At 56.3% G+C, this 57,671-nt stretch carries 49 protein-coding genes, 2 pseudogenes and 2 riboswitches (2 of these 53 running past the window's edge); of the genes and pseudogenes, 32 read left to right on the plus strand and 19 right to left on the minus strand.

Features of this window, described 5'->3' with window-relative positions:
• The 3 genes from LCM21_RS07760 to LCM21_RS07770 all read right to left on the minus strand — a co-directional run.
• Positions 1-1,345: the 5' portion of a cytochrome ubiquinol oxidase subunit I gene (locus LCM21_RS07760; RefSeq protein ID WP_224890090.1), read on the minus strand. Its footprint begins 41 nt before the window's first position; 1,345 of the gene's 1,386 nt are visible here — the first part of the coding sequence; it begins with the start codon at positions 1,343-1,345; its stop codon lies off the left edge, out of view.
• Between the two features lie 179 nt (positions 1,346-1,524).
• Positions 1,525-1,788, minus strand: coding sequence for a metal ABC transporter solute-binding protein, Zn/Mn family (locus LCM21_RS07765; protein WP_224890091.1), 264 nt, complete (start codon positions 1,786-1,788; stop codon positions 1,525-1,527).
• A gap of 27 nt (positions 1,789-1,815) precedes the next feature.
• Positions 1,816-1,945: riboswitch (cobalamin riboswitch) on the minus strand.
• A gap of 231 nt (positions 1,946-2,176) precedes the next feature.
• The gene (locus LCM21_RS07770; RefSeq protein WP_224890092.1) at positions 2,177-2,887 is read right to left on the minus strand and encodes a helix-turn-helix transcriptional regulator; all 711 of its coding nucleotides are present in this window, start codon (positions 2,885-2,887) and stop codon (positions 2,177-2,179) included.
• A gap of 105 nt (positions 2,888-2,992) precedes the next feature.
• On the opposite strand from LCM21_RS07770, the gene LCM21_RS07775 reads away from it, so the two are divergent.
• From LCM21_RS07775 to LCM21_RS07795, 5 genes are all read left to right on the plus strand, one after another.
• Positions 2,993-3,430 (plus strand): VOC family protein, encoded by a 438-nt coding sequence (locus LCM21_RS07775; RefSeq protein WP_224890093.1) that lies wholly within the window; start codon positions 2,993-2,995, stop codon positions 3,428-3,430.
• A gap of 47 nt (positions 3,431-3,477) precedes the next feature.
• Complete coding sequence (locus LCM21_RS07780) at positions 3,478-3,834, plus strand: VOC family protein (protein WP_224890094.1); 357 nt, start codon at positions 3,478-3,480, stop codon at positions 3,832-3,834.
• Between the two features lie 218 nt (positions 3,835-4,052).
• Positions 4,053-4,511 (plus strand): thiol-disulfide oxidoreductase DCC family protein, encoded by a 459-nt coding sequence (locus tag LCM21_RS07785; RefSeq protein WP_224890095.1) that lies wholly within the window; start codon positions 4,053-4,055, stop codon positions 4,509-4,511.
• Positions 4,508-5,359 carry a methyltransferase family protein gene (locus LCM21_RS07790; protein ID WP_224890096.1) on the plus strand — a complete coding sequence of 284 codons (852 nt, stop codon included), beginning with the start codon at positions 4,508-4,510 and terminating at the stop codon, positions 5,357-5,359. The genes LCM21_RS07785 and LCM21_RS07790 overlap by 4 nt, the downstream gene beginning before the upstream one ends.
• Positions 5,360-5,377: 18 nt before the next feature.
• Positions 5,378-5,776 carry a DUF4149 domain-containing protein gene (locus LCM21_RS07795; RefSeq protein ID WP_224890097.1) on the plus strand — a complete coding sequence of 133 codons (399 nt, stop codon included), beginning with the start codon at positions 5,378-5,380 and terminating at the stop codon, positions 5,774-5,776.
• 6 nt (positions 5,777-5,782) lie between these two features.
• Here the strand turns inward: LCM21_RS07795 and LCM21_RS07800 are convergent, their stop codons facing one another.
• Positions 5,783-6,163: a PAS domain-containing protein gene (locus LCM21_RS07800; RefSeq protein WP_224890098.1), complete on the minus strand. Its 381-nt coding sequence runs from the start codon at positions 6,161-6,163 to the stop codon at positions 5,783-5,785.
• A 153-nt stretch (positions 6,164-6,316) separates the two neighbouring features.
• Positions 6,317-7,234 carry a LysR family transcriptional regulator gene (locus LCM21_RS07805; protein WP_224890099.1) on the minus strand — a complete coding sequence of 306 codons (918 nt, stop codon included), beginning with the start codon at positions 7,232-7,234 and terminating at the stop codon, positions 6,317-6,319.
• A 201-nt stretch (positions 7,235-7,435) separates the two neighbouring features.
• Between LCM21_RS07805 and LCM21_RS07810 the strand changes: the two genes are divergently transcribed.
• Positions 7,436-8,248, plus strand: coding sequence for a hypothetical protein (locus LCM21_RS07810; protein WP_224890100.1), 813 nt, complete (start codon positions 7,436-7,438; stop codon positions 8,246-8,248).
• Between the two features lie 111 nt (positions 8,249-8,359).
• On the opposite strand, the gene LCM21_RS07815 is transcribed toward LCM21_RS07810, so the two are convergent.
• The 5 genes and pseudogenes from LCM21_RS07815 to LCM21_RS07835 form a co-directional block, all read right to left on the minus strand.
• Positions 8,360-9,028 (minus strand): NnrU family protein, encoded by a 669-nt coding sequence (locus tag LCM21_RS07815; RefSeq protein WP_224890101.1) that lies wholly within the window; start codon positions 9,026-9,028, stop codon positions 8,360-8,362.
• Positions 9,025-10,218 carry an NnrS family protein gene (locus tag LCM21_RS07820; protein ID WP_224890102.1) on the minus strand — a complete coding sequence of 398 codons (1,194 nt, stop codon included), beginning with the start codon at positions 10,216-10,218 and terminating at the stop codon, positions 9,025-9,027. Before LCM21_RS07820 ends, LCM21_RS07815 begins: the two co-directional genes overlap by 4 nt.
• 219 nt (positions 10,219-10,437) lie before the next feature.
• A pseudogene (locus tag LCM21_RS07825) lies at positions 10,438-12,194 on the minus strand (nitric oxide reductase activation protein NorD).
• Between the two features lie 5 nt (positions 12,195-12,199).
• Positions 12,200-12,607: a cytochrome c gene (locus LCM21_RS07830; protein WP_224890103.1), complete on the minus strand. Its 408-nt coding sequence runs from the start codon at positions 12,605-12,607 to the stop codon at positions 12,200-12,202.
• A gap of 326 nt (positions 12,608-12,933) precedes the next feature.
• Positions 12,934-13,659 (minus strand): Crp/Fnr family transcriptional regulator, encoded by a 726-nt coding sequence (locus tag LCM21_RS07835; protein WP_224890104.1) that lies wholly within the window; start codon positions 13,657-13,659, stop codon positions 12,934-12,936.
• Positions 13,660-14,373: 714 nt separating this feature from the next.
• Positions 14,374-14,577: riboswitch (cobalamin riboswitch) on the plus strand.
• A 153-nt stretch (positions 14,578-14,730) separates the two neighbouring features.
• Here LCM21_RS07835 and LCM21_RS07840 point away from each other — a divergent pair.
• Genes LCM21_RS07840 through LCM21_RS07865 form a run of 6 tightly spaced genes read left to right on the plus strand, consistent with a single transcriptional unit; the run spans position 14,731 to position 20,814 of the window.
• Complete coding sequence (locus LCM21_RS07840) at positions 14,731-16,599, plus strand: TonB-dependent receptor plug domain-containing protein (RefSeq protein WP_224890105.1); 1,869 nt, start codon at positions 14,731-14,733, stop codon at positions 16,597-16,599.
• A 2-nt stretch (positions 16,600-16,601) separates the two neighbouring features.
• Entirely contained in the window at positions 16,602-17,432 is an 831-nt protein-coding gene (locus LCM21_RS07845) for an ABC transporter substrate-binding protein (protein ID WP_224890106.1), read from the plus strand.
• Entirely contained in the window at positions 17,429-18,412 is a 984-nt protein-coding gene (locus tag LCM21_RS07850) for a FecCD family ABC transporter permease (protein ID WP_224890107.1), read from the plus strand. The genes LCM21_RS07845 and LCM21_RS07850 overlap by 4 nt, the downstream gene beginning before the upstream one ends.
• Positions 18,409-19,167 (plus strand): ABC transporter ATP-binding protein, encoded by a 759-nt coding sequence (locus LCM21_RS07855; RefSeq protein WP_224890108.1) that lies wholly within the window; start codon positions 18,409-18,411, stop codon positions 19,165-19,167. The genes LCM21_RS07850 and LCM21_RS07855 overlap by 4 nt, the downstream gene beginning before the upstream one ends.
• The gene (locus LCM21_RS07860) at positions 19,164-19,862 is read left to right on the plus strand and encodes an adenosylcobinamide amidohydrolase (protein WP_224890109.1); all 699 of its coding nucleotides are present in this window, start codon (positions 19,164-19,166) and stop codon (positions 19,860-19,862) included. The genes LCM21_RS07855 and LCM21_RS07860 overlap by 4 nt, the downstream gene beginning before the upstream one ends.
• Positions 19,813-20,814, plus strand: a complete 1,002-nt coding sequence (locus LCM21_RS07865) for a DUF6925 family protein (RefSeq protein ID WP_224890110.1) — start codon at positions 19,813-19,815, stop codon at positions 20,812-20,814. Before LCM21_RS07860 ends, LCM21_RS07865 begins: the two co-directional genes overlap by 50 nt.
• A 90-nt stretch (positions 20,815-20,904) precedes the next feature.
• On the opposite strand, the gene LCM21_RS07870 is transcribed toward LCM21_RS07865, so the two are convergent.
• The 6 genes and pseudogenes from LCM21_RS07870 to LCM21_RS20850 all read right to left on the minus strand — a co-directional run.
• Positions 20,905-21,987, minus strand: a complete 1,083-nt coding sequence (locus LCM21_RS07870) for a ferritin-like domain-containing protein (protein ID WP_224890111.1) — start codon at positions 21,985-21,987, stop codon at positions 20,905-20,907.
• Entirely contained in the window at positions 21,984-23,888 is a 1,905-nt protein-coding gene (locus tag LCM21_RS07875) for a GMC family oxidoreductase (protein ID WP_224890112.1), read from the minus strand. Before LCM21_RS07875 ends, LCM21_RS07870 begins: the two co-directional genes overlap by 4 nt.
• Positions 23,872-24,360 (minus strand): hypothetical protein, encoded by a 489-nt coding sequence (locus LCM21_RS07880; protein ID WP_224890113.1) that lies wholly within the window; start codon positions 24,358-24,360, stop codon positions 23,872-23,874. Before LCM21_RS07880 ends, LCM21_RS07875 begins: the two co-directional genes overlap by 17 nt.
• Positions 24,347-25,285 carry a hypothetical protein gene (locus LCM21_RS07885; protein ID WP_224890114.1) on the minus strand — a complete coding sequence of 313 codons (939 nt, stop codon included), beginning with the start codon at positions 25,283-25,285 and terminating at the stop codon, positions 24,347-24,349. Before LCM21_RS07885 ends, LCM21_RS07880 begins: the two co-directional genes overlap by 14 nt.
• 42 nt (positions 25,286-25,327) lie before the next feature.
• On the minus strand, positions 25,328-28,447 hold the full coding sequence (locus LCM21_RS07890) for an adenylate/guanylate cyclase domain-containing protein (RefSeq protein ID WP_263618937.1): 3,120 nt from the start codon (positions 28,445-28,447) through the stop codon (positions 25,328-25,330).
• A 120-nt stretch (positions 28,448-28,567) separates the two neighbouring features.
• A pseudogene (locus LCM21_RS20850) lies at positions 28,568-28,705 on the minus strand (double zinc ribbon domain-containing protein); the annotation flags it as partial.
• Positions 28,706-29,576: 871 nt separating this feature from the next.
• Here LCM21_RS20850 and LCM21_RS07895 point away from each other — a divergent pair.
• The 4 genes from LCM21_RS07895 to LCM21_RS07910 all read left to right on the plus strand — a co-directional run bounded on the left by LCM21_RS07895 (position 29,577) and on the right by LCM21_RS07910 (position 36,088).
• Positions 29,577-30,974, plus strand: coding sequence for a sigma-54-dependent transcriptional regulator (locus LCM21_RS07895; protein WP_224890116.1), 1,398 nt, complete (start codon positions 29,577-29,579; stop codon positions 30,972-30,974).
• A 5-nt stretch (positions 30,975-30,979) separates the two neighbouring features.
• Positions 30,980-32,935: a sensor histidine kinase gene (locus LCM21_RS07900; RefSeq protein WP_224890117.1), complete on the plus strand. Its 1,956-nt coding sequence runs from the start codon at positions 30,980-30,982 to the stop codon at positions 32,933-32,935.
• Between the two features lie 255 nt (positions 32,936-33,190).
• Complete coding sequence (locus LCM21_RS07905) at positions 33,191-34,894, plus strand: OFA family MFS transporter (protein ID WP_224890118.1); 1,704 nt, start codon at positions 33,191-33,193, stop codon at positions 34,892-34,894.
• Positions 34,895-35,311: 417 nt separating this feature from the next.
• The gene (locus tag LCM21_RS07910; RefSeq protein ID WP_224890119.1) at positions 35,312-36,088 is read left to right on the plus strand and encodes an HpcH/HpaI aldolase family protein; all 777 of its coding nucleotides are present in this window, start codon (positions 35,312-35,314) and stop codon (positions 36,086-36,088) included.
• Between the two features lie 81 nt (positions 36,089-36,169).
• Here LCM21_RS07910 and LCM21_RS07915 read toward each other — a convergent pair whose 3' ends face one another.
• Positions 36,170-37,078: a LysR family transcriptional regulator gene (locus LCM21_RS07915; protein WP_068333461.1), complete on the minus strand. Its 909-nt coding sequence runs from the start codon at positions 37,076-37,078 to the stop codon at positions 36,170-36,172.
• A 148-nt stretch (positions 37,079-37,226) separates the two neighbouring features.
• Between LCM21_RS07915 and LCM21_RS07920 the strand changes: the two genes are divergently transcribed.
• From LCM21_RS07920 to LCM21_RS07945, 6 genes are read left to right on the plus strand one after another with little or no spacing between them, the layout of a single operon-like run.
• Positions 37,227-38,282, plus strand: a complete 1,056-nt coding sequence (locus LCM21_RS07920; protein ID WP_224890120.1) for a dipeptidase — start codon at positions 37,227-37,229, stop codon at positions 38,280-38,282.
• 52 nt (positions 38,283-38,334) lie between these two features.
• Complete coding sequence (locus LCM21_RS07925; protein WP_224890121.1) at positions 38,335-39,930, plus strand: ABC transporter substrate-binding protein; 1,596 nt, start codon at positions 38,335-38,337, stop codon at positions 39,928-39,930.
• Positions 39,931-40,989, plus strand: a complete 1,059-nt coding sequence (locus LCM21_RS07930) for an ABC transporter permease (RefSeq protein WP_224890122.1) — start codon at positions 39,931-39,933, stop codon at positions 40,987-40,989.
• A complete protein-coding gene (locus tag LCM21_RS07935) occupies positions 40,986-41,921 on the plus strand; it encodes an ABC transporter permease (RefSeq protein ID WP_224890123.1) in 936 nt (311 codons plus the stop codon). The genes LCM21_RS07930 and LCM21_RS07935 overlap by 4 nt, the downstream gene beginning before the upstream one ends.
• Positions 41,918-42,772: an ABC transporter ATP-binding protein gene (locus LCM21_RS07940; protein ID WP_263618938.1), complete on the plus strand. Its 855-nt coding sequence runs from the start codon at positions 41,918-41,920 to the stop codon at positions 42,770-42,772. The genes LCM21_RS07935 and LCM21_RS07940 overlap by 4 nt, the downstream gene beginning before the upstream one ends.
• Positions 42,769-43,530: an ABC transporter ATP-binding protein gene (locus LCM21_RS07945; RefSeq protein ID WP_224890124.1), complete on the plus strand. Its 762-nt coding sequence runs from the start codon at positions 42,769-42,771 to the stop codon at positions 43,528-43,530. Before LCM21_RS07940 ends, LCM21_RS07945 begins: the two co-directional genes overlap by 4 nt.
• A gap of 96 nt (positions 43,531-43,626) precedes the next feature.
• Here LCM21_RS07945 and LCM21_RS07950 read toward each other — a convergent pair whose 3' ends face one another.
• On the minus strand, positions 43,627-43,935 hold the full coding sequence (locus LCM21_RS07950; RefSeq protein ID WP_224890125.1) for a carboxymuconolactone decarboxylase family protein: 309 nt from the start codon (positions 43,933-43,935) through the stop codon (positions 43,627-43,629).
• Positions 43,936-43,944: 9 nt separating this feature from the next.
• Positions 43,945-44,643 carry a helix-turn-helix domain-containing protein gene (locus LCM21_RS07955; RefSeq protein WP_224890126.1) on the minus strand — a complete coding sequence of 233 codons (699 nt, stop codon included), beginning with the start codon at positions 44,641-44,643 and terminating at the stop codon, positions 43,945-43,947.
• A gap of 257 nt (positions 44,644-44,900) precedes the next feature.
• Between LCM21_RS07955 and LCM21_RS07960 the strand changes: the two genes are divergently transcribed.
• The 10 genes from LCM21_RS07960 to LCM21_RS08005 form a co-directional block, all read left to right on the plus strand.
• Positions 44,901-45,398 carry a universal stress protein gene (locus LCM21_RS07960; protein WP_224890127.1) on the plus strand — a complete coding sequence of 166 codons (498 nt, stop codon included), beginning with the start codon at positions 44,901-44,903 and terminating at the stop codon, positions 45,396-45,398.
• 18 nt (positions 45,399-45,416) lie between these two features.
• Positions 45,417-47,063, plus strand: a complete 1,647-nt coding sequence (locus tag LCM21_RS07965; RefSeq protein ID WP_224890128.1) for an MFS transporter — start codon at positions 45,417-45,419, stop codon at positions 47,061-47,063.
• Between the two features lie 66 nt (positions 47,064-47,129).
• Positions 47,130-48,530, plus strand: coding sequence for a NarK family nitrate/nitrite MFS transporter (locus tag LCM21_RS07970; RefSeq protein WP_068334038.1), 1,401 nt, complete (start codon positions 47,130-47,132; stop codon positions 48,528-48,530).
• Between the two features lie 64 nt (positions 48,531-48,594).
• The gene (locus LCM21_RS07975) at positions 48,595-52,335 is read left to right on the plus strand and encodes a nitrate reductase subunit alpha (protein WP_224890129.1); all 3,741 of its coding nucleotides are present in this window, start codon (positions 48,595-48,597) and stop codon (positions 52,333-52,335) included.
• Positions 52,332-53,852, plus strand: coding sequence for a nitrate reductase subunit beta (narH, locus tag LCM21_RS07980; protein WP_224890130.1), 1,521 nt, complete (start codon positions 52,332-52,334; stop codon positions 53,850-53,852). The genes LCM21_RS07975 and narH overlap by 4 nt, the downstream gene beginning before the upstream one ends.
• 5 nt (positions 53,853-53,857) lie before the next feature.
• On the plus strand, positions 53,858-54,562 hold the full coding sequence (narJ, locus tag LCM21_RS07985; RefSeq protein ID WP_068334040.1) for a nitrate reductase molybdenum cofactor assembly chaperone: 705 nt from the start codon (positions 53,858-53,860) through the stop codon (positions 54,560-54,562).
• A gap of 11 nt (positions 54,563-54,573) precedes the next feature.
• The gene (gene narI / locus LCM21_RS07990; RefSeq protein WP_224890131.1) at positions 54,574-55,368 is read left to right on the plus strand and encodes a respiratory nitrate reductase subunit gamma; all 795 of its coding nucleotides are present in this window, start codon (positions 54,574-54,576) and stop codon (positions 55,366-55,368) included.
• Positions 55,369-55,373: 5 nt separating this feature from the next.
• The gene (locus tag LCM21_RS07995; RefSeq protein WP_224890132.1) at positions 55,374-56,189 is read left to right on the plus strand and encodes a peptidylprolyl isomerase; all 816 of its coding nucleotides are present in this window, start codon (positions 55,374-55,376) and stop codon (positions 56,187-56,189) included.
• A gap of 144 nt (positions 56,190-56,333) precedes the next feature.
• Entirely contained in the window at positions 56,334-57,617 is a 1,284-nt protein-coding gene (locus LCM21_RS08000; protein ID WP_224890133.1) for a molybdopterin molybdotransferase MoeA, read from the plus strand.
• An 8-nt stretch (positions 57,618-57,625) separates the two neighbouring features.
• On the plus strand, positions 57,626-57,671 hold the beginning of the coding sequence (locus tag LCM21_RS08005; RefSeq protein ID WP_224890134.1) for a DUF2478 domain-containing protein. The gene runs 473 nt beyond the window's last position; only the first 46 of its 519 coding nucleotides appear in the window; it begins with the start codon at positions 57,626-57,628; its stop codon lies beyond the right edge, outside the window.

A 57,671-nucleotide genomic window follows, 5' to 3' on the forward strand; every position in this document is an offset into this window, starting at 1 on the left:
CAGCCTGAATTTGCTGCGACAGGCCGACTCTGGCCGCCTTACGGGCCAGGTAGAACAACACTCCGACATAAGCAGCCAGCAGCAGCGCATAAATCATCAGATATGCCGCCAAAGTTGTTCCCACCATCGGGGCGGGAACGTCCGCCACCGCCTGTTCCGTCGTCAACACGCCCTGCACAAGCCACGGCTGGCGACCAATTTCGGTCGTGTACCAACCCGCCAGAGTGGCAATCCACCCTGAAAAGGCCATCGGCACCAGCGCCACCTGCATCAGCTTTGGCACCCCACCCGGCCCGCGGCCCCGCCGCATGAACCAGAGCGCGGACCAACTGAGCAAAAGCATGGTAATGCCTGTGCCCACCATAACGCGGAATGACCAGAAAACAGGCGCAACCGGCGGATGAAGAACGGTGCCATCCTCGGACACGAAATCGTTCAGGCCCGGCACAACACCATCGGCCTTGTGCGTCAGGATGATCGAGGCAAGGTTCGGGATGCTGACCTCATGGTGGTTTTCCCGCGACTCCTCGTCCGGTAAAGCAAACAACACCAACGGGACGTTGGATTTGGTCTCCCAATTGCCTTCCATGGCTGCCACTTTCTGGGGCTGATACTCCAGTGTGTTCAGGCCGTGCAGGTCGCCCATGTAGATTTGCACAGGGATCAGCAGCGCGCCAAGCCACGCCGCGGTTTTAAACGTGGCACGCACGTCCGAACCACGGTCTCCGACCAGCCAGCGAAAAGCTGACAGGCCAAGGATCAAAAACGCCACTGTAAGGCCACTTGCCAACAGCATATGGGTCAAACGGTATGGCATCGAGGGGTTAAAAATGATCGCCCACCAATCTGTCGCAAAGGCCACGCCGTCGCGCATCTCAAACCCTGCGGGCGTGTGCATCCAGCTGTTCAGAACCAGAATCCAGAACGCAGACATGGTGGTACCGAACGCCACAAGAAAAGTTGCGGTCGTGTGCAGCCAGTTCGGCACCTTTGAAAAGCCAAACAGCATGATGCCAAGGAACACGGCCTCAAGGAAAAACGCGGTTAGAATTTCGTAGGCCAGCAACGGCCCTGCGATGTTTCCGACAGCCTCCATGAAGCCCGGCCAATTGGTGCCGAATTGGAAAGACATCGTAATTCCGGAAACGACACCCATCGCGAAGGACAAAGCGAAGACCTTGACCCAAAAACGATAGGCTTGCATCCACTTCTCATCCCCGGTTGCGTTGAAGCGCAGCTTGAAAAACAGCAGCACCCAACCCAAAGCGATCGTGATCGTCGGGAATAGAATATGAAACGATATATTCGCCCCAAATTGAATTCGGGACAGCAGTAATGTGTCCATCTCACACCTGTATGTGGTTCGTTTGGTAGACAGTTAGCGTTGGTTGTTGAGGGTAAAAGACACCCTGCGACAGCCCGTCATGCGGCACAGTATCCCATGCGAACTACGGCCCATTCATACCACTGCTATGAATGCGATTTTTCGAATTGATGGTGAAAATCCACCTCGTGTTGGGTTGCTCAGCTGACTGACCCGATTAACAGTGCGTCCGAGAACAGGCGGCCACCGATCTTGAGCGCCATTTCCTCCGAGATTTGCTGAACCAGGGCCGGGTCGATGATATTTTCTGCGAACAGTGCTGCCGAACCTTCAGCTTTCAGTTGAGTAATCAGGACTGCAACGTCTTGTGCCGAAGGCTCTGCCTGGGTATCGAGGCCGACGGGTGAAAGGAAGTTCATACCGTGGGCATCCGACAAGCCCCCAAACGTGTCATGCGCGGTCACACCACGCGCTGTCCGCAGGGTCGGGGATCAACTGACTTGCAAGTCAACGCTTTCCAAATCTTTCCGAGGTCTGTGCCCAGTGGACGATCTCGGGACGGTTTTCCGCCTACGGTTGCGGGGACAGCTTTGGATTTGGCCAGATGGCTGTACCGAATTCCATTCTTCTTGGCACGTCTCGCGCATGGAACCACCGCGCCTTATGCGCTTTAAATCACTCGGTCGGTCAGGGTTTTTCAACATGAGAAGCAGATTATACCGCTGGGACAGGGCAGTTGGCTTCTTTTTTGCGCGGCGTGAGGCTGAGTAGAGTGATTTTGGCCAGAACCGCTTGCGTCAGGCAGCCAGGCACGGGCTGGGCGTATTGGCACGGATTGCCGCAGTGGGCACCTTAGCCCCGTATCCCGTCCTCATAGCGTTTGCGTTCTGCGTCCGTAGCCTGGCGCCATTCGGCCCGCAACAGATCCATGCGACGTGGGATTGGCGTATCAAGAACTTCCGCTTCGACGATCCGCTCGGTCCGGAAGTAGCGAAAGCCCTCGCGCAGTTCGCACCACGCGGCAATAATCCGGCTGGTGTCTCGATAGCCCAGAAGAACTGGCCAGATCACCCGGCGCGAATGTCGACCTGTGAAATCTGTATAAACAAGAGAAATCTTCTTGCGGTGCCGAATGGCCCGGCGGATGGATGCAGCCCCAAGCGTCTCCTCCGGCTGGCCTACCGGAGCAACGCTGACCACTGGCTCTAGAAACGAGGTTCGGTATTTGGCTGGTGCAACGGTTTCCAACTTGGCGATCAGCTTTTCTGCGGCCACCGCCAGTTCGGGTTCCCCCCGTGTTTGGACCCACATGACCCCGAGCATGACCGCCTCGATCTCATCCGGTGTCAGCATCAGCGGCGGCATGTGGAAACCCGGCTCAAGGATGTAGCCGACACCGGCTTCACCGGTGATTGGCACACCCTGCGCGATCAGAGCGGCCATATCCCGGTAGACCGTACGCTTTGTGACACCCAATTCGGCCCCAATAGACTGGGCCGAGATTGGCGCCTTCGCGCGTCTCAGAATTTCGATGATTTCGAACAGCCTGTCACCGCGTCGCATAAGGGGTCCTTTCGACAACACCACCAATACTGACACTATGCTGACAACACGCTGTCAGCATAGGGGGTGTAGAGACACGACCGATGTCAATTAAGGAACCCCATCATGAGATCAGCCCTTTCGCTAGCCCTTGCCCTTTTCATTCCAATCGCAGGTGCCGCTCAAACCACAGATGGTGCAAATGACACGGCGATAACCGCCATGGGTGCCTATGTGCCAAGTGACAACGTGCAGCAGTCTAAGTCCTTCTACCGCAATCTGTTTAGCCGTGCGCCGACAATCGAACTGCCCGATTTTGTTGCTTTCGACATCGAAGGCGGTTGGTTCGTCATCGTATCTCGGGACCGGTACGCACCCGGGGCTGAGCCTGGGTCAGACGCGGTTCCCTATCTGCAAGCTGCCGATCTTGAAGTGCTTCAATCCCGCGTCGTGGCAACCGGTGCCGCAGCACCCGAAATAATCAAAGAGCCCGGTATCCACCTTCTCAAGATCACTGATCCCACCGGCCAATTGATCGAATTCTTCAAGCTGACCGGCAAGTGACGACAGCGAAAAACACAATCGGACACGCTTAAAAAAGGAAATTTACAATGCAAATGAACTACTGCGTTATCGGGACGAATGACATGGACGCTGCGACACGGTTCTACGACCGACTTTTCGATCGTTCCGGAATGAATCGCGTCTCGCCCAGTGAGAGGATGACGTATTGGTTGGGCGAAGGTTCTGCCTTTGCGGCCGCCATCCCTTTTGACAAGCAGCCCGCCACCAATGGCAACGGCACCATGGTCGGCTTTAGCGTGGGATCACCCGAGGAGGTCGAGAGGCTCTACACTCTTGCAATCGCGTTAGGCGGGACATGCGCGGGCGAGCCGAAACTGCGTGGCCCACGATTTTCAGCATATGTACGGGATCTGGACAGCAATAAGCTGTGCCTTTCGGATTAGCGTATTGAAACTCCGCTGGTCGGCTAGCAATCAGATTAAACGCGACCGAACGTCCGATTGCCGTCATCTTTGCATCTTCACAGTGGCCACAGAGTGCACGGCGCGCCCACGAAACGGAACAATGCGGCGTCATATCGCATCGTTTCACAGTGGTTTTTTGGTTCCTCGGACTACGTTCTTCCCGGACTGAACTGATAACTTTCAGGAAGAAAAACCACATGCCCAAGGATGACGATCAGGCGGTTCAAAAGCAAAACACTTGCGGAGCAAATGACACGGCCCCGCAACGTGCCACTGTGTATTTTGATGGCTCCTGCCCGCTCTGTTCCCTTGAAATAGGGCATTATGCCTCTTGCGAAGGCGCAGATGGCTTACGGTTTGTGGATGTTTCAGACCCTGACGCACAGCTTGCAGAGGGGCTCTCGCAGGACAAAGCAATGGCAAGGTTTCACGTGCAATTGCCTGATGGAACGCTTGTGTCCGGAGCAAATGGGTTTGTCGCCGTTTGGCGGGCGTTGCCCAAGTGGCGATGGCTTGCGCGCGTAGCTCAACTTCCCGGCGCGGTGCAGGTCATGGAGTTTGCCTATCGCATGTTCCTGCCCCTGCGACCGATGCTGTCACGGATCGCCTCGCGATTGGGGGCTAAGCCGAAGAAACACTCGGATACCACCGTATGACCAGTCCAGGCGATGGTCATCTAAAGCGACTGCTCAGGCTTGCAAACGGTGCATTGAGCCCCGAACCGGGCGCGGGCAGGATCATGATCGCGCTTGGTTTTGGGCTTGTCACACATATTGTATTTGCGTTGGCGGTTGCCGCCATGGTGATTGCGATGTTCTTCGGCATGGGCAAAAGCCTTGGCACGGTGCCATGGCCAGCCGCCGCACTGACCAACGCGCTACTGATTTTACAGTTCCCTTTGGCGCACTCTCTTCTGATGACCGGCCGTGGTATGAAGTGGCTGGCTCGTTTTGTCCCCGGCCCGCACGGCGCAACTTTGGGCACGACAACTTACGCCATGATCGCTTCACTGCAACTTCTGGCCCTTTTTGTTCTGTGGACGCCAAGCGGTATTGTTTGGTGGCAGGCCGAGGGGTGGGCGTTTTATCTGGTCACAGCATTGTACGTGGCGTCCTGGGCATTGCTGATCAAAGCCAGTTGGGACGCGGGCGCCGAAGTTCAGTCGGGTGCACTGGGTTGGATGTCTCTTATGCAAAATGCAAAGCCCGTGTTCCCTGACATGCCGACAACAGGCTTGTTCCGCGTGATACGCCAGCCGATATACGTTGCCTTCGCGTTAACGTTGTGGACGGTCCCGATATGGACCCCTGACCAACTTACCCTTGCAATCGCGCTTACGACCTATTGTCTTGCGGCACCGATGTTAAAAGAGCGCCGGTTTGAAAAACGTTTTGGCCGCCGCTTTGAAGACTACAAGAAAGACGTCCCCTACGCCGTTCCAAAGCTGAGATTCACGGGCCGTTCTTCGGCGCAGGGTCTTCGGCATCCCGCTTCCAAGAATTAGAACAGGGAAGGTCCACAGATGCTTGAATTAGCACTTCTTGTCACCGCTCTGATGTTTGGTGGGACGACGCTCTATTCCTTCGGGTTTGCCGCGTTTGTATTCACGGCTCTCCCGGCGGAAACGGCGGGGCCGCTTATTCGACGTGCATTCCCGTATTTCTACTTGTTCGTACTGGCAACCTCGGCGGTGGCTGCCATCCTTCTGATCGGCAGAGACCCGATTTCCAGCGCATTCATGGGTGTAATTGCGGTGACGACGGTTTTTGCACGGCAGGTTCTGATGCCCGCGATCAATGCTGCAACGGATTCAGGAGATAAAAGCCGATTTAAGCGGCTTCACACTCTGTCTGTAGTGATAACATTGGCGCATATCTGCTGCGCAGCCTTCGTAATAATACGGCTCGCCGGTCAATCCTGATTGTTTTCATCCCACTGGGTTTTGAGCTCCGGCAAAAAACATCAACTGCCCCTGCCCATCGTAAATCGGGCGGATGCGCAGACGGTTTACGAATGGCGTTCCGTCTTTGCGATAGTTCAAAATGTCGATCGTAAATCGTGTTTGCGCCTTAAGCCCCATGCGAACGGCTTCGATGGTCCAGGGACTGGTGTCGGATCCTTGCAGAAAACGGCAATTTCGCCCCAAGGCCTCTTCAACGCTATAACCCGTTTGTTTTTCAAATTCATCGCTGACATAAATCATGGGATTGTCGGGTTGTGATGGGTCGGAAAACACTACGCTCATTTCGACTTCATCTGTTTCCAAAAGGGATCGCATGTAATCCGTATCCAGGTCGCGATGGGTCATACTATCTTCCTTTATTCAAATATTTGTACTTTATAGGCTTCTCGATACGGCTGATCAACGGCATCAGTTGAGCTTCGCATAGAGGTCTTCGCAAACAAGTTGTGCGCCCCTTCGTCTCGGTCACTCGGCAAACCTACCACACTGTTGCAAGTCTTATTCGCCGACATCCCTGTCCCAAGGCGGTAAATCCCCCCCGAGATGTTCCAGAATGAAGTCGATGAAAACACGCACCTTCGCAGGCAAATGGCGACGCTCTGGATAGATGGCGTAAAGCGTCTGTGACGGCAGTGGGCATTCTGGCAGCACTCTTTCCAGCCGTCCCGCAACAAGATCTGGTCCTGCGGTGAAGGTCGGCAATCGTCCGATGCCCGTTCCGCCAAGGATCGCCTCACGCAGCGCATCCCCGTTATTCACACTGTAGCTGCCGGTGGGGCGAAAGGTTTTGGTCTTGCCTCCGAACCGGAAGACCCATACCTGAAAGTCCCGGCTGTAGGAATACTGCAAGCAGTTGTGGCCGTTCAGATCACTAATCGTTTCCGGCCTTCCATGCCGCCCCAGGTATTCTGGTGAGGCCACCAGAACATTGCGTAAAGGTGCGATTTTACGCGCAACAAGCATCGAATCCGCCAGCGTGCCGCCGCGCAAAGCTAGATCAAAGCCGTCAGCAAACAAGTCGATCACCCGGTCATCCATCACCATATCGACGGCCACGCCCGGATACCGCCGCAAAAACGCGGACATGAGCGGCGCGATGTGCAAGCGCCCGAAAACCATTGGTACGTTCACCTTCAGGCGTCCTTTGGGCGAATCCTGAAGGGCCAGAACGCTGTCTTCAGCCTCACGCGCCGCATCAAGCGACCTGACTGCATGCGAATAGAAATGCTCGCCCGCCTCGGTCAGGCTAACGTTGCGTGTAGATCTGTGAAACAGCTGCGCGCCCAGTCGTTTTTCAATCTGCGTAACCCTTTTGCTGACTGCGGATTTCGACACCCCCAGCCGACGGGCCGCAGCAGCAAATCCTTGCGTTTCAGCAACCGCCACAACGACCGGGATATCGCCCATTCCCTCCATTGTCCCTCTCCAGCTTTGGGTGATTTTTTCTCAACATACGGTTTCACAATAGCCGGATTATCTGCGGCATGGAAACCGAATAGATTTACAGAGCCATCCAGAAGAAACCATGCGGCAGTGCAAAACCGTGCCGCAGATTGTCCCTGTTTTTTGGCAGCCAACCAGGGACGCCCTGTGAAACCTGAACTGGAGAAATCCACCATGAAACTGTTCTCAAAACTTGTTATGGCAGCGGCTGTTCTGTGCTTGCCCGCGCAGGCCTTTGCCAACCCAGAAGACACCGCTGGCGTGTTGAAACTTGAATACACCGATGGGCGCGCCGCAACATTTGGCGTGGAAGACGTGAACGCAGTGCTGCAAAGCGTCGGCGTCCGCGTCAGCACTGTCTCGATCCCGGAACAGGCCTTGCCTATACTTGAAGCGTCGCACAGCCGCGCAATCACAGCCGAAGAAGAAGCTCAGTTGATTTCTGATTTCGAGCTGACACGTGCGGACCTTCTGGCCGAGATCAAGGCAGCTGGTCGCACGCCGACGGTCGAAAACGGTGGCTCACTTACCACGTTCGAAGAAGGGATGGCACCGTACCCCAAAATTTACGACATGAACAAGATGGACGCCGAAACCCGTGCATGGGTTCACAACAAGTTCGGCCCATTGCACGTCAATCACACGGATGAAGGTGTGGGCATTGACGAGGTTATGACGATTGTCTCTGGCGGACCTTGGGTTTGGTTTTTCGAGCTGCCCGGCGATGTGATCGGCAAGCTGACACTCGGCTATGTCGGTCTGGACGGAGAGGCATGGCGCATCAGCTATCCGGGTATCAAGCCCCATGGCGGGTTTCTTGACCCTGAATTCGGCCTTGTTGTTGCCTATGCCCATGGACCCGAACAATTCGAGATGCGGTTCGACGCGGACAATATTGCCGGGTCACGCCTGAATGGCACCAACGCGTGGATAGATACATCCGGAAGCAAGCCCGTGCTTCTGAACGCCCCGCTGAAGACCAACTGAACACCCAAGCGGCTGCGGACGGCGGACCTGTCGGCAGCTGCTTTTCAATACCTCCATACATCGTGGAATAAGGTTGTGAATTCTCCTGATTGACCTAGCGTCAGTTCAGGATCAACCGGCTGAAACTCCTATGACAAGCGGATGCAATGTGAAAAGGACTGCAAAAAGAACAACTCCCGCAAACAGCCGCAGCAATACCTGCCGCCATGACACTGGTATTTGAAACAGCGGTGCACGATTGATCTGTGCTACAACAGCCTCCCAATTCTCCTCACCCAAGTCACGACGTTTGCGCAGGTCAATTATTTTGCGTCCTGCGACGGCAAAGCAGCCCAAAACGCCAAACAAAAGAACATGCGCAAGATCGCCATTCGGCAGCAGGTGCAACCCGGCCCACAATGCCAAAGCCAAAAGGATCGGATGTCTTGTGAAGCGCACGATCCCAGGGTGTTGCGGGTCAAACCGTTCGTTTCGGCGACCACCAAAAGACAAGGGATTGGGTCGACTGATACTAAAGGCCAAGATCAGGCACACCCCAAGCATACCGATCTGGACCATGTGGCGCTGCCACGGATGCTGGGGCCAAAGCTGCACATATGGGGCCTGACCTGCGGACCAGATCAGCAAGGACAGCATCGCAAGCGACAGGATCGAGTATCCGATGTCGAAACCCGCCGAGCCCGTCTGCGCGACGATGCGGGCTTTGACGGCCGGGCGCACCGGGATCGAATGAGTAACGAAGAACGCGGCAAATATCGCCGCAAAGCCGGTCCAACTCATGCCCCATCAACCGTTTTGGGTCGCATCAGGGCGGGGCCGTAAGCCCAGACAAACCCGGCGAATGCGACCAACCACAAGCATCCTGAGATATGGATCATCTCTGACCAGACAGACGTCAACAGTCGGGTGAGCACGGATCCGAAGATGCACAAATACACCAAAACAGTCATTCGATTGGCCCTTAGTTCTTGCCCCGTGTGACCCAAAGTGGCCCGGGTCATAACAGCCAGTGTCATGGTGCCGATCGCACCAGCCATCCACAAATGCTGTGCTCCTGCAGTGTTGGGGCTATCCAAAATCCGATCAACCCCGAGCGCCAGCGCACCGAGCGGAACAAAAAGGTAAGACGCGTGCAAAACCCAAACCAACGGTTCGGCAAGTGTCTGATGTCCCTGCCATCGAATAAGCCGGACGAAATGCAGTACACCCAGGGCGATCAAGGCTACTGCTGTGAGCAGATCAAAGGGTCTCAGCGTCCAAAGACCCAAACCAAGAAGGCTCAGAAGAAGGACAGCTTTGTCAAATCTCTGCATCGGCGGAGCGGGCCGGGCCGGGTTGTGCTGGCGAACAAGCCAGTTGCGCGTGAATGAGGGCACGATGCGGCCACCTATGACTGCGATCATCATCATGGCGGTGGCAACGCCAAGTCTTAAACCAACCCCTTGCGCCGCATAGCCACCGGAAAGGGCTTCGTAGTGGAAAATGGCATTGGCAAGGGTAAAGACCGCCAGCAGAGCCAACACGATCAGGTTGCGCCAGTTTTTGCCTGCAACGATCTCACGAAGGATGACCACGCCAAGAACAACAGAAAGTGACAGGTCGACAACCGGGGCCAACCAGATTGGCAGAGTCGCTGAGAACAGGATTGCGAACCGCCCGATGACCCAAAGCGCAAACAGACCTGCCAACCGCCGCCCCACGATCGGCAATCGTCCGGTCCAGTTCGGCACTGCTGTCAGCAGAAAACCGGCTAGCACAGCACCCAGGTAGCCAAAAAGAAATTCATGCGCGTGCCATGAGATGCTATCAAATCTTGTTGGCAAAACCACAGCGCCTGCCAGCGCCGCGAGCCACAGCATCATTGAGAAAACCGCCCATACAGCCGCAAACAGAAAGAAGGGCCGAAATCCAAAACTAAAGAGTGCCGGGCCTTTCCAGGCGCGCATCTTTTCAGCAGAAGTTTGTGACATCACCGTCCTCCTTCACTGGCGGAAAGTACTGCAAGCTGTTGCCAAGGTGCGCAACACGTTTGGGACGGACGCCACACGTATCGGTCTTCATCTTTGAGTTCCATTGTCTGCCACATCCATTAGGTTGCGGATTGCGCCTGCGGAATTGGCCGGTCGAAGTTTTCAGCAAATGCCGGTGACGCAAATAGTAAGGCGACGCAAAATAATAAGCTGCGCATGTCAGGTCTCCTGTGTGAGTGTTCGGTAGATTTCCGGCAGCGCCCGCGACAGGCGCTCGGGGTTTGGCAAAAGCGTGAAATCACCGCACCCAAAGATTCGCGCAAACCAATCCTGCCCGTCTTCGTCAATATCACGTCATGCAAGCCTTGGCCGACGGTCCGGGCTTCGCGCACAGCCCTATGGCTGTCTCCGATACCGTGCTGGCCCTCGTAGTGATCAAGATCGTTGGGTTTGCCGTCCGTCAGCACGATCAGCAGTTTGCGGGCGCTTGGCTCCTTGGCAAGCTGTGTACTGATATGTCGGATGGCTGCGCCAAGACGGGTATAGTGGCCGGGTTTTATCGCGCCGATCGCGTTGGTCACATTGGCACCCATCTTTTCTTCAAACCCCTTGCAGCGCGTCAGAAACACGCGATTGCGCCGCAGGGACGAAAACCCCCAAATCGCTGAGCGGTCCACCTGTTGCGCGGCTTGCCAGATACGATCAGCCCCGCGTCCGGTGGCCAATAAATCCGCGCGCGCGATCAGCAGGGCATCAAGATCAAGCTCTTGCCCATCAATCTGACGCGGTTGAAGCACCCGCCGCGGGCGAAGCGCCTCAAACCGCCGACGCACAGCGTGAACATACCGGTCATTCGGGGCATACTGTGGCGGTTCAGACTGTATCGGCCCCTCAAGAACCCGGCAGTGATCCTGCATGTAGCTACGAGATCGGTGGTTCCAATCCGGGTATGTATATTCGCCCTCCAACGCTTCGTGATCTGCATCGGCGGGCGACAGATCAAGATGCAGCCTCAGGCGTGTCGCGGTCTTTCGATCCTGCTTCGACAGCGTAATCCGATCCTCATCGTCGGCGGCTTTTTGGGCGTTCTCATCATCGTCATCGTCGATATTGCGATTGATGTTCATCGACTCGACCCATGAAAGAATGGATTCGAAACGACCTATGATGAAACTGTCCTTTCGGCTGTGCTGGTCCTGATCTTTCCGCTCGCCGAGCTTGCGGCGGCTGAGTGACGCCGATGGAGCCGGCGCGGATTGCTCTGTTTCTGCCTCAGGCGCAGCGCTTCCGCCTTGTCCCGGAGCTTCAAACCGCAACCAGATTGGCACTGGTGCAAATGGCATGAAACTGCGGGTTGTGCTTGCAGTTTTACCAAAGCTAAGCACATCACCGCCCAGCTGCATGCGAATTGCCTGTTCAATCGACGCTTCTTGTGCTGGCCGATGCAAATCCGGTCGCGTCTTGGCGCAATAGGCCGCCATCTCTGCGTAGTCTGCGCGCAGACCCGGGCAACTTTTGAAAACGGCATCCGCCGCATGGGCATTTGCGTAGATCTGAGCATAGTCGTGGGTTGGTCCAGCACCTGCAAGGTCCAAGGTCGCAAACTCGGTTTTCGCGGCAAGGGCAGTCAGCCAGAAATACGCCGCGCGGTTCAGCCTGGGGTCGAGAAACGTATTTATAACCGGAGGAAAGTATAGCTTTTCGCTATCGTATCGAGCCACATATTCACGGTCGCGTTCTGCCCCCAATTTGCGTTTGAGTGGCTGCCGATGTCGCACCAGCGTCGCGGCAGCCTCTCCGATTTCAACCCCGCCAGAGCCACCAAGTGCACGGAAAAGAACCGCCAGGCTGGGGCGCACAGATGCCAATTCCACACGCGCCGAGGGAAAGCGCGTCTCAGCGCCAATCCCACTTGCCATATCGTGCCAGAGGTTGCCGATCGTTCCCTCTGGCTGCATGAGATCAACGAGACGCATCCGACCTATCCGTAGACAGCCAGAACAAGATCACGCAACGCCTGCTGCACATCTGGCTCGTCGCTCAGCTGAGGTTGGGCTGCGATGCCGCTTGGTTGCGACTCGATCCAACCTTTCAGGAAATCAAAGGCATCTTCGGGACTGTCCTGAACGCCCCACGGGGTCATGACGTTTCCGAGTTCGGGCGCTAAATACGCGCCCACTCCGTGGAGGCTGTGGCAATTGATGCAGGAGCGTATTTCCCAAATGTGTTCGCCGTGAACGACCACATCACTCAACTCCATCCCCGAGGTTGACGTGCTGACGACATACCGGTGGGACTGAACGGTCAGGGCCACGAAAACCACGGCAAAAAAAATCGAGCCTCCGCAGAAAATGTTGCGCGCGCATGATTTCGTTAAGATTTCCGCCATTAGCTTACCTTTGCGGGCAAGGAATGGGGAATAGTTAGCCGGTGGCAATCGGACCAAGTTTGCGCAAGCGCAATGTTCTGATGATTTCCTTGCCTAGATGTTCGAAAAATAGGAGAGGTCTACGCAAAAAACCGAGCCTGGAAAATTCCAATCTGCCCTTGGAAAGTATAATGCCGTGCCGTCCACAAACGGTTGCCGTGTTCATGCGGCATTGGACGCTGTGTGTGCTGTTTGATAAGTCCCTTTCACACGAACGCTGAAGCGCATTGCGAATACGACGTGAATGATGACGCGTTCCTGCCCGAGTTATGGGAAGCAACGAAACACTATTCTATTCTGGCCTCACTGATTGCGGCCAAAGCACGCGGATCAAGCACCTTGATCCGTTTTCGGCGGCTTTCAACCATCCCCTTCTTTTCCCACGCACTAAGCAGGCGGCTGACGGTATGCAGGGTGGTTGCGGTCATTTCCGAAAGATCCTGCCGCGTGATCGGAAAATCGATCTCGATCCCGTCAGGAACTTCACGGCCGGTATGATGGATAAGGCGCAGCAGCGCACTGGCGACGCGTTGTTCAACCTGCAAGGTTGAGATTTCGACAACCCGATTGTTTATCTCACCCAGACGGGTTCCAACGGTCTTGTAGGTTTCGGTCGAAAAGCCTTCATATTCTGCTGCGAACGTTTCCCAAAGCCGCATGGGCCAACTCAACGCGATGCTTTCGGTTGCCGTTATCGCCGTCGCGGGATAGGTCTGCCGCCCAATCGCCTTGGCAAAACCCATCAATTGTCCCGCTGGAATGTGTAGTGCAGTGACCTGTTCACCTGTCGGCGTAACCCTGACGACGCGAACATATCCATCAAGCAACAAATAAAACCGGTCGGCCGGCGCATCTTCTTCAAAGATTGCGGTACCGGGTTCGTATCGGCGTGAGCTTGCCTGATCAAGGATCGTGCGCAGCTGTCGGCGCTCCAGTTTTGAAAAGGGCGGCAGATGCGTCAGCAGGCTTTCGTCAAGCTGCGGCAAGGTCTTGCGCGTCGGTAGGTCGTTCATGAACCGCCTATGCCACAACATCCGGGCTAGTGGCCACTAAATCTCGCCGATCCAACCCGGGCATGACGCCGCAAGACATTTGTTCCAGAACAGTACCCACTTGCGAAAATGCCAATGGATCAGCCCGAGAAGCCACAGCCAAAAAGTTAGCACAATGTTTATGACAGCCTTGGCAAGTATCTGGTTTGTTGCATTTCTGCCAAGCCTGCCATTTTGTCACCGCTTGTCTCAACGTTGAAGGCGACCAACGCCGCCTCGACAAAGCTCTGTATGCCGGCTGCCCCAAAAGAGGCTGCAGGCATTGCCAAACCACCAGGTCAAAGCGGGTATACGCCTGATAGAAAACTCGTCGCGCCGCCCTTTGCACGCGTTCATGAGCAGGTCGCGGCCAGCGGACCCAAGACTATCGTAATCACCGTCGAAACGGCAAAAAGGTGGCAGTTTTGATTGAAGATCGCGGTGCGGAAATGTGGGCTACGTCTATGATCGGCTCGGTCCCCGGCCTCCTGACCATCTGTCACGAATGCGACGGGATTGACCAGACCCTGTACGATTTGGGCATAAACTGATGCGACGACGCAGATGACCCATAGCTCATAAACTGCGGACAGCCGACCTCATCTACTCGGCGCGCACGTCAGGCGTTTGAGACAGCGCAACCTGATTTTCAAGGCTTATCGCAACTTCACGATTGACAATTCGCGGTAGATACAGTCAATTTTCGCGCGTTCTGGTCCGGGTGGGATTCCATCCGGATAATAGGGAACGGGGTGCGGCCATTGCGCCAATTCCTCGACTGCCCCCGCAACTGTAAGCGGTGAGCTTTGCCGGCACATGCCACTGTCCTAAAAGGGATGGGAAGGCCCGGTTTGGCGTCGATCCGAGAGTCAGGAGACCTGCCAGAGCGATCACCCTGTCCGGACGCGGGGCGCGTCTTTGGCAACGGTCTATCCGTAGCGGTGACATTTCGCCGTCTGCGGAGGTTGTTTTCCTCCAACGACAACAACCAATCAAGACACCGAACAAGGTGTCTTATGCCCTTTCTCCAGAAAGGGGTCCGAGGGACAAACAATGAAGAAAACCGCCTTACTGAAAGCGTCAGCCGCGACAGTTTTTGCAGTTGCGACGTCTGCCCACGCGCAAGAAACGATTGATATCGGAACAATCGTGATTTCCGGGGGCTTCACACCCATTGAAGAACAGAAATACGGCCGTGCAGCCAGTGTGATTACCTCGCAGGAGATCGAGCAGCGTGGTATCACGACAGTGCAAGACGCCCTGCGGGCTGTTCCGGGTGTGTCCGTCAGCGGATCAGGTGATGCCTTGACGCAAGTTCGAATCCGGGGCGCCGAAGCCAACCATACGCTGATCCTGATCAACGGCGTTCCGGCAGCCGGCGGTGACGGAGAATACATCCTGTCCGGCATTCAGACGGCCAATATTGAACGCATCGAGGTTTTGCGCGGCCCGCAATCCGTTTTCTATGGTTCGAACGCTTCGGCTGGTGTGGTCAACATCATCACCAAGAGAGGCGGGCTGGGTCACGAATATGGTGGCACGGTTGAATTTGGTGACGGGTACAACGCGTCCGCCCGGTATTCCTATCGTAACGATAAAGGCGGCATCGCTGTCGGTATCGCGCGGCTGGACGATGACGGATATGACTACTCCGGCAGCAATGGGGAAAAAGACAGTGTTGACCGCACCACGATTGACCTGACCGGAGATTATTTTGTTGCCGAAGGTCTGAAACTTGGGTTTGTGTTTCGCGATTCAGATGAAAACTATGACTTCGACAGCACAGACTTCCTGGCCACCACCCCCGAGGGTTACGTCGTAGACGATCCTACCCAACGGTCTGAGCGGAAGGAGCGGCTTGGTCAAGTCTACGCCGAATACGAGGCACGAGGAGGTCAAATGGTTCACCGTTTCAGCTATGATCGGACGGATAACGAACAATCCACCAATGGTGGCACACCGACCGAAACGGATCGGGACTCGGCCCGTTATCTTCTCAGCCTCGGCCTTGATGGGCGCGCGACGGTTGACAGCAACCACTTGCTGAACGGAATTGTGGAATGGGAAGAGGACAGTAGTTCCTCTGATCCCGAGTTTGAGCGCGAAACAACATCATACGCGCTGGAATATCGGGGATCGCTGCAGAATGGGCTGAATGTTCAGGCCGGCATCCGGTACGACGACAACAAAACGTTCCAGAATGATTTCACCTGGACATTGGCGGCGTCTTACACTCTGCCTCAAGGCGTGCGTTTGCATGGATCGGCCGGGACAGGCATCGTCAATCCATCTTACTTCGAATTGTTTGCCGACTCTTTTGGATTTGTCGGCAACCCAAACCTGAAACCCGAGAAAAACAAGTCTTTCGATCTGGGTGCCGAAGTGCCGTTTTGGGCCGGGCGCGGATTGGTTGATGTGACCCTGTTTCACGACGATCTAACTGATGAAATCACGGCGGTCTTCGATCCGGTTTTGGGCAGTTCGACCTTCATCAACCAAGCCGGGGACAGTACCCGCCGCGGGGTCGAGGTTTCGGGCACGCTTGAGGCGACAGACACGCTCGATCTGCGTCTAAGCTACACCTATATCGACGCGGAAAACCCGGATGGATCGGTGGAAGTTCGCCGCCCCCGGCACGAATTATTGCTGACCGCAACGCAAGAGTTCCTGCAAGGGCGTGGGTCTGTAACCGGCGATATTCGTTATGTGGCGGACAATTACGACACGCAATTCTTCGGTAGCTTTGAAACGAAAAAACTGCCCGACTACGTAACCGTTGATGTTGCGGCGCAGTATTCACTGACCGATAACGTTAAACTGACTGGTCGTATCGTTAACCTGTTCGACAGGGAATACTCCGACGTCTGGGGTTTCGCCAAACGCGGGCGCACCGGTTATATCGGCCTGAGCGCGGCGTTCTAATCATGTGGCTGCGGTTGATTGCTGTTTGTGTTCTGGTCAGCCTGACCAAAATGACCTGGGCGCAACCGCAGCGCGTGGTCTCGATAAATGTGTGCACCGATCAGTTGGCCATGATGCTGGCCGCCCCTGGCCAACTGATCTCGGTGTCTTATTTCGCGCGCGACAGCCGCGTGTCGGCCATGACCAAAGAAGCCATGCGCTACGGGGTCAATCACGGTCTCGCCGAAGAAATCTACCTGCAACGGCCAGATCTCGTGATCGCAAATCGCTTTTCTGCACAGGCGACGGTGGACATGCTCAGAAGGCTGAGTGTTCCTGTCGTCGTGTTCGAGTCCGCCCGCTCGCTGGAGGATATCCGCACCAACATCCGGAAAATGGGAAAGGTCCTGGGTCGTCAAGAGGCTGCGGACAAGCTTTTGCAGGACTATGAGGCAGGGCTTGCAGCACTCACCGCAAATGGGGCGCATGGACCTCGTGCCGCGATATACTCAACGCACGGTTGGACATCTGGTGATCAAACACTGTCGGGCCAAATTCTGACCGCCGCAGGGCTGCAAAATATCGCGGCAGAGATGGGCATGACCGCCGGGGGCGTATTGCCTTTGGAACAATTGGCGCTGTCCAACCCGGACATCGTGATCACCGCGCAACCCTATCCGGGACACAGCCGGGCCGAAGAATACTTGCAGCATCCCGTGGTCAAACATCTACGGGCGCGCTCGGGTCAGGTACTGGTGTCAGATCGCGACTGGGTTTGCGGTACTCCTTACGTCGTTCGCGCGATTGATAACCTCAGGCGTGCACGCGAAGACTGGCAACGGGGCATTGAATGACGCGCCTTATGATCGTTCTGCTGTCCTGCGGAGTTGGGCTGTTTCTGTTATCTCTGACCATCGGTCCGGCGGGTATCCCCGCCGGGGACAGTCTGGCTGCCTTGTTCTCCGCAGATTACGGGCCGCTGACGCTGGTGATGCGCGAAATTCGTCTGCCGCGCGCCATTTTGGCGATTTTTATTGGCGCAGGGCTGGGCCTTGCAGGGGCCGCGATGCAGGGCTATCTGCGCAACCCGCTGGCCGAACCCGGGTTACTGGGTGTTTCCGGGTCTGCGGCCTTGGGGGCTGTGCTGGCGATTTACACCGGTCTGGCCGCAAGCAGTGTACTGGCCCTTCCCTTCGCCGCTCTTGCCGGAGCTGTGATTGGAGTCACACTGATCATGATGCTTGCGGGGCCGCGCGGTGGGTCTTTGACGCTGATCCTTGCCGGGATCGCGATCTCTGCCCTAGCCGGCGCGCTGACCTCGCTGGCGCTGAATCTCTCGCCCAATCCCTTTGCGGCCAATGAAATCGTTTTCTGGATGATGGGATCTTTGTCAGATCGGTCGATGGTGCATGTCTGGCTGGCGCTGCCCTTTTTCCTCGTCGGTGCAATTATGATTGCTGTAACGGCCCGAGGGTTGGATGCGCTGACGCTGGGCGAAGAAGCAGCCGAAACGCTTGGCATCAACCTGTCCCGTCTGCGTATCTTGTTGGTGCTGGGAACGGCAAGTATCGTAGGGGGAGGAACGGCCGTTGCCGGAGCGATAGGATTTGTCGGCCTTGTGGTCCCACACATCTTACGGCCAATGGTCGGCGCCAGCCCGTCCAGATTGCTTTTGGCTTCAGCGCTTGGTGGCGCCGTCATGCTGCAACTGGCTGATATCGCGGTGCGGATTATCCTGCCCGACCGTGATCTTAAACTGGGTGTTGTTACCGCCCTTGTAGGTGCGCCACTCTTCCTGCACCTGATCTACAAGACGCGGAGAGACATGCTATGACCGCCTTGGAATTGCGCGATCTGGGCGTCACCCTGCGAAACCGAGAGGTGTTTCGCAGGGTCAGCCTTACGATTTCTGCTGGTGAGATGGTGGGGCTAATCGGCCCCAACGGTGCAGGCAAGACCAGCCTGATGCGGGCGGCGCTGGGGTTGATACCACATTCCGGTCAAAGCTCGCTTGCGAACCTGACCGCCCGTGACCGGGCCCGGACAGTCGCATGGATGCCGCAAGCGCGCGAAATCGCATGGCCGGTCGCCGTTGAGCGGCTTGTTGCGCTTGGACGCCTGCCGCATCTATCACCAACAGGTGCGATACCTGAAAGGGATCAGGCTCTTATTGACCAGGTCATCGACAGAATGGATCTGGGGGCGCTACGCCTGCGTGCTGCATCCCGCCTTTCGGGCGGTGAGCAGGCCCGTGCGCTGATCGCGCGGGCCGTGGTACAAGACACGCCCATCCTGATGGCAGATGAGCCCACCGCAGGTCTGGATCCTGCACATCAGATTTCGACCATGAAAGTGTTCCGTGATCTCGCCGATGAAGGCAGGGCTGTGCTTGTGTCCTTGCATGACCTTGGGCTTGCCGCGCGTCATTGCACGCGGCTGATCCTGTTGGCAGAGGGCGGTGTGATCGCTGACGGCCCTCCGGCGCAAGTCCTCTCAGCAAATCTGATGGCGCGCAGCTTTGGCATTTCCGTCTGGCACGAGAACACCGTCTCTGGTCCCGTGTTTCAACCGCTTGAGGTCGTCGGGTGAACGGTCTGACATTGAACGCCCCGTGGCTGAGATTTGACCTTGGGCAGCAAATGGCAGTGCTGAGCTGGTCAGTCAACCGGCCCGGTTTTGTTCTGGCCTCACAGATTCTGTGGCGTGAGGTGCGCAACGCCGATCTGCCCCAGGGAATGGATGTGCGCATGTGGTTGGCAAACGAGTTGAAGCACCGCAACAAAGAGGATGCAGTAGCCCTGTTGACGTCACGGGCGATCAAACATTTCGAGTCGCGGACTGCCGAGGTTGGATCTGTGGTGGCGCAGGCCGTGGCCACGGTGGGCCTGTCCAATGGTGAAAGGGTCGGCCAGCGTGTCGACTACTCAAACCGTGATTGGGGCACCATCAACGTGGCCGTGCGCGTCGATACCGGGCTAAGCCAAACCGGTCTGATCGAAGCCATGAGCATCGCCGTGCAAGCCCGGACCGCTGCCGTGATGGACGCCCATTTTAACCTGCCCACGGGGGTCGCAACTGGCACGGGTACGGATTGCGTTGCCGTCGCGGCACCGATCGGAACAGTGGACTTTGCCGGGCTTCATACAGATATTGGTGAAGCTGTCGGGCGCGCCGTCTACGATGCAGTTGCTGCCGGGATGACCGCTTGGATTTCGGAACGAAAGGAACCCACGCATGCTAGATCTGGCCTTGGTCACGCAACAGGCTCTGACTCAGGAAGATAGCGGCTGGAATATGGGGTCTTTCGGTGCCATTGCCGAGTTCCATCATGTCGACGGCGATCCCTCCCCCGAGGATATGAAAGAGCATGTGCAATTCACGTCACGTGGCGGTATCCGTTTGGATAGCTTGGAAAATGTCGTTCCCGTTGCCTATGAAACCCTAAGCCCGAAACCGCATCGCTGGACCCAGGCTGTCTCATTGTGTTTGCCACAGGAAATGGCGGCCATGCACCAGCGGGAGGTGCTGACGGAACTGGGGCCGGACGCGGACGCGATCCGCGTCGAGGATCGCCAAGGCATCCTGTTCGACATGGGTCTGAACCAGTTCCAGGTGGATTTCTGTATCCGCACTTTGGATGGCGACCTTTTGAAGATCCTGCGGGAAAACGCAGGAAGGTCGCTGTTCGAGGTTGGCAACCCTGCGATGCCTGCGATCCTCGCCGCCCACCCGCATCGCGTCGCGCTGACACGGATTGGGCGCGTAGAAGTCTATCAAATGATCGGAGGTCCGGATACGGGCGGCAAGTCGCCCGAGGGACCGCACACCCATGTCCTGCCCAAACTGCTGCGGGCAGGACGCACGCATTCTGCCAATACACCGATTCCAGCCGGGCTGACGCCATGCGGAGCGTTGCACCCCGAGAATCCTGTGATCGGACGATTGGGCGAGGATAAACCTTTCAACCGGGCCGCCTTTGACGCGTTTCAAAAGCTGCTGAACGCCTGGGCACCCGAAGACTATATCACCGCCAAGCAAGACGCGTGGCGCCTGTTGGAGCAGGGTGTGCCCGCCGCTGAAGCGTCCGAGCCAACCACACGCGTTGGCCGAGCGGGCTGGCGCAACGGGATTCGCCAGTGGCGTCTGTTGCACGGCAACAGCCCTCTGCTGGATGACTGGGCATCAGCCTTTGATCGCGAAGCCGCGCTGACAGAACCGGAAAACCCCGGCCATTAGAAAACGGCAGTTAAGCGCGATAATCCAACGAAACCGCGTTTGGTCGAAAGTGCCGGGTCATTGGAGGGACGCGTATAAGTCAGGCTAAACCTAAGCTTTTCCCAAATATGTCCAGGTAGGACCGGCAGTTTCACCTGATCCGTCTGGCAACGGTATGCGCATGAGTTTTTGTGCCAGCGATTTCATGATGTACATCGTCGGCACCAAGTCACGCAAAGCGCTCTTGTCCGTGTTGAAAGCAGTCTCCAAGCCGTCAAGCAAACCGGTCCAGGCGGTATTGAACTCCGCAGACATTGCTGCAACTTCCGGTGCGCGCGCATAGTTGCTTTCGCACGGATCATCCTGCATCGGAGAGACTGCGCTCCAATCGACAATCAGATCACCGCCTGTCGGAGGTTCATCTACCGCGTCATCGGGATGGTAATATCGACTGTGGAGAATTTCGTTGAACTTAAAATAATGCGCGACGTCTTCTCGGCCTTCGGGTCCCGGAATGATGTCTTTGTCCCCTGCCCTGTGGCCCAAATCAGCACCTTCACCTTCTTCCATGATTTCCGTGATCGCGCGCATCGCAGAAATGCGGCGTTGTTTCGGGGTGCCGACCACCTCGATCACCTCACCCCCTGCCCCAAAATAATCATCATTTGAGATTTGCCGCTTTTCATCACCGATGAAGATCGCGTCATTGCCGAACGTGTCACAGGCATTTTCAATCTCTTGCTTGATGTAGGTGTAGAACCCTCCGATCGTGTGATAATCGCCTTTTTTGGCTGGGCCTGTATCTTTTGGAGCCGTCTCGATCAGGCGAAAGCTTTTGACCTGCTGAGGGGTAAACCGGCGCAGGTGTACCTTTGGCCCGCGACCGTCCAACAGTTTCGTTGGATAGGTCGGCAACTGGTCTGGGTCGTTTAGCTTTGGATGGCCTCCAATGCTGTTCAGGACATTTGCCACCAGCACCATGTGCAACATTTCTTCGACCATGACCTGGCGGATCACCTCGATGGGTTCGGCATTCACTATGGTAGGCTCAGACCGATCGTATTGCCCCTGCTCCAAAATGGAGTAACAGGCCGTTGCATAGGGTGGTATTGTGGAAAGTTCGAGCATCAGCGCTTTTTGAAGCAGACCACACAGTTTTTCCCGCGTTTTCTCAAGCGTGTCGTTTGAAGTCATTTCGCACCCCCTTCCCGAACGGCCGCAGTAATGGCCCTGGCGGCCCTGTAGACCATGGCTGACAGAGTCAGTGTCGGGTTTGACGTGGCGATCGTGGGCATTGAACCAGCGCCGACCAGCCAGAGATTATCGTGATCCCACGACCGCATTTGATCATTGGTCACCGAATTGGACTTGTGGGTGCCGATCCGGTGCGTGCCGACCAGATGGCCGGCCCCGAAAAAGGTGTAGCCTTTACCTTCGTAAGTGAAATATCCCGCATCCGAAGGAGAATAAGCCGTGTGGTTCTTGATGCCCAACCTCTGGAATATCCGCGCGCAGGCCTTATAGGCCGCAGCCAGCCCGGCGCGTGAGTAATCGTCCAGATCATAGCTGATCACCGGGCGGTATTCGCCCATGGGCGTGCGATAAGCCGGGTCGATTGTGATGCGGTTTGTAGACCGGGGCAGTTGTTCGACCAGTGTTCCAAGGCGTACCTGTCTTTGGACGTCGTGATACAGCTTGTCACGCAGGGCGCTGCCATACAGGTTTTCCTGTTCGACCAGTCGCGCAACGTCTGAATTTGGCGACCCGGCAGCAAAGTTCCAGCCCCAGTTGCCGATCTCCAGCCGAAATGCTGCCGTTTTGTCGCGAAAACCCCCATCGCGGAAATTCGCATAGCTGGAGGTCGACCCCGGCCCGCGAAACGGCCCTACAGGTTCGGGGGCTGCGCCCCATGTCATCATATAGGGGTGGTCCATAAGATTGCGCCCCAACTCGTCACTGCTTTTACAGATGCCAGACGCCAGAGCGAGCGTAACGTTTTCGACAGCACCGCCCGCAAGGACATAGTGCTTGCCCGTCGCGCGGCGTAATTCGTACTGCGGAACACCGGGGAACGGATATTTCTTGTATGTGATACCGGAGACCCGTCCGTTTTCATCCAGTTCAACCTTTGATGCGATCGCCTGCGTGATGGTCTCCATCAGGCTCTTGCCGATGTGCTTTGCATCTTCCAGGGTCTTCATCGCGTTGTATTTGGCCTGAATTGGGCAGATTGGAATGCAGCTGGAATTCCCCTCGCACCGCTGACCCATATAGGCGAACGGACCGGTCGCGCCGCGCGGTTGAAACTGCTTTCGTACTTCATCACCAACCGGAATGCCCTTGCCATTCTTCGGGCTGCGCGGTGTTGAGTTGCGACCCTGCGGCGTACGTGAAACCTTTAGGTGGACGGTATCGCTTGCATCCTCGCCAACCTCAATCGCCATGCCATCGGCACGGGCAAAGAACTCGTCCACATAAGATGACGGGATCGAATGCATCGGATAATCATAATCCTTTGCAAAATAGTCCTTGCTGTCGTTCGGACCCGAAGTCTTGATCCCAAGTGCCTTGGGGGTCTGTTCAACGGCATCGGCGGAGACTCCGATCTCCCACTCGGCGCGCTCGTAGTCTTTCTTCAGGTCGTCGTATTTAAACGGCCAGTCGACCCCCAGCCCAAACCGGCTTTGCATTTCAAAATCGGCGGGCATCATCCGAAGACTGGTGCCCAGCCAATGCAACGACGTGCCGCCATACGCCATCAGGTAATTGCTGCCGAACGGCAAAGGGCCACGTTGCACGAAATACCCGTTGGTGTCGGGCTCTGTCCCGCGAACTGCGGTGATGTCCAGCACCGAAGGCGACGGCAGGGTAGGCAGGTTCGGATAGGGTGAATTCGGCGTTTTTGCCAAAGACAGATAATACTGATCCAGATAAGATCTGTAGGTTTCCCATGTCTTGCCATGATCCTCGCCGGCTTCGAGGATCAGAACAGAGTGCCCCTCGGACACAAGCTCTTTCGCCAGGATACCACCGGCAAACCCTGCGCCTACAATCACGACATCATAGCATCTTTCGTCGTCAGGAATTGCGTTCATCGGCCTGCCCTCTCTGTTTGGGGGGCTCAAGGCTCCACGCTCCAAATCCCTGTTGCTTGGCCCCTTGCGGATGTGCGCCGATGGCGTCCCAGACCAAACCTTCCTTGTACGCCCTGGTCGAGATGATCTTGACCACGTCAAAGCGCGAGGCGCCGTAGTTTTCACGCCATTCCTGTGGTAGAGGCACCCATTGCCCGGTATACCAAAGCTGGATCAGTGACCGGGCAACCGGACCAAGACATCTGTCAGGCAAGTAAGACTCGCGGATGATCTTGTCGTCGTCTTTCTTGCCCAGCCTCGGTGCAAGGGACAGAAACTTTTTCAGAATGTCCTCGGGCAAAACCTGCTGCACATGATGCCAGTATTCTGCCGCGCAGCCAGTTGCCTGCAACTCGGCAGCGTTGTACCCGGTCAATGCAGCGCTGACCGTCAGAAAGGCATCGTGGGCGATGGTATCGTCATGCGTGGTCATGGCGGTCCCCGTCTATTGCGTCGACGTAAAAGCCTCGGGGTTCAAAACACGCCGGTGGGCTTTCAAATACCTGCACTGCAACCGGCGTCTTGTCTGTAAACAACCTGTGCATGTCACGGGTCATTGGAAAATCATTTCTGCCCAGCTTCAGCTTGAACGATTTCGCGATTTTCTTGCCTTCCTTGGTCGTCAGCATTGCAGTTTCAAACAGGCCTGCGATGGTCCACCTTGTCCAAACCGTACGGCCAAGCCCGGTCGCAAATTCCGGGATCGGAGTGCAATTCGTCAGGGTCCATTGATCGCCTGACAGTTTGCCCAGATCGGCATCCAGATCATAGACAATGGTCTGGGGATCATCGGGGTTAACCAGCTGTATCCACCAAGCCTTCGGTGAAATCGGGGGATCGCCTTTCATCTTGGCGTTCAGCGAGGGCACTTTGTAGTTAAACTGCCCTAGAAATTTCGGCTCGCCAAAAGCCTGCCGCCCTGCCTTGACCGCCATCGCATTATCGGCAGCCACATGAACGCGCAGATGACCAATTGTCTTGGTCTGGTCGCGACCGTGCAGATATTCGGTCAAGGTCATTTTTGGGACACCCGGCACCCGGTTCGAGGGGTAGACCAGAAGATTGAATTCCACTTCGTTCACGAAACCCAATGAGTTGTCGTAATGCGCCGTATAGCGTTGGAAGTTCAGCAGAATGACAGCCTTGTTATCACCTTTCTCGTCGGGAAATTCAGCCACACACAGACCAGTGTCTTTGACAAACGGTTTCGCGGCTTCGAGCGAGGTGTACCAATACATCCATTGGCATTGCAGCGAGGCATAGTAGAAGGGGAAGGTATCAAACTGCTTTGGCAGTTTTGGCATGACACCGGTAACATCCGTTTGATGGCACCGATCATCCTTGGTTTTCCTTGTCATATTGGCTGTGTCCTTCTGACTGGCTGCGACAGATTTTCGATCTCAGTTTTTGCCCGATGATGCCTCCGGAACTGCTGTCTTAAGTTTCTTTAAAATGGCATCCACCTCGATCAGGGCGGGTTTGTGCGCCTTGGCTGCTTTCATCGTTTTTTCAACGGTCCTGGCCACTTCGCTCAGGCAATCTGATGAAGACTTGAGGTTCGACAGTTCCTGAACCACGCGCAGCAACGGACCATAATGCCCAAGCTCAAGCGCCAGCATCGCGGCCTTTTTAAAATGCTCAATGGCTTTGGTTTCATCGCCATGTCCAAGCGCCAGCCTGCCCCGCAAGCGGGTCAAACCAACGATCCAGAACTTTTCTCCGCTGTCTTTTGCAAAGCTATCGGCCTGATCCAGAAGGTCTTCGGCCAGATCAAGCCGTCCGTGCAGAATGGCGGCATCCGCGTAGAGGTACAGAAAAAAGCTCAAACCCAGCCGACAACCGGTATCCCGCCATTCCCGCAGGCCCAATTCGATGTCTTCCAGCGATTTCTCACCATCAGTGTTGCGGCGCGCCCATCCGTTCATCACCCGCGCCCAACCGCGCCAGAATTGAAACGAATACTCCTCAGACAGTGCAATCAACGTGGCCGAACTGTCCTGCACCGATGTCTCATCGCCGCGGAACTGTGAAATCCATCCTAGGAAGGCATGCGCAAAAGACTGGCTGAATGGGTGCGCGGTTTCCTCGGCGTGGACCAACGACGCTTTGATCGCCGCCAATGCGGTGGCTTCGTCACCAGACAACCAGCTCGACAAAGCCCGATAGCCTTGAAGCGCGACCGCCAGATCAACCACGTCGTAGTCAAGCCCCACGAAACGGTGCTCGATTGAAAGGTTCACGCCAATCCCCGCGTCCAGATGCGTCAACGCCTCCAGCGGATGGCCCAGATATGTATTCAGCGATCCATGCGATCGTTCAGCCGACGCCAATACCAACGGGCTCTTCAGGTCTTCACAGAGCGATACCAATCTGTCCGCATTCTGTTTGGAAATCGCGTATTCACCACCCAGCATTGTGGACCGAAATTGACCATAAACCACCTTAAACAGCCGTTCAGTTTCACCGTATTCGCGGCACAACGCCTGCGCCCGAGAATATGCTGCCAAAACCGATTTGTGCGCGTACCCGCGCACAAACGCCAGTGGAACGGCGATCATGATCTGAAGATCGATCTCTCGGCGGTCCCGCTCTTGCGAGGCGGGAAGTTCCTGCAGGCAGTCCAAAGCATGCTTCAAATGCGTGATCGCTTCGACATTGGCGGAATGATCCAAAGCCTGCCGCGCCGCCATCATAAGCTTGCCTTCGGCAGCAGCGTAGTTTCCCGCGCGCCAATAGTGATGGCCCAGGATTTCAGGCTCACGAGTGACAGTTTCTTTGTAGTGCTCCTCAAGTATTTCGGCGATCCGGCCATGCCATCTTGAGGCTGTCGATCGCAACATGGACTGATAGGCCGCATCCTGTACCAACGCGTGTCGGAACCTGTACGCGTCCTCTGCGCCGGGTTGCCCTGCTGGAACTATAAGTTCAGTTTCCAATAGCTGCTCAAGGGCGTTCGAGATGTCAGCGTCGCTCCAATCCAAAACCTCGGACAGCAGTTTCCGTTCAAAATTCCGCCCAATTGCAGCAGCAACCTGAACGATCTCACGACTGGCAGACAACCGATCCAACCGTGCCATCAGAGAATCCTGCAAGGATTCAGGGATCGCCATGGAAAGCTCGGCCTGACTTTGCCCCCGGCTGACCAGCAGGCCCGACTCCATCGCCATCTTGGTCAGTTCTTCGACAAATAATGGGACGCCGTCGGTGCGTTCCGCCAGTTGGCTCAATACCTCCTTGGAGGGACGTACACCCGAGATACTCTCGACCAGCTTGTAAATGTCGCGGCGCACCAGTCGGTTCAGCTCCAAACTGGTGACATGAGACTGATTGCGCCAAGGCGATTGAAACTCCGTGCGGGCTGTCATCAGGGTCAGGCAACGCCGATTGGCCAACTGCTCAACCCAACCATTTACGAATTCCAGCGTAGAGGCATCAAACCAATGCACGTCGTCAAGCAACAGCAGCAGTGGCCGGCGTTGCTCTAAACCTGCACACAATTGCAGCAGCGCTTCAATCAACGCGCCTTTCTCACGTTCGGGGGCCATCCGTTCGGCCGACGAGGTGCTGTTACCCAGTCCCATCAAACGCAGAATTGGGGCTGCGCAGCGATCAGCAGACAGACCCAAATCGGTCAGAAAACCAACAATCTGATTTCGACTGTCCTCTGGCGCGGCGTTCGGAGACATCCCTATCAGTTTGGTCAGTGCATTCTTGATTGGAAAAAATGCGCTGCTCTGATGCAGCGGAGAGCCGAACAAAGTGAGTTGGGTCGCATCTTCGTCTGGCAGCTCATCTTTCAATCCAAAGGCAATCTTAGACTTTCCAACACCGGCATCACCGGTCAGAAGCAACACCTGCCCTTCCCCGTCCAAAGCCCCTTCCCATCTCGACCGGACCAGCGCGATTTCTGCGGCTCTTCCAATCGTCGGCGTCGTGTCATGCGAAAAGTCCTTTCGGGCCGATTCAAAGCCTGAAACCTTTCTCCGAACGCGGTAGAGCTGCATTGGCGCACTGACACCCGCCAGTTGTGGGCTGCCGATGGAGGTGAAATCCAACCGCTCACCAATCAACCGGCGCGTCACCTCGGACACCACCACCTCACCAACGTCGGCAGCGGCCTGAATACGCGCAGCAACGTTTGGCGTATCCCCAAATAACCACACCCTTTCGTCCGTTGAGGAATTTGCCGCAGTACCGACAACCACCGGGCCCGTATGTATTCCGATACGCACGTTTGTTGACACAGGCTGCCGCGAAAAGCCCATATCCATGTCCTGCGCCGCGCTTGCAATTTCCAATGCGCAGAGCGCTGCCGAATAGTGGCTCAGCTCTTGTGCGGTCGGGTAACCAAAAATAGCAACCACACCATCACCGGCATAATTTGCGATCTCTCCGCCAAATTTTGCGACGTTGTGCCCTACCAGATCGCGGTATTTCGTTATGAGTTCACGGTAGTCTTCGGGGTCGAGTTTCTCGGACAGCGCCGTGGACCCAACCAGATCACAAAAAACCACTGTCAACTGGCGACGCTCAGCAACATTTTCAGCGGATTGTTTTGACTGGGACGCTTGCTGGGTGGCCGGTTGCGCTGTGTGCGCCGGTTCCTCGGGTACACCCGACAAAGCCGAGCCACAGGCCGTACAAAACCGCGCGTTCGCCAAAGCGGCCTCACCGCAGACCCCACATGCAAACGTCAGCGCGTTTCCGCAGCTGTGACAGAATTTTGATCCGGCAGGATTGGCCGCACCACATTCCCTGCAATTGACGTTCGGACTCACCAATCTGGCCGCCTTTATTCGCTAGGAAATTCCGGGTTCTGGAAACAAAAATAAAATTCTTCTTATTACGTATCATATTATTAATATTACGTCGCCTCCTATTCGACACTTGCATATACGCAGACACAGCGGCCAGATTGGCTAAGGCCCATTCAGTTCAGGCTACGCACAGTGGGAGCATATGGATAAGGGTGGCGTTCCTGAACTGCATAAATAAGAGATTCGTTCCTGCCGCGACTTCAAACCTAGACCCAGCGGTCTGCGCGAACCCCAACACCCGCGGAGTTTTGAGGTGGTTTGGGATAGTCTGTTTATCTTTCTGAACCTGGACAACCGCCATCGCACGATTACTCACTGTCGGATCGAAGAAAATGTCAAAGCCAGCAAAAGTGAGGATCGGCAGTGCGTCGATCTACGCTTGCTGCCCAGGATCACGGGATTGAGGTAGTCGGGGCGGCTTGAAAGCCTGTGGTGGAACAAGTGAACCGATCATTATTAGTGTGAAAGGGGCGATTGTTCCGCGTGGACACCCCTTTGAAAAACGTATTCGTTTAGTCTTGCGCAAAAAGATTGCGCGCCGTGATGATTAGAATCCGAGCATGATTTTGTTTCGCTGTCCGGTTGACCAATAAAACTCTCTCAATCGGATGATTTATGCCGTTTTGGGCCCGGTGGGCGGGGCGTCGTCATTCATCCGGAGGGACAAGGCGATACAGGTACCGCAAATTCAGCAATTGAATCCTGTATTTGAAGGAACCATATGGACAATGACTTCCCACCTGGTTGAAAAACCGTCAAACCGGTCGAGACATGAATGCCTGGACTCAATCCGCCAAACACTTTCAAAGGCCAAATGAGTCGAACCATCAATATGACAAGTGACCCATCGAAATCTGCGGCGCCGACTGTCGGCGCAACCGATGTTTTGGTGGGCAGCTTTACCCCCGAGCTTCCCAAGGCTTCGGTCCTTGTCATTGATGATGAACCCGGAATGAGGAATTTCCTGTCAAAGGCGCTAGTGGGGCACTGCGCCGCTGTGGACGTCGCGACCAACACCGAAGAAGCTGCCAATCTGCTTGATGCGAACAGCTATGACATTGTCTTGTTGGACAATGTGATGCCAAAGCAAAACGGGGTTGAATGGCTGGCGGACCAACGGCGCATCGGTCTGTTTTCGGATGTCATACTGATGACAGCGTTTGCCGACCTCGATACGGCCATTGCGGCAATCCGGGCCGGGGCTTCGGATTTTCTGTTGAAGCCGTTCCGTGTAAACCAGTTGTTGAATGCAATTGCACGTAGCCTGGCGCGCGCGCAGCTTTTACGACAGAACGCGGTCCTGCGACACGAGGTAGAAGCGGGTAAAGATCTGCTGCACAATAGCGATGCGTTGTTGGGATCTTCGAATGCAATAAAATCGGTGCGCGCAGCAATAGCAAAGGCCGCGACGACGTCGTCACATGTTGTCATTCGTGGCGAAGTCGGGTCTGGCAAGCAAATAGCGGCGCGCATGCTGCACTCCAATTCCTCGCGGGCTGAAAATCCATTTGTCTGGCTGCAATGCAAGGGGATGAACGAAGATACACTTCAAACAAGGCTTTTCGGACGGATCGAGTCGAGCTCGGATGATCACTGGCAAGAACAAGACGGCATGCTGCGGGATGCTGCGGGCGGGATACTCTATCTCGAAGACGTCGAGATGCTGTCGCCTGGTTGCCAGAATCTGCTTGTGGAATTATTGACCACAGGTCGTTTTCGGCCAATTGGGGCCAAACGCAGTGTAGCAATTGATGTGCAGATCGTCTCTTCCAGTACGCAATCCTTGCAACAGGCGGTAAATGACAACAGGTTTCGCGCCGACCTGTTCTATATGTTGAATGTCATTGAAATCACCCTGCCGCCACTGCGCGAAAGGGGGGAAGATATTGTTGAGCTGATCCGGTATTTTTCCGAAAGCCTGTCGGCGCGGCTTGGGTTGTCGCAACCCGCCCTGCCGCCGGTGACGCGCCGCCGAATGCTGGCGTACCGGTGGCCCGGCAACGTGATGGAACTACGCAACACCGTTGAGCGTGCGCTGATCAATGGGGGCTACGATCCTGTCTTGGGAAAAACCGCTGCAACGGGCGAAATTGAAAGTCTGGCAGCCGTTGAGCAGCGTCATATCCTTGAGACGCTGGATGCCTGCGGCGGAAATCGGGCCGAGGCCGCCCGCCGATTGGGGGTCGCCCGTAAAACGATTGACCGGAAATGCCAGGCTTGGGGGCTCTGAGGCCGATGCGATCGGTGCGGCTGCGGCTGCTTTTGCTAGCGCTGTTGCCTCTGGTCGTTCTGCTGCCACTTCTTCTTGGCGTAACCATGGTGCGCTGGATCGACAAGTACGACCAGCTTCTGCTGGCAAAAGTCGCGAGTGATTTGCGCGTGGCAGAGCAGTATTTTGGCCGGATAGAGGCAGCGCAAGCCGCCGAAGTTGCCGCACTTGTCCAATCGGTTCGATTTGCCAAAGCCCGGGCAGTCGGAGGAGAGCATTTCAAACGGTTTCTTGCGAAAGAACAGTCCAAAATGGGTCTCGACTTTCTACTTTTCGACCAATCGGACGAGTCTACAATGCCTGCCAGCTTGCGAAATGCAGCGATTGCGGCCTCTCGTGGAGCCACAGGAGCTGGGCTGGCGGTTTTGAGTGCGCAGGACTTGACCAACATATCACCAGACTTGTTAAAGCAAGCCAGCCTTCCACTGGTACAGACAGAGGCCGCCCGCAGCATTGAGCGATCTGTGGAAACCCGTGGCATGGTTCTGTTGGCCACGCATCGCGATACGGTTGGTCAGGACCTGTTGATTGGCGGACTTCTGTTGAACCGAAATCTATCTGTTATCGACAGGATGAACGCTCTCATCTACCGCGAGGACGCGGGGCATGAAATGCGCACTGGCACCACCACATTGTTTCTGGATGATGTGCGCATTTCAACGAATGTGCGCCTTTTCTCTGAGACCCGGGCTTTGGGAACACGAGTTTCCGAGGTTGTCTGGAGGCATGTCATGGGCCAGGGGCTCCCATGGTTGGATCGCGCTTTTGTTGTAAACGATTGGTATATCTCGGGCTACGTGCCGTTGTCCGATGTGACCGGGCAACGCATTGGCATGCTTTACACCGGTTTTTTGGAAGAACCTTACAAAATGCAGCGAAACGCCACGATCGTTACGTTGGTTCTGGCTTTTATTGCAGTAATTGGGCTGTCGGTGCCGATCTTTTTGCGGCTTGCGCAAGGCGTCTTTGCTCCGTTGGAGAAAATCACAGCCACGATGGAGCGCGCAGAGCAAGGCGCCCTGAACGCGCGCATCGGTGTCGTGGAGGCCAAGGATGAGATCGGTGCAGTTGCACGCCATCTGGATCGTTTGCTTGATCAGATTCAAGACCGCGATGAGGCGCTCAGGGATTACGCAGAGAATCTGAACGATTTGGTTGAAAAACGTACCGAACAACTGAGCGAGGCAAATCGGAAGCTCGAAGAAACTTATGCGCAGTTGGTTATGTCGGAAAAGCTGGCCTCTATCGGCGAAATTACCGCAGGCGTCGCGCATGAGATAAACAATCCTGTCGCGGTGATCCAGGGCAACTTGGAAATTCTCAGGGCCAGTCTGAGCCCGCAGGATCAGACCGCGCTGAAAACCGAGCTTGATCTTATTGACGATCAAACCCACCGGATAAACATCATTGTGGGCAAGTTGCTGAATTTCACACGGCCCGGTGAAATGTCGGATATTGCGACTCTGGTTGATCCGCAGAGTGCCGTTGAGGATGCGCTTGTTCTGGTGTCCGCCGACCTGCGCAAACACGGCATTCAGGTAACTCAGTGTCATGCGCCAGCGCCTTCAGTAAGGATCGTGGAAACCGAGTTGCAGCAGGTTTTGGTGAACCTGATCATTAACGCGACGCAGGCCATGAACGACACGGGGACGCTGTCGATCAGCACGGGACCCGCGGACCGGGATGGGGTGGCCGGCAGTCAGATTTCGGTTTCCGACACTGGCAAAGGCATTGCGGCTGAAAAGCTAGACAAAATTTTCGACCCGTTCTTTACCAGCAGACATGCAGAAGGCACCGGATTGGGGTTGTCCATCAGCCAAACCCTTATCACACGGGCAGGTGGCTTGATCACAGTAGAAAGCCAGGAGGGCCGGGGAACAACTTTTTTTGTGTGGTGCCCTGCCGGAGACAATTCGTCCTGACTGGCCATTTTTCCTCTTTGGAAACTGGACAATTTGTCCCTGAGTTCTCCAGTGCTTCGGCTGGAACTGGACATTTTGACCATTTTGCAGTGCAGCAAATCGCCCTTAACCATTTGTTAACTCACAACATTTTTTGTTGACCAGCCTCTTGCCCAGTGATCATACGGCAAAAGCGCGCTGTCTACCGTCGTAGACCAACGACACGGGTGCAGCCGTTCCAGGGATGGAGGCGTCCCGCATTTCGGAGGAGAAGTAATGACAAACTCAGCAGCCGGACCTCTAGGGTTTCTGCGCAAGGAAAACATCGTCGCACCAGAAGGTTACAACCGATGGCGAGTACCGCCGGCCTCAATTGCCATCCATCTTTGTATCGGATCGGTCTACGCGTGGTCCGTTTTTAACCCGCCTCTTACGCGCCAGCTGGGCGTAGTCGCCTCGTCGGGCAGTGACTGGTCTCTGTCATCTGTTGTATGGATCTTTTCCGTCGCCATCGTGGTTTTGGGCCTTACGGCTGCTGTCGGCGGCAAATGGCTTGAAAAGGTCGGACCCCGCTACGTTGGGGTTGTTGCTGCAATCCTGTGGGGCGGCGGCTTCATCATTGGCTCGCTTGGGATCGCGACCCATCAGCTGTGGCTATTGTACCTTGGTTACGGCGTCTTTGGCGGCGCAGGGCTGGGCCTTGGCTATGTCTCGCCTGTATCGACCCTGATCCGGTGGTTCCCTGACCGCAGGGGCATGGCAACGGGCATGGCCATTATGGGCTTTGGCGGCGGCGCCATGATTGGTGCTCCGTTGAACCAATGGCTTTTGTCGACGTTTCAGAAAGCGCCCGAATTCCTTGGAGCGGAAAACACGGTAAACCTGATCACGGAAGGTGGTCGTCGTTTTGCCGAAACGGCAGCCGGGAAAATTGAGGTTGTCGTCGCCTCGGCCCAACAGGCCGCGCAGTTCGGCGGTGAGGCAGGTGTATATGTGGTCGGCACTGGCAATACAGGCGCCGCAGCAACATTCCTGACACTGGGAATTGTCTATTTCTTCGTCATGATGTTCGCCGCCTTTCAGTACCGCGTTCCGCGCGAAGGTTGGAAACCCGCAGGGTGGGAACCCAAACCGTCCGCAAAACGCATGGTGACGCAGAACCACGTGCACATCGACCAGGCCATGAAGACACCCCAGTTCTGGCTGCTATGGGTTGTGCTGTGCTTCAACGTGACCGCAGGGATTGGCGTGATCGGTGTGGCCAAGACGATGATCAACGAGATTTTTGGTGATCTCGCGCTTGTAACGGCCGCCTTTGCCGGAACCTACGTTCTGATGATTTCGGTATTTAACATGGTCGGACGCTTCTTCTGGGCGTCGACGTCGGACTATATCGGACGCAAGAATACGTATCATTGCTTCTTTGTTCTGGGTACGATCCTGTACTGCACCATCCCGTTCTGGGCAGCGTCCGGCGGAGTAACGGCGTTAATCGGCTTCTACATCGCGACAATGATCATCTTCACGATGTACGGCGGCGGCTTTGCCACCATTCCAGCCTACCTGGCCGATATCTTCGGAACGATGCATGTGGGCGGAATCCACGGACGCCTTCTGACCGCTTGGTCAGCGGCTGGTGTGTTGGGGCCTTTCGCAATCACCTACCTGCGGAGCCTGTCCAAGGAAAACGCGATTGCCGACCTTGCCGCGAAAATTGATCCAGCAGCCTTTGCTGAGAAGTTTGGCGCGCCGATTGCGCAGTTGAACGAGCTGGTTGCCGCCAACACGGTTACGATCGCGAAATTGATGGAAATCGCGCCTGTGGGTACCACCGACCCGACCGCGACGCTTTATAATACAACCATGTACTGTATGGCTGCGTTGCTGGTAATCGCGTTCTTTGCCAACGCGATGGTGCGTCCGGTTCGCGAAAAACATCATGTGGAGAACACCCACTCAGACGTGGTTCCCGCCGAATAAGAAATCTCTCGCCCCGCATGACTTGCGGGGCGAGCGCACTAGTACCAAATAGCGCCAGAGTTATGCGGGCAAAAATGCCGCAAAACTCTGGCGTCATTGTATTTTCCAAGCAAGTTACGCAGGTTCTCCCTGAAGAAAACAGACCACCTGCAGCGCCACACTTTTTGCCTATCCTGCGTTTAGCTCGGCCGGCGGCACCTCTTCCCGTTGTATCGCCAACCGACCGTTCCGGCGGATTGGGGTTGCAATCGCCTCTCCACGACCCGCCTACCCGTCCATGCAATGGCGAAACGCACAAATGATGTCAAAACCCGGGTTGTCGTTGAAGATAAAAAAGTAGAAGAAAAGATCTGGCTTCTTTACCGTCTCACTAACCTCAGCTCGGTCTGATCCCAAGCAGAAAAAGCGAACCTATTCATGAATACATTCAAACAGCGCATGGCCTCGGGTGAGGTACTTGTCGGAACATTTCTCAAGACCCCGGCGCATGAGTTGATCGAGGTTCTAGCGAAATCAAAGCTAGATTTTGTCTGCCTTGATGCCGAACATGCACCCTTTGACCGGGCGCGTATGGACATCTGCATTGCCATGGCGCGAGCACTGGATTTCCCGGTGTTGGTCCGCCTGCCAGTTGGCACCCCGGTTGAGGTGCTCAAGGCGCTCGACAGCGGCGCATTTGGTGTCGTCGTACCGCATGTGGACAGCATAGAAAAGGCGCGCGACATCGCTCGTGCGGCGCGCTTTGGGGAAGGCGGGCGTGGCTATGCCGGCTCAACCCGATGGGCGGGTTTCGCGACCCGTCCCATGAAGGACGTGTTGCAACAAAGCGTGGATGAAACCATCGTCATAGCCCAGATCGAGGAACCGGCGGGCGTCGAAGCCGCAGGTGACATCGCATCGGTCGACGGGATTGACGGGCTGTTTGTGGGGCCTGCTGATCTGGCGGTCTGTTACGGCAAGACCGATATGTCTGACCCGAAAGTGTTGGACGCCATGCGCTCTACCGGAACAGCCGCCGCAAAAGCGGGAAAGGCGTTCATGACATTCGCCGCCAATGCGGACGCTGCACCAGAGCTGCTGGACATGGGGGTTACGATGTTTTTCATGGCGTCCGAACACGCCTTTATGCTGCGCAGCGCGAATTCCGAAGCAAACGCCCTGCGCGGCGCAGCCGACAAGCAAAAGAACTGCTAAAAACCCGTCGGACGTATTGCAGATGTCCTGCCCGTGAGGACTCTAGTTTTCATGCATTTGGGTGCCGAAACACTGCGGTGGTTAATGGGCTTCGGAAAAGCCGTCATTGCATGTGTTCAACCTGACATGCCGCAGGAAAGACCTGCCAACGCGCGACAGCGGGCGGTTCTCGCTTGAGACGAAGGCTGTCGTGAACCTGATCCGTGCGGCAAGTCTTCGAAACACGAGGTTTTCGCCGGGGTAAAGCGCCGACGGAAATGGGTTTATGATCGCAATGCCAACTCCGGCCCGTACGAGTTCGGTGGCAAGTTGCCATGAATCAACCTCGAAGACAGGCGGTTCGTGGATATTGGCTTCGGCCAGGATCTGATCAATCTTGCCACGGCTGACGTTGTTGCGGGTCAGGGCTATCAGCTTTTCGCCAACAAGGTCAGCCGGCTCAATCAAATCCCTCTGTGCCAGATGGTGATCCTTGGGCAACGCGCAAACCGCGGGAGATCGCCTGAAAAGCGTCGTTCGCAAACCCGAGCGCGACATCTCATCGCCAATCAGGGCAAGATCACAGCTATGCTGAAGCAAGTGCCGCGGGATGTCATCGTGGGTGCCCACCAGCAAATTCATACTGAAAGTTGGGTTTGCCTTGATAAAGCTTGCGCTCAGTTCCACAAGGTACTTTTGCATATAGCTGGGCGGCGCAATCAGTGACAGGGTTTCGCGCGTGATTTCAGACGGTCCGTCAATGCGGTCAAGGGCTTCGAACAGTGGATCCAGCCGCCGGTTGAGCTGAATCGCCTCAGCGGTGGGGCGCAGGCGGCCGCCGTCGCGCTCAAACAGAATACGCCCGGTGCGCGATTCCAGATTGGCGATGGATCGGCTGATGGCAGACTGCGATAGCCCAAGCCGTGTACCGGCCGCAGATGCAGTTCCGGTTTCCATAAATGCCCTGAGCGCCTGATACTCGGGCAGGCTGTGCCAAGATTTACGCGCCAAAGAGGTGTTACCTGAGTTCGGTGCAGCTTAACTGATAGGTCTATGAGATTATGGAATACAATTCCGGATTGTCTATTCCTTTTTCACTGATAGCCTGCGTCTCATGAATACCAAGACGTCTAGTGTGCGACCAACCACTGCGTTGGATATGACACGCCCCCTTATTTTCGACGGTCACAACGATCTGCTGTTAAAGCTGTTCCGCTCTGGTGGCCTTTCGGCGCGCGGGATGTTTGAAACCGGAAGCGATGGTCACCTGGACATTGCCAAAGCGAAAAGTGGCGGGTTCGCAGGCGGGTTTTTCGCCGTGTTTGTCCCCTCTCCCATGTCGGAAGAGCGGGATGAGGAAAAGATGCAGAATCCGCCTTATGACGTGCCCCTACCCGATCCGATCAGCTGGGAAGACGCGGTGCCTGTTGCGCTGTCGCAGGCAGCCATCCTGCTGAAGCTGGAGGAAGACGGCCTGCTGCGCATTGCGCGCACATCCGGCGATATTGAAGCAGCCATGGCTGAAGGCAGGATCGCCGCGATCCTTCATATGGAAGGCGCTGAAGCCATCGACCCCGAGTTTGAGACCCTGCACGTGCTTTATGCTGCCGGGCTGCGATCGCTCGGCCCGGTTTGGAGCCGCCCGACGATTTTTGGTCATGGTGTTCCATTCCGCTTTCCCTCCGACGGTGACACGGGACCCGGCCTGACCGATCACGGTCTGCGGCTGGTGCGGCGCTGCAATGAACTGGGCATCATGATCGACCTGTCCCACCTGAACGAAGCCGGGTTCTGGGATGTCGCCCGCCACAGCACCAAACCGTTGGTCGCCACACATTCGAACGCAAACGCGGTGACAGCCTCGGCCCGGAACCTCACTGATAAACAGCTGGCTGCGATTGCCGAAACGGACGGCATGGTTGGCTTGAACTTTGCCACCGCCTTCCTGCGCGAAGATGGGCGCATGGATGAGGACACGCCGCTTGAGACGATGATCCGCCATCTCGACCATCTATTGGAAAAACTGGGCGAAGATCGCGTTGGGCTGGGGTCCGATTTCGACGGGGCAAAAGTCCCGAAAGGGATTAAGGACGTCTCGGGCTTGCCGAACCTGCGTAAAGCCATGCGCGCGCACGGGTATGATGAACAGCTCATCGAAAAAATCTGCAATCGCAACTGGATCAGGGTGCTGCGGTCCAGTTGGAATGAACAATAATGCAGCCGAAGTTTAAAAAAATGAATGAAAACACCAACAGGAGATTCAATCGATGACCTATCTCGCCAAGCTCTTGACGTCAGCTGCACTGGGTGTGGCGGTGGGGTTCACCGCCCTGCCCGCCACGGCGGAAACACCGGACAACATATTGGTTATTGCTAACCGTATTGACGATATTACCACGCTTGACCCGGCCGAAAGCTTCGAGTTTGCGGGCGCGGACGTTATCCGCAACATGTATGGCAAGCTGGTGAATTTTGACCCGGCCAACCTTGAGGCCGGATATCAGCCGGACCTTGCGGTAAGCTGGGACGTCTCAGGGGACGGCAAGACAATCACCTTTACCATGCGCGAAGGCGTCACCTTTGCCTCGGGCAACCCCGTGCGCGCCGAGGATGCCGCGTTCTCGCTGCGTCGCGTGATCCAGTTGAACAAGACGCCAGCGTTCATCCTGACCCAATTCGGGTTTACGCCTGAAAACATCAACGAAACTATCAAGGTTGACGGCAACACAGTTTCGATCACGACGGACAAGCCTTACGCGATTTCGTTTGTTCTGAACTGCCTGACAGCCACCCTGGGCAGTATTGTGGATGAAAAACTGGTGATGGAAAACGAAAAGGACGGTGACCTCGGCAATGAGTGGCTCAAGACCAACTCTGCCGGATCGGGCGCCTATGTTCTGGGCGCTTGGCAGCCCAAGGAAAGCGTCATGTTGAACGCCAACCCCAATTTTTATCTGGGCGCTCCGGCGATGGAACGTGTGGTGGTTCGCCACGTACAGGAAAGCGCGACCCAGCGCCTGATGCTGGAACGTGGTGATATCGACGTGGCACGGGACCTGACCCCTTCTGATGTTGATGGTCTTGAGGGTGTCGAAGGCGTTAAGATCATGCGCGAGATGCGCGGGCGCCTGATGTATGTCTCGTTCAACCAAAAGCACCCGGAACTTTCGAAACCCGAGGTTCGTCAGGCCCTGAAATACCTGATCGACTATGAAGGGATGGAAAACAGCTTTCTGAAAAACTGGTATGTGACCCATCAGAACTTCCTGCCGCGTACCTATCTTGGTGCCGTGGATGAAAACCCGTTCTCGTTGAATGTCGAAAAGGCCAAGGAATTGCTGGCCTCTGCCGGTGTCGAAAACCTCGAAGTCACGATTGGCGTGCGTGAGGCGCAGGAACGGCTTGAGATCGCGCAGTCGCTGCAAAACACCTTTGCGCAGGCAGGGATCAAGGTAAATCTTGAGGTTGGAACAGGAAAACAGGTCCTGGCAAAGTACCGCGCGCGCGAACTTGACATCTACCTTGGGGCATGGGGTCCGGATTATCCTGACCCGCAAACCAATGCGGGTACTTTTGCCTATAACCCCGATAACTCGGACGAAGCGAATGCAACCGGGCTTCTGGCCTGGCGCAACAGCTGGGATACCGGTGGTCTGACCGAGCAAACCGCAGCAGCCGTGGTCGAAGGTGACACATCGAAACGTGAAAAGATGTATCACGACATTCAGGCCACATTCCGGGAAACCGCACCATTCGCAATCATGTTCCAGCAAACAGAACAGGCCGGGATGAATGAAAACGTCGAGGGCCTGACTTTGGGCGGCGCCATCACGGCGATTTCGTACTGGCCGGTTACGAAGTAAATGGCGCTGGTTGAAAAGCAACGGAATGGGCGGATCAAACCGCCCTTTCCGCGTTGGGTAAATACGACGATCACAACGCTTGCCTCTGTTTCAGTAACTATGCTGGGGCTGTTGTTTGTTACCTTCATCATTGGCCGCGTTATGCCAATTGACCCTGTTCTGGCTGTGGTTGGCGAACGCGCGTCTCAAGAAACCTATGATGCGGCGTACGAGGCGATGGGACTGGACAAGCCCCTTCTTGTTCAGTTCGGGTATTACATTTGGGACGTATTGCACGGCGATTTTGGTGAATCGCTTCTGACGGCCCGGCCCGTCAGTGAGGATATCGCGCGCGTCTTTCCGGCAACTTTCGAACTGGCGACGCTAGGAACATTGATCGGAATTTTTGCAGGCGTACCTCTGGGTGTCATGGCCGCCGTCCACCGTGGATCGTGGATTGACCAGATTGCCCGGGTCGTTGCGCTGGTTGGGTATTCCATGCCGGTGTTTTGGATGGGCCTGATGGGGCTGCTAGTCTTCTACGGTGTATTGGGATGGGTCGCCGGCCCCGGACGCATTTCCATCTTTTACGACGGAATGGTGCCAACCGTTACAGGCATGATGCTTGTGGACGCGGCAATTGATGGCAACTGGACGGTGTTCCGGGATGCTTTCAGTCACATCATACTGCCGGCGTCGATCCTGGGATATTACTCCTTGGCCTATATCAGCCGCATGACCCGCAGCTTCATGCTGGAACAGCTTTCGGCGGAATACATCGTGACCGCACGGGTAAAGGGCATGTCAGAACGCGCAGTGATCTGGCAACATGCGTTTCGCAACATCCGCGTGCAGCTAATCACCGTGTTCGCCCTAAGCTATGCCAACCTGTTGGAAGGGTCCGTGCTGACGGAAATCATCTTTTCATGGCCCGGCATCGGATCTTACATCACCACTGCCCTGTTGTCGGCCGACATGAATGCCGTTCTTGGGGGTACCGTGGTTGTTGGACTGGTTTTCATCCTTCTGAACATCTTCTGCGACCTTCTCTACAAGGTCCTTGACCCGAGGGCGCGATGACCACGGAAACCACAAATTCAAAGGGAAAAGAGACCATGCGCGACTGGCTGTTAACTGAAACGCCTACATCGCGCCGCCACGCAAAACTGGCATCGGCCTACAAGAGCTGGCTGCGTCTGCGATCCAATCACATGGCCATGTTCGGACTTGGTATTCTGGTTCTGCTGGGCTTTGTTGCAGCATTTGCACCATGGCTGGCCCCTTATGATCCGTACGCTCAGGTGCTGTCTGATCGTCTTTTGCCAATCGGCAGCGAAGGGCATCTTTTGGGTACAGATTCTCTGGGCCGGGATATTCTCAGCCGCCTGATCTACGGCTCGCGGATCACACTATACATCGTGACCCTTGTCGCCCTGATCGCCCCGGTTGCCGGGTTGATGGTAGGAACAATCGCGGGTTATGCGGGTGGATGGACAGATACGATCCTGATGCGGATCACCGACATTTTCTTGGCCTTCCCCAAGCTCGTGCTGGCGCTGGCCTTCGTTGCAGCCCTTGGCGCGGGGATCGAAAATGCGGTTCTGGCGATTTCACTGACCGCATGGCCGCCCTACGCGCGCCTTGCGCGAGCGGAAACGCTGACAATCCGGTCCTCTGATTTCATCAGTGCAATCCGTTTGCAGGGGGCGGGACCCGTCAGGATTATCACCCGCCATATCTGGCCACTTTGCATTTCTTCGCTGATTGTTCGGGTGACGCTTGATATGGCAGGCATCATCCTGACTGCGGCGGGCCTCGGCTTTCTGGGACTAGGGGCGCAACCCCCCTCACCGGAATGGGGGGCCATGATCTCTGAGGGCCGGCGGTTCCTGCTGGACCACTGGTGGGTTGCCACGATCCCTGGCTTGGCCATTTTCACAGTCTCGCTTGCGTTCAATCTGCTCGGTGACGGGCTGCGCGACGTACTTGACCCAAAGGATGGCGCATCATGAATCTTCTCGATGTCGAGGACCTTTGGGTCAAGTTTCCGACCAATACCGGCGTATTCGATGCGGTCCGGGGCATATCGTTTTCACTTGGGCGCGAGAGGCTTGGAATTGTCGGCGAGTCCGGCTCGGGCAAATCGATGACCGGTCGGGCGATCCTGAAACTCATCCGCCCACCGGGCTGGATTGAGGCCAAGCGCATCGACTTGCAAGGGCAACCGCTATTGAATGCGTCGGAAAAGGAAATGCGCTCGGTCCGGGGCTCGCGCATTTCGATGGTCATGCAGGACCCAAAATTCTCACTGAATCCGGTGATGACCGTGGGCGATCAGATCATCGAAGCCTATCGGCTGCACGAAAAAGCCACGCATCGCACTGCCCGCACGCGGGCGATTGAAATGCTTGAGGCGGTTTCAATACGCGATCCCGAGCGGGTCATGCGGGCCTATCCGCACGAAGTTTCCGGTGGCATGGGCCAACGGATCATGATCGCAATGATGATGATCCCCAACCCGGAGATTCTTATTGCCGATGAACCTACATCGGCCTTGGACGTTTCCGTGCAAGGGCAGGTTCTTAACATCATGGACCGGCTCGTGCAGGACCGGGGCATGGGTCTGATATTCATCAGCCATGACCTGAACTTGGTGGCCAAATTCTGTGACCGTGTGCTGATTATGTATGCCGGACGGATCGTCGAGGTTTGCGATGCCGACAAGCTACACGACGCATCGCATCCCTATACTCAGGGATTGCTGAACTCTTTGCCGCGGCTTGATGCACCCAAGACCCGCCTTGAGGCGCTGGTGCGCGACCCCGAGTGGCGCCAACAACCCAGTGTAAGTGGTTTGCTATGAAGTCTCTTTCTGTCAGAAACCTGAATGTCTGGTTTGGCGAGGATCGAGACCGCGTTGACGCCGTCAGAGCGGCATCATTTGATGTGCCCAGCGGCGGCAGCTTCGGTCTTGTAGGTGAATCCGGCTCGGGCAAGTCGACCATCCTGCGCGCGATCACGGGGCTTGTGCCCACATGGTCTGGTGAGATCGAAATTGACGGCGCGCATGTCGCGCATAAACGGGGGCGCGAGTTCTACAAGCTTGTGCAGATGGTGTTCCAGGACCCTTACGCGTCGCTGCATCCGCGCCATTCAGTGGATCATGTCTTATCGGAAACTCTGCACCTTCACGGGTTTCAGGACATTGACACGCGGGTCAACAACCTGCTTGACGATGTAGGTCTTGGCCGCTCCTTCCGATTTCGTTATCCGCACCAGCTATCCGGTGGACAGCGGCAGCGTGTGGCGATTGCCAGAGCCTTGGCCCCCGAACCCGAAATCCTGTTGCTGGACGAGCCGACATCCGCGTTGGACGTATCTGTTCAGGCTGAAATTCTAAACCTGCTGAGCGATCTGCGCGCCGAACACAAGCTGACATTCGTTATGGTGTCCCACGATCTGTCAGTGGTTGGTCATATGTGCGACAGTGTTGCCGTCATGCGCGACGGGGAAATCGTCGAAATACTGAGCGTTGAAAAAATGCGCAGCATGGAACCGGACTCAGCCTACACCAAGCATCTCTTGGACGTTTCACTGAATTACGCTAGCGCACAGGCTTGAATCGCGCGTCCAAAAAACGCGCCTTTCCGTTGGCTGACTTCGCGATGCGCTCAGAATCCTCTTTCCCCGCCTCCTACAGGCGCTGGACCAAATTCGTCAGGCGACATCCTCAATCCATGTTTTTGCAGCAACGGCACGGGGAAGCCCAAGAGGGCCGATTGCGAGCATCGCGACCTGAATGATGGCACTGTCTTCGATACCTTCGGATTTTGCGCGGCGGGTGTGGGAATGAACCGCACCTTCTGAACCTGCACCTATTGCCAATGCCAGTTTCACAAGGCGCTTTTCACGATCTGTCAATGATCCGCACTCGGCAGTGGCTTTGCCGAGGGCTGAATACGCGTCCCAAATCTCGGGGTTTTTCGCAGCAAGATCTCCGGCAGCGCCGGGCATGTTTTCAGACATATGATTCTCTTACGTTGAATAGTCGTCGATGAGAGGACTGGGTTTTGCGAACTTCTCCAAATCCTTTTGGTCTGAGATCGTCACATGATTGCCGTTTACACTCACACCATAGGCTTGCAGGCTCTTGATGGACCGGCTCAGATTTTCCGGTGTCATACCCAGCAGAGAGGCGAGTCGGCGCTTTTCGATCGGAAGTTGGAATTCGGCGTCGCCATTTTCGCGCTTTTGCTGGCGCAGCAGATAATTTGCCAACCGCTCAAGGGACGTACGCAACTTCAGATCCTTGGTGTTTTTGACGACAGATCGGTAGCACTGTGCCAATTCCGTAACGATCGCGCGTGCGAAATGGGCGTCGACATCAAATACGGCCCGCACATCCTGGCTTGGGATCATGGCGATACGGCTTTTCTCCAGCGTTCGCGCCGACATAAGATAGGGCGCGTCTTTTATTGTTGCCGCTAGTATGAAGGTTGAAACAGGTCGCACGGTCGCCACTGAGGTTTCCCGATTGTTCCAGCTTGAGTAGAGCTCGACTGAACCAGACAAGACAACGTGCAGAAAATCGCTCGGGTCGCCTTCTTCAATTAGGTCGACCTGCGGCGGGAAATTCTGAACATAGGCACCCCTCATGAGCGCCGTGAAGTATTCGCCGCTCATCGCTGCAAACAAATGCAGGCTTCGAATGTCCGGATAGTCTGGCTCGGGCATCCCCAAATACACCTAGCAATCTCCTTTTTGACACTTGTTTCATTGTGTCTTGATAAAAGTCAAATAGCAAGTTGGTAAATGTTGTCCAGCGACTTGACGCTGCACTGCAGTCGAAATGACAAACTTGGTTTCGTCATTTATTTCAATCTGTTACCCAATATATCTTGATACAGATCAAGAAAGTTCCGTCTCAAGGCGTTCAATCAGGTCCCGACACGCAAGCGCCCATTTCCGGGCGTGCGAGAACGGAGGGACCTATGGAAATCATGCTTGCGTATGACCATTCGCGCAACGCACGGATTGCGCTCGACGCAATTCAGCAGATGTTCGGGCCGTTGAAACCCAGCGTTACGCTGGTCTCGGTTGTGGAAGATATCGGTAGCGCAACTTCAGGCGCGGACGAGCTATTCACAGAACAGTATCAGGAACAAAAAGCCGGCGCCGAAGCTGCAGCCGCCGAATTGATGGCTGCAGGCTATGAAGCAAGAGTCATGCTCGCCGAAGGAGATGCGCGCAAAATGATCCTGCGCGCGACAGAAGAACGTCAGCCAGACCTTTTGGTCATGGCGCGCCATTCGCATCAGGCCGATGGTGGCGCATTGGGTTTCATCACGCGCAAACTGGATGCCATCGCCGAGGAATTCGACCATATGACGTTCGGGTCAGTGTCGGCCTTCCTCGCCCGCCGCGCAAAATGCCCAATCCTCATTATTCCAACTCACGTCCCCGCATCTTCGATGCAGGCGGCCGAATAGAGCCCGGGGAAAACAGCGATGAAAATCTCAACACTCTTTAACGTCCAGGACCGCTCGATTCGTGCGCTACACCTGACCTGGATCGCGTTCTTCATTACCTTTTATGTCTGGTTCAACATGGCACCGCTGGCATCCTCGATGCTGGCCGCTAATGATTGGTTAACCAGAGATGACATCAAGCTTTTCGCCATTGCCAACGTCGCATTGACGATCCCGGCCCGCATCCTTGTCGGCCTCGCGCTCGATAAATACGGTCCGCGCCGGGTGTTCTCGATCCTGATGGTGGTTATGGCCGCGCCAACGCTTTTCTTTGCGTTCGGCGACACAAAAATGCAGCTGTTTATCTCGCGCCTGATCATGTCCTCGGTTGGGGCGGGGTTCGTCGTTGGCATTCACATGACTGCGCTTTGGTTCAAACCCCGTGACATCGGTTTTGCCGAAGGGTTCTACGCCGGTTGGGGTAACTTCGGCTCGGCCGCTGCGGCGCTGACCATTCCGACCATTGCACTGAATATATTCGGTGGCGATGACGGCTGGCGCTATGCCATTGCCATGTCGGGCGTCATCATGGCCGCTTATGGTGTGTTTTACTGGTTCGCCATCACCGATGGCCCCAATCCGGACACCCATAAAAAAGCCAAAGGCTCGGCTCTTGAGGTTTCGACCTACAAAGACCTCGTGATGCTGGTCGTCTTTACCGTGCCGTTGATCGGTATCCTGTCGATCCTCATCTACCGTGTGCAGATGATGGGGTATATCGACGGCTTTGTTGCAGCGATCTGCTATGCCGCTGTCGTCACCCTGGTGGTCTACCAGGTCTGGCAAGTGCTGCGCACCAACCTGCCGATCCTGCGCCGGGGCGTACCTGAGGATGACCGCTACCCGTTCAGCTCGGTGGCTGCGCTCAACACCACATACTTCGCCAACTTCGGTGCAGAACTTGCTGTCGTCTCAATGCTGCCGATGTTCTTTCAGGAGACCTGGGGGCTGACACCTGTGGTCGCGGGTCTGATTGCGGCATCCTTCGCGTTCATCAACCTCGTGGCCCGTCCTATGGGTGGCCTGGTGTCGGACCGTATGGGCAACCGCCGTTTCGTGATGCTGGCCTATATGCTGGGTATCGCCATCGGCTTTGCGCTGATGGGGCTGCTGAACAGCTCATGGCCGCTGATCATCGCGATCGCGATCACCATTGCATGCTCGTTCTTCGTGCAAGGTGCCGAAGGCGCAACCTTTGGGATCATCCCTTCGATCAAACGCCGGGTGACTGGCCAGATCGCAGGCATGGCTGGTGCATACGGCAACGTCGGGGCGGTTTTCTACCTCTTTATCTTCACCTTCGTCGATACGCAGACGTTCTTCTTCATCATCGCAACTGGCGCGCTGATCTCGTGGGTTGTCTGCTGGGTCTGGCTCAAGGAACCGGAAGGTGGCTTCGATGAAGAATATGTCCTCAGCTCCGTAGACCAGGCCATCGCGTCCGAGGCCAAGCGTAAGCAAGAGGCCGAAGCACAACTCGCGTTGATCTTCGAAGGCTCTCAAAAGGTCGCACTGGCCGAGAAAGGCAACGGTCTGACGGTCACGGCCCGCTTCAAGGATCTTGACGATCTCAAGACCGCGTTGGCCCGGCTTGGCCCGGACAGTGGCCAACAACCTGCTGAATGAATGTATGGCCGGCTGAGCGACACGCTTGGCCGGCCCCCCGAAACGCCAATACGGGAGGTTTTACCCATGGCGATCTCTGACACCTCAAATGGCAACAGCCGCCACGTCCTGACGGACTGGCGCCCCGAAGACCCCCAGTTCTGGGCGGAAAAGGGCAAGGCCATCGCAACCCGTAACCTCTGGATCTCGATCCCGAACCTGCTGATGGCCTTTTCGGTCTGGATGGTGTGGTCGGTCGTCGTGGCCAAGATGCCAGCCATCGGCTTTGACTTCACGGTTTCACAACGGTTCTGGCTGGCCGCGCTTCCGGGCCTGTCCGGCGCTACGCTGCGCATCTTCTACAGCTTCATGATCCCGATTTTTGGTGGACGGAAGTGGACCGCGATTTCAACCGCATCGCTGCTGCTGCCGGCACTGGGCATCGGCTTTGCTGTCCAGAACCCCGAAACATCTTATGCCACATTCCTGATCCTGGCGCTGCTCTGCGGCTTTGGGGGTGGTAACTTTGCCTCTTCAATGGCGAACATCGCCTACTTCTACCCGAAAAAGGTAAAAGGACAGGCGTTGGCGATGAACGCGGGCCTGGGCAACCTCGGCGTGTCGGTGATGCAGTTCGTCGTCCCTGTCGTGATCACCGTGGGCGTCTTCGGCGCGATTGGTGGTGAGCCACAGCAACTGTCTGATGGTGGCCAGCTCTTTATCCAAAACGCGGGCTTCATCTGGGTGCCGTTCCTGCTTGTAGGTGCAATCGCCGCATGGTTCGGCATGAATGACATCGCTGATGCGAAGGCTTCGCTCAGTGATCAGCTGTCGATCCTGAAACGTCGCCAGAACTGGATTATGTGTATTCTCTACACCGGGACATTCGGTTCGTTCATCGGTTATGCTGCGGGCTTCCCCCTGCTGATGAAAACCCAGTTCCCCGATGTTGACGTGCTCTCCTATGCCTTTCTTGGCCCGCTTGTCGGCGCGCTGAGCCGCGCGGCAACCGGCTGGATTTCTGACAAGTTCGGCGGTGGGCGCGTTACCTTCTGGGTGTTCCTGGGCATGATCGTGGCCGTATTTGGTGTACTGCAGTTCCTGCCATCCACACCCGAAGCGGCAGATGGCAACTTCTGGGGCTTCTTTGCCTGCTTCATGGCGCTGTTCTTCCTGACCGGTGTGGGCAACGCCTCGACCTTCCAGATGATTCCGTCAATCATGAAACAGGAAATCCCACGCCTGTTGCCCGAGCTAGAAACAACCAACATGCAGCGGGCTATCGAGCGTGAAAGCGCAGCAATCATCGCCTTCACATCGGCTATCGCGGCCTACGGAGCTTTCTTCATCCCAAAAAGTTATGGCACCTCGATCGCGCTGACGGGTGCACCGCACGGCGCCTTGTGGGCCTTCCTCGGGTTCTACGCGCTCTGCGCCGTGATCACCTGGGCCGTCTACAGCCGCAAGAACGCGCCTGTTCCCTGCTGATCTAATGACCAAGCCCTTGCGCCGGACCTGCCCGCGCAAGGGGTAGCCACTAGGAGACAAATCCATGAGCCACCTGCTCGACAGATTGAACTTTCTTCAGTCCAACAAACTGGAAGAGTTCGCCAACGGCCACGGTCAGGTCACGAACGAAGACCGCGGCTGGGAAGATACATACAGAAACCGCTGGCGCCACGATAAGGTCGTCCGTTCGACCCACGGGGTGAACTGCACCGGATCGTGCAGCTGGAAGATCTACGTCAAGTCCGGGATCGTAACCTGGGAGACGCAGCAAACAGACTACCCGCGCACACGGCCCGACCTGCCGAACCACGAACCGCGCGGCTGTGCACGGGGTGCGTCGTACAGCTGGTATCTGTATTCTGCGAACCGGGTGAAAAACCCGCTCATTCGCGGGCGGCTCATGAAAGTCTGGCGCGAGATGCGCAAGACCAAGACACCGATCGAAGCCTGGACCGCGATCCAGAATGACCCGATCCTGCGCAGCAGCTATACCTCCAAGCGTGGCTCTGGCGGCTTTGTCCGCGCCACCTGGGACGAAGCGACCGAGATCGTTGCGGCTGCCAACGCTTACACTGCCAAAACCTATGGCCCCGACCGCATTTTCGGCTTTTCGCCGATCCCAGCCATGTCCATGGTCTCTTACGCGGCGGGATCGCGCTATCTGAGTTTGATGGGCGGCGTCTGCATGTCTTTCTATGACTGGTACTGCGACCTGCCGCCAGCCTCGCCGATGACATGGGGCGAGCAGACAGACGTTCCGGAAAGCGCGGATTGGTACAACTCCAGCTATCTGCTGCTCTGGGGCTCCAACGTACCTCAGACCCGGACACCGGATGCCCACTTCTATACCGAGGTGCGATACAAGGGCACCAAGTCGGCGGTGATCTGCCCCGACTATTCGGAGGCGTCCAAATTCGCCGATGTCTGGCTGAACGTTAAACAGGGCACCGACGCGGCGCTGGCAATGGCATTCGGCCACGTCATCCTGCGTGAGTTCCACATCGACCGCCAGGCCGAGTATTTCGAGGAATACTGCCGCAAGTATTCCGACATGCCCATGCTGGTTCGTCTGGACGAAAAAGGCGGCAATCTTGTTCCCGGCCGCTTCCTGCGGGCCGATGACCTCGATGGCAAACTGGGCGAAGAAAATAACCCCGAATGGAAGACCGTCGCCATTGATGAACAAAGCGGCACGCTAGTGTCACCCAACGGGGCCATCGGCTATCGCTGGGGCGAAAAGGGTGAGTGGAACCTTGAAGAGAAGGCAGCCGGAAAGGATGCCACGCTTCAGATGTCGCTCATTCTTGACGATGATCATGACGACATTCGCGGCGTGGACTTCCCCTATTTTGGCGGTGCTGCAACCGAGGCCTTTACCACCGGAGACCAACGCCCGGACGTTTTGACCAAGAACGTTCCGGTCAAGCGTGTTCAAACAGCCGATGGCGAGGTTCTGGTCGCCACGGTCTTTGATCTGTTCTGCGCGAATTACGGCGTGGATCGCGGGTTTGGCGGCGAGTGGGTGGCGACCTCTTATGATGAAGATGTCCCCGGCACGCCAAAATGGGCTGAAAAGATCACCGGCGTACCTGCTGACAAGATCATCCATGTTGCGCGCGAATTTGCCGACACTGCCGAAAAGACGCAGGGCAAGGCCATGGTCATCATCGGTGCGGCCATGAACCACTGGTACCACATGGACATGAACTATCGCGGCGTCATCAACATGCTGGTGATGTGCGGGTGTGTCGGTCAGTCTGGCGGTGGCTGGGCGCATTATGTCGGGCAGGAAAAGCTGCGCCCGCAGACCGGATGGCAACCTCTGGCCTTTGCGCTCGACTGGGGCCGCCCGCCGCGGCACATGAACGCGACATCGGCCTGGTATGCTCATACCGATCAGTGGCGGTATGAGACGCTTGAGGCGAAAGAAATCCTGTCACCGACCGCACCGGACGGCGATTGGGACATCAGCATGATCGACTACAACATCCGGGCAGAACGTATGGGCTGGCTGCCGTCGGCGCCACAGCTCAAGTCCAATCCGCTGGACGTGGCAAAGCAGGCAAAAGACGCGGGAATGGAAATTCCGGCCTACGTTGCCCAGCAGCTCAAGTCCGGTGAGTTGGAAATGTCCTGCGAAGACCCGGACGATCCGGCAAACTGGCCGCGCAACCTTTTCGTGTGGCGTTCGAACCTGCTGGGCTCTTCCGGTAAGGGCCACGAATACTTCCTCAAACACCTGCTTGGCACAGAGCACGGCGTCCTGGGCAAGGACCTGGGCGAAGAAGGTCGCGCCCTGCCGAAAGAGGCCAAGTGGCATGAAAAAGGCCCGGAAGGAAAACTGGATCTGCTGGTCACGATCGACTTCCGCATGTCCACCACCGCGGTTTATGCCGACATCGTTCTGCCAACTGCCAGTTGGTACGAGAAAGACGACCTGAACACGTCGGACATGCACCCGTTCATCCACCCGCTGCAGGCCGCAGTGGATCCGGCATACGAATCCAAATCGGATTTTGAAATCTTCAAGGCCATCGCCAAGAAGGTTCAGGAAGTAGCGCCGGAAATCCTTGGCAAGGAAACCGATATCGTCGCCCTGCCTCTGCTGCACGACATGCCGACAGAGCTGGCTCAGGATCAGGTTCGCGATTGGAAAAAGGGCGAATGCGATCTTATCCCGGGCAAAACGGCACCTGCCTATGTAGCGGTCGAGCGTGACTATACCGCGATCTACGACCGCTTTACCGCAGTTGGCCCGTTGATGGATAAACTGGGCAATGGCGGCAAGGGTATCACTTGGAACACCCAGGAAGAGATCGACAATCTTGCCGCTTTGAACGGTGTGAAACAGGACGGGGCGGCGAAAGGACGGCCCAAGATCGAAACTGCGATCGACGCCTGCGAAGTAATCCTGATGCTGGCCCCCGAGACCAATGGCAACGTTGCCGTGAAGGCTTGGGAAGCACTGGGTGAAAACACAGGGCGCGAACACGCGCACCTGGCCGAGGGCGAACACCACCAGAAGATTCGCTTCCACGACATTGCGGCGCAGCCCCGCAAGATCATCTCGTCGCCCACATGGTCGGGCATCGAAAGTGAGAAGGTCAGCTACAACGCGGGTTACACCAACGTGCACGAATTGATCCCCTGGCGAACCCTGACGGGGCGACAGCAGCTTTATCAGGATCACCTGTGGATGCGCGCGTTCGGCGAAGGCTTTGTGTCTTACAGGCCACCAGTTGACCTCAAGACCATCACGGAAGAGGTCAATCACGACGCCCGCGATGGAAGCCCGCACGTGGTGCTGAACTTCATCACGCCGCACCAGAAATGGGGCATCCACTCGACCTATTCCGACAACCTGTTGATGCTGACCCTCAACCGTGGTGGTCCGGTGATCTGGATATCAGAGAATGACGCCGCAAAGGCGGGTATCGCCGATAACGACTGGGTAGAGCTGTATAACGTGAACGGTGCGCTGACAGCCCGGGCCGTTGTGTCCCAACGGATCAAGGACGGCACTACGTTCATGTATCACGCACAGGAAAAGATCGTGAACACGCCCGGCTCGGAGAAAACCGGTAAGCGCGGGGGTATCCACAACTCTGTGACCCGCGCGGTTCTGAAACCCACCCACATGATCGGCGGCTACGCCCAGCAGTCTTATGGCTTCAACTACTACGGAACCGTGGGCTGCAACCGGGATGAATTCGTCGTCGTGCGGAAAATGAAAAAGGTCGACTGGCTCGACCGTGAAGCCACCCAGAAGGAGGCAGCAGAATGAGAGTTCGTGCGCAAATCGGCATGGTGCTGAACCTCGATAAATGCATCGGGTGCCACACCTGCTCTGTGACCTGCAAGAACGTGTGGACCACACGGGATGGGGTCGAATACGCTTGGTTCAACAACGTCGAGACAAAGCCGGGAACCGGCTACCCGACCGACTGGGAAAACCAAGCCAAGTGGAACGGTGGCTGGAAACGGACCAAATCCGGCAAGCTGCAGCCGAAACAGGGTTCAAAGTGGCGGATTCTTTCCAACATCTTCGCCAACCCGGATCTGCCCGAAATCGACGACTATTACGAACCGTTCGATTTCGACCACGACCACCTGAAGTCGGCCCCAGAGATGGAGGCGTTCCCTACGGCGCGCCCCTACTCCAAGATCACCGGCGAACGGATCGAAAAGATCGAGAAGGGCCCGAACTGGGAAGAAATCCTTGGCGGCGAATTCTCGAAGCGGTCTGAAGACTACAACTTTGAAGGCATCCAGAAGGAAATCTACGGAGAGTACGAAAACACCTTCATGATGTATCTTCCCCGGCTCTGCGAACACTGCCTGAACCCGGCCTGTGCTGCATCCTGCCCGTCTGGCGCGATCTACAAGCGTGAGGAAGACGGCATTGTTCTGATCGACCAGGAAAAGTGCCGCGGCTGGCGGATGTGCGTGTCCGGCTGCCCCTACAAGAAGGTCTATTACAACTGGGAAAGCGGCAAATCCGAGAAATGCACCTTGTGCTACCCCCGGATTGAAAGCGGCAACCCCACCGTCTGTTCCGAGACCTGTGTTGGGCGTATCCGCTATCTCGGCGTGATGCTTTATGACGCCGACAAGATCGAAACCGCTGCAAATGCGCCATCAGAGCAAGAGCTCTATGACGCGCAGCTGGACGTCTTTCTTGATCCCTTCGACCCGGTGGTCATCGAAACTGCGCGGGCCGACGGCATTCCCGAGGACTGGATCAAAGCCGCACAGGAAAGCCCGATCTGGAAGATGGCGATGGAGTGGAAAGTGGCCTTCCCGCTGCATCCTGAATACCGGACGCTGCCGATGGTTTGGTACATCCCACCGCTCAGCCCAATCCAGAACGCGACCGAGGCTGGCAAGATCGGCATGGATGGCATGATGCCCAACGTGCAGGATCTAAGGATTCCGGTTCGGTATCTGGCCAATATGCTGACGGCAGGCGACGAGGCCCCCGTTGTCAGCGCGCTTGAACGCATGATGGCCATGCGCGCTTACATGCGGTCGAAAACCGTGGACGGTGTGATCGATGAGGCAATCGCAGCCCGGGTTGGACTTAGTGGCCGAGTGATCGAGGACATGTACAAGATCATGGCCCTGGCCGATTACGAAGACCGGTTCGTGATACCGACAACCCATCGTGAGCAAGTCGAAGAAGCGTATGACCTTAAGGGCGGCTGTGGATTCACGGACGGAAACGGATGTTCCACCGGCACCTCGAAAGCGTCGCTTTTCGGCAAAGCAAAGAAACCCCTGAAAATGCCGGAGGCGATGTGATGCCCATGGATCGTACCCTTAAAGCGCTGTCTTTGGTCCTGAGTTACCCGACGCGCGAGTTGCAGCATGCCATGCCCGAGATCGGAGGCGTCCTGGCCTCGGACACGCGATTGACAGCAGCAGCGCGTCGGGCGTTGCGCCCGCTCGTTGGGGAGCTGAGCGGGCGCGACATCTATGACCTGCAAGAGACCTATGTTGGTCTTTTCGACCGGTCGCGCACCCTGTCGCTCAACCTGTTTGAGCACGTCCATGGCGAAAGCCGGGACCGGGGAGGCGCGATGGTGTCGCTGGTCGAGATGTATCGCGACGCGGGTTTCGACCCAGTAACCTCGGAACTGCCCGATCACCTGCCCATGCTACTGGAATTCCTGTCCACGCGTCCCTTTACCGAGGTACAGGAAACCTTGGCGGACGCGGCCCATATTCTAGAGGCTCTGAACGCGCGGCTCGACCGCCGGGAAAGCCCTTACGGTGCCGTGTTCGCCGCTTTATTACAGCTGTCTGGCGCCAAGGCGGACAAAGCCGCCGTGGCCGAGTTGCTGGAAGAGCCGGAGTTGGACCCCAACGACCTCGAAGCGCTCGACAAGGTTTGGGAAGAATCCGAAGTCCGCTTTGGCCCGGATCCCAACGCTGGCTGTCCGCAAGTACGCGACATGCTGGCACGCATGGATAAACCCATCACCCCCGCGCCGCAGCAAGCGGCAGAATGACGGAGGATGCAATGAACCAATTTCTGTTCGGAACTTTTCCCTATATCGCGCTGGCGATCGGGATTCTCGGGTCAATTGCGCGCTATGAGCGCGACCCGTTCACATGGAAATCTTCGTCGTCTCAGATGTTGCGACGCAAGCAACTCATCGTCGGTTCGGTACTGTTCCACGTCGGTGTGCTGGTGATATTTTTTGGGCACCTCATCGGTCTTCTGACTCCGATCTGGATCTTTGACGCCATCGGCATCAGTCACGGTGCAAAGCAAACGCTTGCGGTCGTGGCGGGTGGCATTGCGGGTGTTGCGGCCTTAGCCGGAGGCGTGTTGCTGTTCCATCGCCGCTGGACTGATCCAAGGATCGCAAAAAACTCCAGCTTTTGGGACAACGCGATCCTGTTGATGCTGATCGCGCAACTTGTCCTCGGCCTCGGAACGATCTTCGTTTCGCTTGGCCATCTGGACGGGCATGAAATGGTCAAGTTCATGTCTTGGGCACAGGGTATATTCACCTTTGATGGCGCTGCGGCAAATTACATCGCCGATGTGGCGTTTATCTTCAAGCTACACCTGGTGTTGGGTCTGCTGATCATAGCCGTCTTTCCATTCACACGGCTGGTACACATCCTGTCAGGCTTTGCTGCCCCGTTCCGCTATCTCTTGGGCCGGACCGGGTATCAGGTGGTGCGCTCACGCCGGAAAGAGGTGCTGCCCGCAAATATCGGTGCTGTACCAATGGCTGGAAAAACGCAGATGCCACAAGGCAAAGCCGCAAACGCGTCCGACGCAATGCCCAAGCCAGCGGAGTAATACCAATGAACGCGCTTTTTCCTGATCTCGTCGTCAATGGTGAAACGGTGCCATCCGCAAGAATCGCGGCTGAGACCCAGAACCATGATGGCCCAAAAGGCAAACCCGGCATCGTGTGGCGCAAGGCGGCAAATGCCTTGGCGGTGCGCACCCTGCTTCTGCAAGAAGCGCGGAAACGCGGGATCGAAGCGCAGGTTCAAGAGGTCGGCCCAGGCCGGTTTGAAACAGATGAGGAGGCCCTGGTCAGGGGCCTTCTCGAAGACGCGGTGATTGTGTCGCCGCCATCAGAGGAGACCGTTCGCGCAGAGTGGGAAAAAGACCCCTCTCGCTTTCGTAGCCCACCTTTGTGGGAGGTTTCGCACATATTGATTGCCTGCGACCCCAAGACTGAAACCCTGCGCCAAGAGGCACATGCCCGTGCTGTCGATCTGGCGGCGCAGGCTTTGGAAAACCCGAAAGGCTTTGCCGACCTTGCTGCCCGCGTCAGCGATTGCGGCTCGAAGTCAAGCGGTGGTGCCTTGGGTCAACTGAGCCCCGGCGACACCGTCCCCGAGTTTGAGGCTGCGCTGCGCGATTTGACAGAAGGGGGCATCACCGAAGCACCGGTGCTTACCCGATATGGCTGGCACGTAATCAAGATGGATGCGGTCGCAGAAGGCGCCGTCCTGCCTTATGACGCGGTCAAACAGAAGATTTCCGATGCCATCGAAAAGGCTTCGTGGGCCCGTGCGGCCAAGGAGTTTGTGCAGTCCCTCGTCGCATCCGCCGAAATCTCTGGCGCAGATCTCCAGCCAGTGTTGCCCACCAAGGCAAGGTCATGAAGCGCATCATCTCAAACCTGCTGACGACAGACCCTAGGACACTTGCCGGTCCCACACGGATCAAGCGCCCGTCGCACCTGTCGGATATCCGCAGCCACAGATCAACAAAAGCATGACAAGAAACGTAAGGGTCCGAGGTTCATCATGACATATCTTTCAAGACATCTTTCGTCAGGCTGTGGCTGCGATGACCTTTCGGTAGCCGCTGGTGTGATAAGCATCGATCAGGCTTTACAACAGGTCTTGCAGCATGTGACGCCGGTTGCGCGGACTGAAAACGCGCCGATCCACACCTGCCGCGAACGTGTTCTTGCGGCTGCTGTGCTTGCACATGCAGACATGCCCCGTTTCGATCATTCTGCAATGGATGGGTATGCGGTGAACAGCAAGGCTCTGGCCGGTGATGGACCATGGCTATTGCCCGTCAACGGACGTGTCGCTGCGGGTGAGGCTGCGGACACGCCGTACGCGGCAACGGATGCCTGTCGGATTTTTACAGGCGCACCCGTTCCACACCCTTTTGACAGCGTGATCATGCAAGAAAAGGTCGAGCGGCTCGGAAACATGATCCGGATCAACAGGCGACCTACTATCGGTGAAAACATACGATTGAGAGGGGAAGAACATCGGCGCGGTGCCGAAATCCTGCCGGTTGGAATGATGTTGACACCCCGCGCAATTGCAGCCGCTGCAGCAGCAGGACACGGGGTGGTCAATATCCGATGCCGCATCCGCGTAACCTTGCTTGCCTCGGGGTCAGAAGTTGCCGCTTCGGGAACGAAAAATCTGACAGGCGGTCAGATTTGGGACGTGAACACGCCGATGTTGCAATCTTTGCTGTCCCGTCCCGACGTCGATTTACAAAATGTCATCAAGGTCGATGACGATAAGGACAGCATCTGCTGCGCACTCCAGTCGGCGGCAGCAACCTCGGATTTAATCATCACGACGGGCGGTGTCTCGGTCGGTGATGAAGACCATTTACGCACCGCGGTCACAGCGGCCCGAGGGGATATCTTTTTTGCCGGAGTGGCAATCAAACCGGGCAAACCCGTCGCGCTTGGAAAAATTGGCGATGCAGTCTGGCTCGGGCTACCCGGTAATCCCGGATCTGCCTTCGTAACGTGGTCAGTCATCGGCGAAACCGTTCTGAATACTCTTGCGGGCAACGCACAGGTTCATCCTGAACGTCGTCACGTGGTTCTTGGACACAGTTTGAGCCGGAAAGCAGGCCGGTGCGAAGTCCGTGCCGCGCGGATTGTTGGAGTAGACGGTTATGGCCGTGATATCGTTGAATGCCCATCCAATGTGAACTCGGGTCAGGTGTCGCTTCTGGCGACCTCTGACGGTTTGTCGTTTCTTCCCTCTGAAACCGATCATTTTCCCGAAGGGGCCTTGGTCGAATTCCTTCCCTTTAGCAGCAACTGAGTCCCAATATGCGTATCGCTTACACAATGGCCCCCGGCAGGGGCGACACCGATC

It is taken from the genome of Ruegeria profundi (genome assembly GCF_020171505.1).
GTDB classification, from domain to species: Bacteria; Pseudomonadota; Alphaproteobacteria; order Rhodobacterales; family Rhodobacteraceae; genus Ruegeria; species Ruegeria profundi.

Bases quoted from the DNA above. Each gene is read 5' to 3' on its own strand.
- LCM21_RS07880 (WP_224890113.1), bottom strand. From the start codon at position 24,360: ATGACCACGCATGACGATACCATCGCCCACGATGCCTTTCTGACGGTC.
- LCM21_RS07940 (WP_263618938.1), top strand. From the start codon at position 41,918: ATGAATCTTCTCGATGTCGAGGACCTTTGGGTCAAGTTTCCGACCAAT.
- LCM21_RS07875 (WP_224890112.1), bottom strand. From the start codon at position 23,888: ATGAACGCAATTCCTGACGACGAAAGATGCTATGATGTCGTGATTGTA.
- LCM21_RS07905 (WP_224890118.1), top strand. From the start codon at position 33,191: ATGACAAACTCAGCAGCCGGACCTCTAGGGTTTCTGCGCAAGGAAAAC.
- LCM21_RS07790 (WP_224890096.1), top strand. From the start codon at position 4,508: ATGACCAGTCCAGGCGATGGTCATCTAAAGCGACTGCTCAGGCTTGCA.
- LCM21_RS07780 (WP_224890094.1), top strand. From the start codon at position 3,478: ATGCAAATGAACTACTGCGTTATCGGGACGAATGACATGGACGCTGCG.
- LCM21_RS07835 (WP_224890104.1), bottom strand. From the start codon at position 13,659: ATGAACGACCTACCGACGCGCAAGACCTTGCCGCAGCTTGACGAAAGC.
- LCM21_RS07975 (WP_224890129.1), top strand. From the start codon at position 48,595: ATGAGCCACCTGCTCGACAGATTGAACTTTCTTCAGTCCAACAAACTG.
- LCM21_RS07840 (WP_224890105.1), top strand. From the start codon at position 14,731: ATGAAGAAAACCGCCTTACTGAAAGCGTCAGCCGCGACAGTTTTTGCA.
- LCM21_RS07970 (WP_068334038.1), top strand. From the start codon at position 47,130: ATGGCGATCTCTGACACCTCAAATGGCAACAGCCGCCACGTCCTGACG.
- LCM21_RS07950 (WP_224890125.1), bottom strand. From the start codon at position 43,935: ATGTCTGAAAACATGCCCGGCGCTGCCGGAGATCTTGCTGCGAAAAAC.
- LCM21_RS07870 (WP_224890111.1), bottom strand. From the start codon at position 21,987: ATGACTTCAAACGACACGCTTGAGAAAACGCGGGAAAAACTGTGTGGT.
- LCM21_RS07935 (WP_224890123.1), top strand. From the start codon at position 40,986: ATGACCACGGAAACCACAAATTCAAAGGGAAAAGAGACCATGCGCGAC.
- LCM21_RS07900 (WP_224890117.1), top strand. From the start codon at position 30,980: ATGCGATCGGTGCGGCTGCGGCTGCTTTTGCTAGCGCTGTTGCCTCTG.
- LCM21_RS08000 (WP_224890133.1), top strand. From the start codon at position 56,334: ATGACATATCTTTCAAGACATCTTTCGTCAGGCTGTGGCTGCGATGAC.
- LCM21_RS07955 (WP_224890126.1), bottom strand. From the start codon at position 44,643: ATGCCCGAGCCAGACTATCCGGACATTCGAAGCCTGCATTTGTTTGCA.
- LCM21_RS07895 (WP_224890116.1), top strand. From the start codon at position 29,577: ATGACAAGTGACCCATCGAAATCTGCGGCGCCGACTGTCGGCGCAACC.
- LCM21_RS07845 (WP_224890106.1), top strand. From the start codon at position 16,602: ATGTGGCTGCGGTTGATTGCTGTTTGTGTTCTGGTCAGCCTGACCAAA.
- LCM21_RS07960 (WP_224890127.1), top strand. From the start codon at position 44,901: ATGGAAATCATGCTTGCGTATGACCATTCGCGCAACGCACGGATTGCG.
- LCM21_RS07995 (WP_224890132.1), top strand. From the start codon at position 55,374: ATGAACGCGCTTTTTCCTGATCTCGTCGTCAATGGTGAAACGGTGCCA.
- LCM21_RS07930 (WP_224890122.1), top strand. From the start codon at position 39,931: ATGGCGCTGGTTGAAAAGCAACGGAATGGGCGGATCAAACCGCCCTTT.
- narJ (WP_068334040.1), top strand. From the start codon at position 53,858: ATGGATCGTACCCTTAAAGCGCTGTCTTTGGTCCTGAGTTACCCGACG.
- LCM21_RS07800 (WP_224890098.1), bottom strand. From the start codon at position 6,163: ATGACCCATCGCGACCTGGATACGGATTACATGCGATCCCTTTTGGAA.
- LCM21_RS07810 (WP_224890100.1), top strand. From the start codon at position 7,436: ATGAAACTGTTCTCAAAACTTGTTATGGCAGCGGCTGTTCTGTGCTTG.
- LCM21_RS07775 (WP_224890093.1), top strand. From the start codon at position 2,993: ATGAGATCAGCCCTTTCGCTAGCCCTTGCCCTTTTCATTCCAATCGCA.
- LCM21_RS07925 (WP_224890121.1), top strand. From the start codon at position 38,335: ATGACCTATCTCGCCAAGCTCTTGACGTCAGCTGCACTGGGTGTGGCG.
- LCM21_RS07830 (WP_224890103.1), bottom strand. From the start codon at position 12,607: ATGGCGGAAATCTTAACGAAATCATGCGCGCGCAACATTTTCTGCGGA.
- LCM21_RS07910 (WP_224890119.1), top strand. From the start codon at position 35,312: ATGAATACATTCAAACAGCGCATGGCCTCGGGTGAGGTACTTGTCGGA.
- LCM21_RS07770 (WP_224890092.1), bottom strand. From the start codon at position 2,887: ATGCGACGCGGTGACAGGCTGTTCGAAATCATCGAAATTCTGAGACGC.
- LCM21_RS07820 (WP_224890102.1), bottom strand. From the start codon at position 10,218: ATGTCACAAACTTCTGCTGAAAAGATGCGCGCCTGGAAAGGCCCGGCA.
- narI (WP_224890131.1), top strand. From the start codon at position 54,574: ATGAACCAATTTCTGTTCGGAACTTTTCCCTATATCGCGCTGGCGATC.
- LCM21_RS07945 (WP_224890124.1), top strand. From the start codon at position 42,769: ATGAAGTCTCTTTCTGTCAGAAACCTGAATGTCTGGTTTGGCGAGGAT.
- LCM21_RS07805 (WP_224890099.1), bottom strand. From the start codon at position 7,234: ATGGAGGGAATGGGCGATATCCCGGTCGTTGTGGCGGTTGCTGAAACG.
- narH (WP_224890130.1), top strand. From the start codon at position 52,332: ATGAGAGTTCGTGCGCAAATCGGCATGGTGCTGAACCTCGATAAATGC.
- LCM21_RS07865 (WP_224890110.1), top strand. From the start codon at position 19,813: ATGCTAGATCTGGCCTTGGTCACGCAACAGGCTCTGACTCAGGAAGAT.
- LCM21_RS07920 (WP_224890120.1), top strand. From the start codon at position 37,227: ATGACACGCCCCCTTATTTTCGACGGTCACAACGATCTGCTGTTAAAG.
- LCM21_RS07885 (WP_224890114.1), bottom strand. From the start codon at position 25,285: ATGACAAGGAAAACCAAGGATGATCGGTGCCATCAAACGGATGTTACC.
- LCM21_RS07855 (WP_224890108.1), top strand. From the start codon at position 18,409: ATGACCGCCTTGGAATTGCGCGATCTGGGCGTCACCCTGCGAAACCGA.
- LCM21_RS07815 (WP_224890101.1), bottom strand. From the start codon at position 9,028: ATGAGTTGGACCGGCTTTGCGGCGATATTTGCCGCGTTCTTCGTTACT.
- LCM21_RS07795 (WP_224890097.1), top strand. From the start codon at position 5,378: ATGCTTGAATTAGCACTTCTTGTCACCGCTCTGATGTTTGGTGGGACG.
- LCM21_RS07965 (WP_224890128.1), top strand. From the start codon at position 45,417: ATGAAAATCTCAACACTCTTTAACGTCCAGGACCGCTCGATTCGTGCG.
- LCM21_RS07785 (WP_224890095.1), top strand. From the start codon at position 4,053: ATGCCCAAGGATGACGATCAGGCGGTTCAAAAGCAAAACACTTGCGGA.
- LCM21_RS07850 (WP_224890107.1), top strand. From the start codon at position 17,429: ATGACGCGCCTTATGATCGTTCTGCTGTCCTGCGGAGTTGGGCTGTTT.